Origin of the sequence: Providencia sp. JUb39, from assembly GCF_012272845.1 — a bacterium.
GTDB classification, from domain to species: domain Bacteria; phylum Pseudomonadota; class Gammaproteobacteria; order Enterobacterales; family Enterobacteriaceae; genus Providencia; species Providencia lanzhouensis.
The window spans coordinates 3,858,878-3,916,548 of record NZ_JAAWXD020000001.1; the positions used below are offsets into that span (position 1 = coordinate 3,858,878).

Consider the following 57,671-nt stretch of genomic DNA (forward strand, 5'->3'; position numbering starts at 1 on the left):
CTTCGATTAACTATAAACTTTCTTTATTTTCTTAATCGTTTCAATATCCATTTTTAATATTCAAATATAATAGTTAATAAATTATATCGATATTGATAGTTTCTTTTGTATATCCGCTAGTTATATCAGTAACTTTGTATTAACTATTTTATATCTATGGATTTATGGTGCTGACTAATAAATTCATTCTTTTCAAATAATTCAATACATTATTAAGAAATATAAATCTTCGCGATAAACAGAATAAATATAAGAAAATATAAAAAATAGAGAGCTAACTAAAATGAGTTAGTTTTATTTTCAAAGTGTTAGCTAAATTCACAATAATCATCTGAATCTTTCCGTTATTTTCATAAAAACAACGATAGTTTCATAAAAATGAACTTTCAGAAAAAATCAGAAATTATTATTGGGAAATTCTGTTATTTTATTTCCAATAACAGAACGATTGCACTGAATGTATCACAATACTCTGTTAGATGTACCACTAACTCTACATGATTCTGAGTGAAAAAAGGATTAAAAAATGATGTTACGGAAATCAAACTGGCACCCAGCAGATATCATTGCAGCTTTACGCAAACGTGGAACAACCCTAGCGGCGATTTCTCGTGAAGCAGGGCTTAGCTCGTCAACGCTCGCGAATGCGCTATCGAGACCTTGGCCAAAAGGAGAATGGATCATCGCAAACTTTTTAGGTATTCATCCATCAGAAATCTGGCCTAGTCGCTATTACGATCCAATGACGGGTGATTTATTAGAAAGAAAAGTTCGAGAAAAGCCAAAGAAAATCGAGGAAACAAGCGAATTAGAAAACAGGGAGCCAGAAAAAGAACATATCTAATATCAGTCGCTATTTTTGATCAGAACTGAAAGATAAAGCCCATTATTATTTTCTTTAAAAACAGCAAGATTAATTCATTGTACCTTCAAGGGGTTTCCCCTTATTTTGATAAGTGAAAATTTATCGAGTATAAAAATAAAGGGCGGAATCGCATGAAAGCAACTCCGCCCTTATTTAAGCGCGAATTCTTAATTGGTATTAGCCATTAATGAATTTTTCACCTAATTCAATATCTGCTTTCAGTACGCTTAACATATCTTTCAGTGCTTTCTCTTCAAATGCACTTAATTTACCAATTGGTAAATGTTTTTCGATACCGTTTTTACCTAATACAACAGGTTGAGCGAAGAAGCGAGCGTGTTCGCCTTCACCTTCAGTGTATACACACTCAACCACATTGCTTTCACCTTGTAGACCACGGATCAAAGATAAGCCCAGGCGTGCTGCCGCTTGGCCCATAGACAGTGTTGCAGATCCGCCACCCGCTTTAGCTTCAACCACTTCAGTACCTGCGTTTTGAATACGCTTAGTCAGTGCTGAGATCTCTTCATCAGTGAAGCTAACACCAGGAATTTGAGACAGTAATGGCAGGATTGTCACGCCTGAGTGACCACCGATAACTGGCACTTCAACTTCGTGAGTTTTCTTACCTTTTAATTCAGCAACGAAAGTATTTGAACGGATGATATCCAGTGTCGTTACACCGAACAGACGGTTTTTATCATACACGCCAGCTTTCTTCAGAACTTCAGCTGCGATAGCAACGGTTGTATTCACTGGGTTAGTAATAATACCAATCAGTGCTTTCGGGCAGGTGACCGCGATTTGTTGAACAAGGTTACGTACAATACCTGCGTTCACATTGAACAGGTCAGAGCGATCCATACCTGGCTTACGTGCAACACCCGCAGAAATTAATACTACGTCCGCACCTTTCAGCGCTGGGGTTGCATCTTCACCCGCAAAACCAACCACTTTAACGTCGGTAGGGATGTGGCTTAAGTCAGCGGCAACACCTGGTGTTACTGGCGCGATGTCGTAGAGGGAGAGTTCTGAACCTGCTGGGAGCTGGTTTTTGAGAAGAAGGGCGAGAGCCTGACCGATACCACCTGCTGCACCTAGGACTGCAACTTTCATTCTAAAACTCCTTAATTGTACTTTAAAATATATGAATTCATCTGACTACGCACTAAACACATTACTTATAAAAAACAATTCTTTAACAGTTAGAGAGAAGTGTTAACGCGAGATAAATCACCAACACAATAGTCCTATTCTAAACAAATTCCTTATCTGTTAATGAGATAACGGACACTTTTTTAACAAATAGTTTTTATTGCTATTGCATTTAACATTAAACCCAATTTTATTTGACGATTTATTCAGCACCGATTAATTATTTAACAATTTTTTCACAGTAACTTATTGTTAAATCAATTTATTTTTAAGTTAAATTTCGAACCAACAATTTAAGATAAACCCCTTCTTATTACCAGAAAAGACTTCTCTAAAATTGCTCATTAAACACTCAAAAAATCAATTTTCTTGCATAAAAATGCACTTTTCAACATAATACAACTCAGTTTAATACCAAAAGATGGGTTAATTATGCGCACTATGTCGAAACAAGAAGACTTGGTAAAAGCCTTTAAGGCACTCCTTAAAGAAGAAAAATTCAGTTCACAAGCCGAAATTGTGATCGCTCTTCAAGAACAAGGCTTCGAAAACATTAATCAATCTAAAATTTCCAGAATGTTGACAAAGTTTGGTGCAGTACGTACCCGCAACGCAAAAATGGAAATGGTGTATTGCTTACCAACCGAGCCTGGTGTCCCCACTGCCACCAGCCCGCTGAAGAATTTAGTTCTGGATGTTGATTACAACCATTCTGTTGTTGTGATCCGTACCAGCCCAGGAGCAGCACAGTTAATTGCCCGCCTGTTAGACTCTTTAGGCAAAGCTGAAGGCATCTTAGGCAGCATCGCTGGCGATGATACAATTTTCTCAACGCCAACCAACGATTTCACAACGCGTGAACTGTACGAAGCCATTTTGGTGCTTTTCGAACAAGAACTTTAGTCCTTTCGAAAAATTTTAGATATCGAAAAAGAGGGAACCCAGTTCCCTCTTTTTATTTTTAATTCTATAGTGACGCGTCTTCCACTGATTCATATCGAGATAAGCCCGTGTTATTTGAGATTTTACGGAATATCGTTCACTACGGTTTCCATTTTTTAGTGCCCTTTTTATTTGGCTATTTATTTTGGCGAAAAAACTGGAAGCTTGCTGGGCTCTTAATGGTTTCCACCATGGCTATCGACCTTGATCACCTTCTCGCCGATCCTATTTTCGATCCTGATCGTTGTGGCGTAGGCTTCCACCCTATGCACACTATTTGGGCTGCTATTGCTTATGTCGTCTTATTCTTCTTTCCTTCATGGAAACTCAAAGCTATCGCCGTCGGCTGCCTGTTTCACTTATTTACAGACTCGGTGGATTGTTATCTTGGAAGTGTTAAAAAAGAGATGCAAGGCACTGTATTAAGCTGCTCCGGGCAACCAGAACGCGTAAGCGTCGAGCTACCTCAGCAGCTATAATGAAAAAAGCCCTAACTGAAGTTAGGGCTTTAATTCACGATATCGCTTATAGACTACTCGTCAGATTTGGCTTCGGCTTTATGTTTTAGCCCTGCCAGCAGTTTTTCATGAATACCACCAAAACCGCCATTACTCATCACCAAAATATGGTCACCGGGCTGAGCCGTCTCCACCACCATATTAGCGAGAGTATCAATATCTGCGTGCCAACGCGCAGGCTGCACACAATGCTCTGCAATTTCTGTGACCATCCACGGAATATTGCTAGGTTGGAATAAGAAGACTTCATCTGCACGCCCTAAAGCGGGTGCGATATCATTCTTACTGATCCCCATTTTCATGGTATTTGAACGAGGTTCCAGCACAGCAATAATACGAGAAGTACCGCCTACTTTACTACGTAATGCTTCTAACGTCGCTAAAATTGCCGTTGGATGATGCGCGAAGTCATCATAAACACTGACATTATTTTCAACACCACGTAACTCAAGACGGCGGCGGGCGTTAATAAATTTATCTAACGCTAAGCAAGCTTCTTTCGCCGGTACGCCAACATGGTGCGCAGCGGCAATCGCCATCAAGCCATTTTGGATATTATGATTACCTACTTGCGACCAGTTTACTTCACCCACTTTTTGCTGCTGGTAATATACTTCGAACTGGCTGCCATCATGATTGAGTTTCACGGCATGCCACTCACCGTTTTCTCCCACCAATTCTTGTTCACTCCAACACCCCATGTTCATCACTTGCTTGAGATTATTGTCGTTACTTGGCATAAAGATTTTGCCGCTACTTGGCACAATGCGAACCAGGTGATGAAATTGTTTTTGAATCGCTTCGAGATTTTCAAAAATATCCGCGTGATCGAATTCGAGGTTATTCAAAATCAGCGTTTTCGGGCTGTAATGCACGAATTTAGATCGCTTATCAAAGAATGCGCAATCATACTCATCCGCTTCAATAACAAAGAAAGGGCTTTTACCAATCTGGGACGAAACATCAAAGTTCCCCGGAACACCGCCAATCAGAAAGCCAGGTTCATAACCACAGTCTTGCAGGATCCACGCCAGCATCCCCGCGGTTGTTGTTTTACCGTGAGTCCCTGCAACGGCTAATACCCAGCGCTCAGGAAGGACATGGTCATGGAGCCATTGTGGTCCAGAAGTATAAGATAAACCACGTTCTAATACGGCTTCAACACAGGGATTTCCACGGGTCATCGCATTCCCAATCACCACCATATCAGGGGCTGGCTCTAACTGCGCAGGGTCGAATCCTTGAATTAGTTCAATGCCTTGTTTTTCAAGCAATGTACTCATCGGTGGGTAGACGTTTGCGTCAGACCCAGTCACTTTGTGCCCTAACGAACGAGCCAAAATGGCTAAGCTGCCCATAAAGGTTCCGCATATGCCTAAAATATGTATGTGCATTCTTTTCCATCCAATAGCATGAGGTTTGTCACTATTCTACTCATCAATCACAGGTTTATAAATGTATTAGCCTATTAATCTTTTCTTTATTTAGATAAACTCTCCGCCCGAGGGTACAATAAAGACCCGCAAATTTCTGTCAATTTTATTCAGGACCTTCGTCATGAAAACATTAGGCGAATTCATCGTCGAAAAGCAACAAGATTTTCCTCATGCAACAGGTGAGCTGACTGCATTACTGTCAGCAATCAAACTGGGCGCTAAAATTATCCATCGTGATATTAACAAAGCTGGACTCGTTGACATTCTCGGCACAAGCGGTGTTTCGAATGTTCAAGGTGAAGTTCAGATGAAGCTTGACCTGTATGCAAACGAAAAACTGAAAGCGGCTTTGAAAGCGCGCGGAGAAGTCGCCGGTATCGCCTCAGAAGAAGAAGATGAAATCGTCATTTTCGAAGGTGATCGTGCAGAAAACGCGAAATATGTCGTTTTAATGGACCCTCTGGATGGTTCTTCGAATATCGATGTAAACGTTTCCGTTGGAACAATCTTCTCTATCTATCACCGTATTACCCCAATTGGTCAACCAGTTACAGAAGCTGACTTCTTACAACCAGGTAACCGCCAAGTTGCTGCTGGCTATGTGGTTTACGGTTCATCAACTATGCTGGTATACACCACCGGTTTCGGCGTTCATGCCTTCACCTACGACCCATCATTAGGTGTATTCTGTCTGTCTCATGAAAAAGTCATGTTCCCAGCAGAAGGTAAAATGTATTCCATTAACGAAGGTAACTACATCAAGTTCCCTATGGGCGTTAAGAAATACATCAAATATTGCCAAGAGCAGGATGAAGCAACCCACCGCCCATATACCACGCGTTATATCGGCTCTTTAGTGGCGGACTTCCATCGTAACTTACTCAAAGGCGGTATTTATATTTACCCAAGCACCGCTAGCCACCCTACCGGTAAACTGCGCCTTCTGTACGAATGCAACCCAATTTCATTCTTAGCAGAACAAGCGGGCGGTAAAGCAAGTGATGGTACTAACCGTGTGTTAGACATCATCCCAACTAAGCTGCATCAACGTGTGCCGTTCTTTGTGGGAACGAAAGCCATGGTTGAGAAAGCGGAATCCTTCATGCGTGAGTACCCTGACGCAGAATAATCAAACATTCCGTTTGACCTGAAGGCGAGGCTCTCTCGCCTTTTTTGATTGAATTTCTCTCCAACTAGTGAGTTTTACCTCTCTTTGCGGCTATAATGTCCCCCACGTTATTTTAAGCACTCATAAGGATACATTTTAATGGGCCTGAACAATGTACCGGCAGGTAAAGAACTGCCTGAAGATATCTACGTAATCATCGAAATCCCAGCTAACGCTGATCCAATCAAATATGAAGTTGATAAAGAATCTGGCGCACTGTTTGTAGACCGTTTCATGTCTACTGCAATGTTCTATCCGTGCAACTACGGTTACATCAACAACACCCTATCTTTAGATGGCGACCCAGTTGACGTTTTAGTACCAACTCCATACCCATTACAACCAGGTTCAGTTATCCGTTGCCGTCCAGTTGGCGTACTGAAAATGACTGACGAATCTGGTGAAGATGCGAAATTAGTTGCTGTACCGCACACTAAACTGAGCAAAGAATACGATCACATCAAAGATGTGAACGACATTCCTGAACTGCTGCGTGCGCAAATCACTCACTTCTTTGAGCATTACAAAGATTTAGAAAAAGGTAAGTGGGTTAAAGTTGACGGTTGGGAGAATGCAGATGCAGCTAAAGCTGAAATCATCGCTTCTTTCGAACGCGCTGCAAAGAAATAATTAATCCCTTCTGTGGATAGAAAAGCACTGGTTTTGACCAGTGCTTTTTTTTACCTATACCGTCCCTTCACAATATTAATATTTTTTCACAATTTTATAATATTCAGAGATATATATCGGCAGTTATATAACCCAAAATAAAAACCAGAATTAAATTCCTGAATATTTAACAAAAATTGAATCAATCAACCACATTTATCATAAAATTCGAAATAATATTAATTAAAAACAAATATTATTCAGATTATAAATCTGTGATTAACTTATCAATATAGGAATATATTTTCTTAGTAAAAAATAACTAGAATGACTTTTAACTTATTTATTATCATAACGTTATGATAATAAACCAGATGAATTAGTCAATTTGATATTATTTAAATCAATATAGATTCAGGTGTAGAGTATTTACATAAATCATTAATTGTATAAATGTAAATGGGAGTCTAGCGTGAATCAATCAGAGCTTCTTGCTCGCCAAAGTGCGAACCTACTCACACCCGAATTCGAACAGCAGTACCACAATATTGTGGCGAACTTTTTTAGCCGCGATCCGAATAAATGGCCTATTTTTAATGACCCAAAAATCCAAGCTATCACCCAATTTCGCAAAACCACACTCGCAGACAATCAGTTAATCAATCAATATGCAAATGGCGCTCAGTGGTTCAATCAACTGGCTCTGCAGTCCCATGTCCAGCAGCAGATTAATTTACCGGGAGATCAACAAGATACCCTGCTAGCTTTTGCTTCCGCATTATGTAAAAACTGGGAAAACCCGTTGTCCGTCGAAAACGTGATTGCGATGCCTTCAGACCCTGCATTATATGGCTCTATGCTTGGTCTTTTAGGCAATCCCAACATGGTTTATTGCGAATATTCCGGCGTCGCCGATTCCATGGAAAAAACAGTGATTAAACAAGTCGCTAACTTAATTGGTTATGATGAAAATAAAGCGTCTGGATTGTTCACTCAAGGCGGAACCATGTGTAATTTATATGGTTACCTATTTGGCATTCGCAAAACATTAAAAGATTCTCGCCAACTGGGTATGTCTGTGGATCAAGACTACCGGATTATCAACTCCCAAGGCGGCCACTACTCAAATATGACTAACCTTTCATTACTGGGTGTGGATATTCAAAACAAAACCATTCGTATTAAAGTCGCCTCGGACAACACCATCGACTTGCATGACTTAGAGCAACAGATCCGCGCCTGTTATACCGTTCACTGCAAGATCCCTGTGATCTTATTAACCGCAGGTACCACTGATACCTTTGGTGTCGATGAAATAAAACAGGTTTACGAGCTGCGAAACCGCCTGTGTGAAGAGTTTGAAGTAACAGAAAAACCGCATATTCACGTGGATGCGGCGGTCGGCTGGCCAATTATTTTCTTTATTAATTATGATTTTAATACTAACCCGCTTGCGATCAATGAAGCCACACTGTTTGGATTACGCCACACTGTAGAAAAATTCAAACAGCTTAAATATGCCGATTCCATCACTATCGACTTCCACAAATGGGGCTATGTTCCTTACACCTCGAGCTTAGTGATGGTACGTGATAGCAATGATTTCAAAGCCCTTGAAAACTCACCGGAAAACTTCACGTACTTTGAGCATGATTTAGAAGGGCAAACTCACTTGCAATCCACCATTGAGTGTAGCCGCAGTGGAGTTGGGATCTTTGGCGCCTATGCAGGGCTGCATTATCTTGGCATTGAAGGGTACCAAACCATTATTGCTCACTGCCTACAAAATGCTAACTACATGCGCAACCAGTTAATTGAAATGGAAAATGCCGCAGTCATGGTGCCTCAAAACCAGGGGCCTAGTGTTGGCTTTCGCCTTTATTCCCCTAAATTGAATGCGGATCCACAGGATATTTTTAACTATGAATTAAGTTGTGCTAGCGATAAAGCTGCTTATGAAACCATGATTAGAAATAGCAAATGGCACCGCAATCTGTTCTTAACACGCGGTAAAGCGGGGCTATTCACCAATTGGGTGGATTCCATCGCCTGCTCAACTTATGCGGAACATAACCGCTTTGTTTATATACCGGGTGAAAAAGCGGTCTTTATGAACCCAACGACAGAACGCCATCATATTGATGAGTTTGTTAAAATGCTCAAAGCCATGAGCCACGCTTAACATCGATAAAAAACGCCGACCACTGAACTTTCAGTACTCGGCGTTTTTCGTGATGACTCATTACAGATAAACTACTGATTACTCTTCTTCATGGCGCTTTAGCCAATCACCACTTTTGATTTTAGGCAGGCCTTCAACTGAGTGTTTATAGAGATAAATCCACGCATTACCGTAAGGTGTTGGAATTAACTCACGCTCATAATCTTGTGAATTTTTCTTCAGTTCGTCTAACTCTGTCAGAATAGACGGATTGATACGATAAACCTCGCATTCAATCGTCCCATTCCCTCTGATAACCGCTGGATAATATCCAAGGTCATACAGTTCATAGCCTTCTAGCTTATGCTCACCTAGCAGCTGAGCATAAGTCATCCAGTGATGATTCCCTTGCTTGCGCCTTAAACTGCCATAAACAATGATACGCATATATTAAAACTCGAATTGATAAAGCAGGTCCAAAGCCTGATTAACGCCAGAAACAGCTTCTAAAAACAGTTTCGGCATGACCCTATAGCGTAAAGTGAGCGTCGCTAAAGAATCAAATATGCCAACTCCATACTTAACTTGCAAGTCGTTCGTAATTTTCCCACTCACAACCACTTTCGAACTGTCACCCACACCTTGGGTATCGACGGCTAAATCTGATACACCAAATGTCTCACCAATTTTACCCACCAACTGACCGCTTTGTGCAACGCCCAATCCAATCAGCATTGAGGTCATTTGTGATCCATTCGCATCCCCGCTATCGAGCCCTTCCCCTCTTAACAGATAGGAAAGCGCCTCTTGCTGGGTTTTTGCGGGCTCAGAGAATATCTCAACTTTTGGTTTATCGGCAAGTCCTGTGACCTTCACACCGGCAATCACATCATCGGCCGTGTTTTCAGGATTACGAATTGCTTCTAAATTTAAGAACGGTTGATCAGCAGGTCCCGAGAATTGAATCAGCCCTTTACGCACAATCAAGTCTTGTCCATAAGCGCGGAAACGTCCTGATGGAATATCTACCTGGCCATTTAAGCTTAACCCTTGTTTATCCTGAGCAACTTTTAATAACCCAGTTAACCGAGCTTTTAATCCAAATGCATCCAGACGTACATCGTTGCCAATATTAATATTCAAATTGGTTTGGATTGGGATCGATTGCTGTTTCGGATTGATCGGTTTTAGCTGGTCATCCAGCATCACCACATCCGAAGACGCACTCACCGCAGATTCAGGCAATTCTTGCACCGTAATACGCGCCCATGGAATAGTTACGCTACCATTTAAGGTCAACAATTTCGGTGATGCTTCCAGAATCAAATCGGGCTGCACATCAATTTTGATCATTGGCGGCAGAGAAACTCGTAAGTTATTCCCTCTCGCCAGTACTTTAGCTCGCCATGCATCAATGTTGCGCCAATCCGCATCACCATCAATATTTAGGTAACCCTCTGGCGTTTTGATCTGCCCAGTCATGACTGAACTGGTACCATTAAAGTTAATCGCTAATTGGCTATTTTGTATATCAAACGGGATCAACCCAGACTTCACTTCTAATCCAGATAATGTGACATTACCGTTCATTAGCGGGTTATGCGCCGAACCACCGACACGTAGATTTGCATTCAGGTTTCCATTCGCAATATCTTTTTCGCCAAGTAACGGTTTAATTAAACCTAATGTAATGGCGTTAATTTCAATGTTGCCGGAGAGTAAGCGCTTTCTTTCGAGGTCAGAAATTTGCACATTACCTTTAAATTGGCCGTTGTCTGCAATCTTCAACAGCCAATTCAGATCCGCGCGACCATTCTTCATACCCGCATTTAATGTCAGCGTATCAAACGCGATAGGTAAACGAGCACCATCAACAAACTGCACGACTTTGACCCCATCACCGCTCAAATCCACTTTCACTTGCGGCAGGCTACCATCCGCTTTCCAGATGGCATTTGCACGCCCAGTGAATACCCCATTTACGCGAGTATCACTTGGCATAAACGGTTTGATCATCGCAAGGTCAAAACGTTCTAATACAATGTCAGCGCTACCACTTTTACCTGCTTTAACAGGCTTCGGCACACACACGCGAGCATTCGGGTTGACCCAGCAATGGCTACCAATGACCACTTCTTGAGTTGTGTTATTGTAGTTCAAGGACATGGCTTGATTCAGACGCCATTCCCCAACCTCAGTATCAAATAAGGTATTGCTTAAGTTACCTTTCCATACTTCCGTTTGGCGATCAAAGCCCCCTGCCAGTGCGAGCTGTCCAGAAACGGGTTTCCCTGTCACATTCAGTTTTAACGTATGCTGTTTTTCAGTACCTTTAGCATCTAGCGTTAGGTTACTAATGGCTAAATCCGCTTGGCGCAATCCACGCACCACCACAGATAAATCACCTTTGATTTGGTCACCCGTTGCTACGTTACCTTTAATGGTGGTGGTCTCAACAGTTAAATCTTGCCATCTCACGCCACGCGCCGTTAAATCCGCCAGCGCTTGTGGGGCCTGTAAATCACCACGAAGTTTTAAATCCCCGATGATCACACCACCTAGTCCAGGCACTAATCCATTCAACGCTGGAGCATTAATTTTGGCATCAAGATTCCATTTATCCGCTAAAGAGCCCTTCACATTCACACTGTTTTTGCCCAGCAAGAGATTAAAATCTGGGATATTCCATTGCCCTGCGGCATTTCCTTTAGCTTGCCCACGCGCCTTTAAGATGTGCTGTTTAACATTACCATCTAAGGTGATTTCAGGGATCTCTAACTGCCAGCTTCCACCATATAGGCTGCCTCGCGTGGCAATTTTCCCTTCAACTTTCGCTGGCCATTCTGGATATTGCTTCGCCGTATTAATACCTGATAACGTCAGCACCATATTCCAGCTAATAGCTTTACTCCAATCTGCCACCCCTGATAGGTCTGCATTACCTTGCAGCGCAGATAAGCGTAAACGGGTTAAATCAATTTTTTCCTCGTTCCCTTTCGCATCTAATAATAACTTAGATGGCGGTAGGTCTTGTCCCGTGATGGCTGAACGTAATGAAAGGTCATAGCTAGAAGGGCGACCATTTAATCGTAAGCGAGTGTCATCAAACTTATATTGGCTTTCTCCCACCAGCGGCCAAGTTAATTTTTTGCTTTCTAAAGTCAACTCAATCGGAAAATCTGCCTGCGCTAAATCGGTCTGAGCTTCTAGTGTCGCCGTAATTGGACCATTCAGATTCAATGCCAGCATCAGCTCATCCATCAGCCCACCTTTAAGCGTTAAATCGACTTTCTGTCCATTTAAATCTTCAAGGCGGCTTTCACCAATAACGGATAGCGCGACTGGCCATTTTTCTTGCAAAGAAATCGATCCAGAAACCGCAACATTACCTTGCGGTGCATCGACTTTTAGCTGCTTTAATAAAACATTCTGCCCTTCATTTTCTAACTTCAAATTCAGGCTATTAATCGTAATGTCTGTGTCGCCTTTTAATTGGAAATTAGAGGCATTGATCCCTTCAACATTCAAGTCAACCGGTAGGATAATTTCAGGTAGCTCCGCTAATAGCGGCTTAGAAAATAACGTTTTAAGCTGATCACCAAGGGACGGCTGCTCACCTTCAGGCACGACGGGTTCAACTGGTTTTGTCGTCTCAGCCGGCTCACTAGGCGGTAAGCTTATAGCAAGGTTAATAATATCGGTTGGCGTGATTTCGATAGCTCTTTTTTGCCATGTGATCCCTGTGGCGAATTTGTCGAGATCAATCACAGTACCATCGACATTAACATGAGTATCAACCAACGCTAATTGAGCCAAACGAATGGTTAGCGGGGCATTAAGTTCTGTTAGCGGCTCAGAAGGCGGAGTTTCTTCAGACGGCGGGAATTGGCTAGTATCCACATTCACCATCACGCTTTCTGTGGATAAATCATCAATGCAGACTTCACGGCTGGTCAGGCACTTTAAACGTAATGCAAGGTGGATTTTCTTCGCATCCACATCCACACCTGGCATTTGGTACTTCACGCCAGAGAGCGTTAAATCGTTAATATCACCATCAATGGAGCCAATAGTCAGTTCAGGTACAAAACGTGTGGCGGAGTTCAACGCAAAATGCAGACCCGATTTGGTACCCAAAACCCAATACAGTGCACCAACGACCAGAACTAACAATAATAAAATGGTGATTGCAATCCACTTTAGCCATTTCATCCATTTCATAGTTCTGTCCCCAATCCGATGTAAAACTGAATTTTGTTATTATCTGGGTCACCAATAGGCTTGGCTAAATCAAATTTAATCGGTCCAACTGGAGAAACCCAACGGATCCCCACACCGGCGCCAGTTTTAAAATCACTATTTTTGAAATCGTCTACCGCTTCACCACTATCAATAAAGGTAGCCCCCCACCAGTTACCCGTGAAATTATATTGATATTCGACGGATCCAACTGCCAGCTTAGATGCCCCGGTGAGCTTGCCGCTACTATCTTCTGGGGAGATTTTTTGATAACCATAACCACGGACACTACCGTCCCCCCCTGCGAAGAAACGTAAGTCTGGCGGGACTTTGTCAAAGTTATTGGTTTCAATCCAACCAAGGTTTCCACGTACGACAAATCGATGTCCTTCCCATGGAGTACGGATCCACACATTCTTGGCTTGTAATACCAGGAAGTCGATATCCGAACCCCATATTTTATTGGAGTAATCGATAGAATAGCGCTGGCTATCACCCCAGGTTGGCATCACGCCACCTTTTTGACGAATTCGGCTGACGTTTGCCCCCGGATACAGCAACATCGTGGTGTTGGTCACATCCGCTTGGGTAAAGTTACTCAACATCCAGCGCATATTCACGCCATACTGCCAACCACTTGAATAATCCCAATTACGAGACACGTTCAGTGTGGTGGTATTCGATTGAGTATCGTTCAAATCCGTGCGTTTGAACCCACCTTGAATCGCATAATATTGCTCTAGAGGATTCGCTTTGAGTGGAATTTTGTAGCTGGCATCAATCAGCTGTTCCGGCTGAGAGAGACTAATGCTGGAGGTTAAACTTTGTCCCCGTGAGTTTATCCACGGCTTGTTCCATATCGCTTTTACGCGAGGCCCCACATCGGTCGCGTAACCACCACCCAACTCAAGGAAGTTTTGCGCTCTTGGGATCATGACCCCTTCCATGGGTAATAGATCCGTATGCTCCTCACGAGCTTTTTGAATATTCGGCGTGACTAGCGCAGAGTTAAACCACCCTGTCGATGCCAAACGTTGGTTATATTCGGCGAGCTGTTCTGACGTGTAATACTCCCCTTCTTTAAAAGGAGAAAGGTTTTCGAGGTAATCCTTGCGAATTTGTGAGCCTTCAAAGGTTAATTTACCAAAACGGTAACGCTCACCACTGTTAAAATCAAAATCCCAATAAGCAGCATGATGATCAACAGAAATGCCTAGCTGGCTTTTTTCCATCATGGCATCGAAATACCCTTTACGGATAGCTAGGCTGCTAAATTTACCTTTGAAGTCTTCATAGTCACCATCATTTTGGATGATGCCATATTTCGGCGTGCTTTTTTTCAGCATCTTGGCGTAATCAGGGTCTGTTTTCGCTCCCCCTTCTAACACCACATTGACACCTTGTAGAAGAATAGGCTCCCCCGGAGAAACCTTGGCCGTCAAAATTGAACGTGCTGGCGGGGTTTTCTCTTCATAGCTAAATTCTACTGTAGGTTCATAATATCCCAGTGGTTTTAACCCTTCACGAATCGCTTTTTCTACTCGAGCACGAAAACGTCCATTTGCAACGACTTCATCTTGTGAAATATTAGAAAGCTGAATACGGACATTCTGGTTGAGTTGCCCTTCAAGCCCTTCAATATTAAGGCGTAGATTCGCAGCAAATACCGCTGGTACCGCCGTTGTTAGGCATACTACACAAAGGGTAAGATATTTCGACACGCCTGCTCCTAGGGTGATAGACAATTTGGCTTATTATTCAACAACGACTTATTTTGAGTAAAATAGACCACTGACACAAGTTTTTATCCCAATTTTTACTTTATTTCTATACAGATTGTATTTAGGAATCGTTATGACTTTTAATCAATTTCAGTCCGATAATGAATTTCAAGCACTTCCGGGGCGTCACTCGTCAATGGCGTTGTCACCTTACCATGCAGTGACCCATCATTCGATTGAGATTATTCCTAAGAATATGGAAATTGCTTATTTTGCAATGGGTTGCTTCTGGGGTGTGGAACGATTATTTTGGCAACAAACGGGAATTTATACGACATCTACAGGTTACAGCGGTGGTCTCACACCGAATCCAACCTATGAAGAAGTGTGTACCGGATTAACCGGACATACTGAAGTCGTTCGCGTGGTGTTTGATCCAGAAATCATTTCATTTGCTCAGCTGCTAACGCTATTTTGGGAAAACCACGACCCAGCCCAAGGCATGCGCCAAGGTAATGATATTGGTACCCAATATCGCTCTGCTATTTATACAGCATCAGATGAACAGTACCAACTGGCGATACAAACCCGCGAAGCTTACCAACAGGCGATGGCTGAAAAGCAGGATAACCGCCCGATTACCACCGAGATTCGACCACTCGAAACCTTCTATTTTGCTGAGGATTATCACCAGCAATATCTGTATAAAAATCCCAACGGCTATTGTGGGCTTGGTGGCATTGGGGTCTGTCTTCCATCTTGAATGACATTATAATGACGAATATATAGCCAGATAAAATAGGCTAGTGCTATACTTAGCGCGATACCCACCGCGCTAAGGCGCTAATTAATATTGAAATGGAATACCCTTACATTGCCTTTAGGATTTCAATAAGTGACAATTCACTACCTAGAGGGTTGGATAATTTATGCTAAACAGTTTACTTATCGTTCTTTTATTATGTGCAATCAGCGCATTTTTTTCGCTGTCCGAAATTTCATTGGCAGCTTCTCGCCGTATTAAATTGAAGTTAATGGCCGACGAAGGCAACATTAACGCCGCTCGCGTTCTCAAACTACAAGAAATGCCAGGCATGTTTTTCACCGTCGTACAAATTGGCTTAAACGCCGTCGCGATTTTGGCTGGTATTGTGGGTGAATCTGCATTCGCTCCTGCATTGCAAGAGCTATTCATTAAATTCTTATCCCCGGCATGGGCACAGCAAACCGCTTCTATCCTGTCATTTACCATCGTAACCAGCTTATTTATTCTGGTGGCTGACTTAACACCAAAACGTATTGGAATGGTAAAACCTGAAGCTATCGCTATACGCATTGTTAACCCAATGCGTTTCTGCTTAGTGGTGTTAAGCCCGCTCGTATGGTTCTTTAACGGCTTAGCGAACTTATTTTTCAAACTGTTCAAATTACCCACTGCACGTAATGAAGACATTACTTCTGATGATATCTTTGCTGTTGTTGAAGCGGGCGCTGTCGCTGGGGTGTTGCGTAAACAAGAGCACGAACTTATTGAAAATGTGTTTGAACTTGAGTCCCGTACCGTTCCATCTGCGATGACACCACGAGAAAACATCATTTTCTTTGATAAAGACGAATCTGAAGAGAGCATCAAACACAAAATCTCTACTCAGCCACATTCGAAGTTTTTAGTTTGTGCAGGGGATATCGACCATGTGATTGGTTATGTAGATTCCAAAGAGCTCCTCAACCGCGTATTAAATGGTCAAAGCCTGAGCTTACGTGACGGTGTACATATCCAGAACACATTAATGCTTCCGGATACCTTATCCCTGTCTGATACCTTAGAAGCCTTTAAAAATAGTGGCGTCGATTTTGCCGTTATCCTGAACGAATATGCCTTAGTGATGGGAGTTATTACCATCAATGACGTGATGATCACTTTAATGGGTGACTTGATTGGTCCGGGGCAAGAAGAGCAAATTATTACCCGTGATGAAAATTCATGGTTGGTTGATGGGGGAACGCCAATTGAGGATGTTCAACGTATCCTTGATATCGACGAATTCCCAGATTTCAGCAACTACGAAACCATCGCAGGCTTTATGATGTATCGCTTGAGAAAGATGCCGAAACGCACTGATTATGTGAAATATGCGGGCTACAAATTTGAAGTGGTCGATATTGATAACTACAAGATTGATCAACTGCTGGTCACGCGTATCACGAATACTCCGTCCGCGGTTGTGGTTCAGCCAGGTACTGCAGGTAGTGAAGATACGTCACATACTCAAAATAACCACTGATAGCCAATATGAACACGCCACTGTCAGTGGCGTTGTTATTAAGGCGCTTGAAGGTTGTTAGCCTAACACTTAGCTGGCTAATAGCTTGTTTAGCCCAACTCAGCTCGCAGTAATACCACTTGTTTGTTCACTTCATTCATTACATTGTAATGCGTTTTATCAGTCACTTTTGGCGGTAAAATCTTCCCATTATTGAATTCGAAAGCCCCAAAATCCTTAATGTAGAGCCTACCTCTGAATAGTGTTTTCACGTATAGAGCAATTTTCGATGGGTTATAATGCTTAAAAATTTTCATTAGAACTGATCTCCATGTTGTTCTGACGATACCTCACTGCATATCGTTCAATAATCATAGACTAGAAAATTTTGTTTTGGTTCGAAAATTGCAATTTTATTCAAAATGCTGACACAACATGACATTGTCAATATACTGTTAAATCATACTTAAACCTCATTTTTATGCTGAATTTTACGATTTTGTTAATTTTCATCTTGCCACTCATCCGATGAGCTATGCTATAACTAGCAGCACCAGAAATCCTCACCCTATACACAACAACGACAATGATTTCTAAAGGTACCTTTATGATAAAAAAACTGCTTTTATTAACCTGCTTGTTAGGTTTATCTTCGACGGGATTCGCGATTAATCTTCAATTAAATCAACCTGTCCCCGCCGTTACCGTCACAGATAAAGGCGAATTACAGTTAGATAATGCGGGAAAATTCAATTACCAACCGTGGAAGAGCCAGCAACTTGCCGGTAAAGTTCGCACCATTCAACACATTGCTGGACGCTCTTCAGCCAAAGAGCTTAATGCTCCGCTTATCGAAGCGATTAAACAAGCCAAATTCCCTCACGATAAATACCAAACCACCAGCATTATCAATACGGATGATTCAATTTTTGGTACCGGTGTATTTGTAAAAAACAGCGTGGAAGACAGCAAGAAAGAGTTTCCTTACTCCCAATTTATTGTTGATAGTGATGGTGTTGTGAAGAATGCATGGAGCCTTGCGCCAGAGAGTTCCGCCATTATCATTCTCAACAAGCAAGGTAATGTCTTATTTTATAAAGATGGCGCACTAACACCTCAAGAGATCAATAAAGCCATTAGCGTGATTGTCACCGAATTAGAAAAGCCATAATTAATAAAACCAACATTCAACAGATAAGAAAAGAGCCACTCCGGCTCTCGTTATCATAAACATAATGTTTTCCTGAGCGTCGACTGATATTGACGCTCAGGAATTTGTTTTACTATCATGAGTTCCTGCTGAACATAACCGTAAAAGCACATCACAATAAGATTAAAATTCAGCGGATTATTCTAAAACAACCTCATTCAATATTGTGCATAAAATAGACTAAATTATGCATTCCAACGAACAGTGACACAAAAGCCTCCTTCCGTGACATTATTAAACGTCACATGGAGATGGTGTAACTGAGCCACGCGTTTAACAATTGATAACCCTAAGCCACTGCCTGTTTTTTCTTGTCCCGGTGGTCGATAGAAACGCTCCCCTAAGCGCGCTAATACCTCAGAAGAAACGCCAGCACCATCATCTTTCACTTCCAGATAATGACGATACAAATTCACTTCAACCTTGCCTTTGGCCTTACCATAGCGGATAGCATTGTGAAGAAGATTTCTTAAGAGTACGGACAATAAAAGTTTCTGCCCTTTAAAAGGCGGCGGCGTTTCAACAATCGATATTTTCAACGCTACCTGATTTTGCCGGGCTTCCAGCTCGCTCTCTTTAACGGCTTGCTCAATTAATTCCTGCCAACTCACTTCACTCACATCATCTAATTGATTAGAAGACTCTAAGCGGGATAAGGTTAATAGCTGATCCACTAGCCGAGTGGCTCGGTCAATCCCTTCTGAAAGATTAGCCACTGCATGTTGGCGAATCGCCTCGTCATTTCCAGCAATTTGTACCACTTCGGTTTGGACTTTCAGTGCAGCAAGAGGGCTACGCAGTTCATGGGCAGCATCAGAGGTAAATTGCCGTTCACGAACAAACATGTGATTTATTTTGTCGAATAATCCGTTCAGAGAATCTAGGATTGGCTTTGCTTCACTAGGAATTGTCGGCACCATCACTGGGCTCAGCTCATCCGGCTTTCTCTGCCGTAGCTGTTTAGCCACATCCCGCAGGGGTTTTAATGCTCGAGTGAGCAACCATAAAAATACGATTAACATTATCGGCAGTGCCACCAGCCACGGTATGAGCTGGGAAAACATAATGCTATTAGCCATACTTTGGCGGTATTCCCATTCTTGCCCTACTGCAATAATATATTGATTATCAATAGATTTAAGCCAAACAAAGCGCCACTCATCATCACTACCTTTGAGTGTTCCCTCGCTGAATCCTTCACGCGTAAATTGAAACTCGATTTTACGTCCATTATCCCCATCATTGAGCACCATTTCGCCACTCGGAGTAAAAATCGCAAACGCCAATGCGTCATCGTCTTGGCTTCCCCGATTTTTCCGCAATAACTTTTTGGTTTTACTCAATGATGCTTGAGGCAAGTCGATATCCGTCGGTAACACGGATAAGCGCTTTGCAAATACCATTTGTTGAGTATCAAACAATTCATTAATGGTTTTATAGGTTTGATACCACGCCAATGAGCTAGCAATTCCCCACGTCATTACCGCGAGGAGCAATAACATCAAAGTCAATTTGAGCCTTAAGCTGAATGTTTTCATGCTTCATCACCCAGCCGATAACCAACACCATGAACAGTTTGAATAAACTTACTGCCTAATTTACGACGTAAGTGGTGAATATGAACTTCAACCGAGTTACTAGAGACTTCTTCATCCCAGTTATACAACTTTTCTTCTATCGCACTACGGGACAGCACTTTTTTCGGGTTGTGCAAAAATAATGATAATAGCGCCAGCTCCTTACCCTTCAACTGCACAGGATTTCCTTGATAAGTGACCGTCATCGCTAAAGGATCCATCTCCACGTCACCATGTACCAAAGTGGGTGATAGCTGCCCACTGCGCCGACGGATCAGCGCTTGCAAACGTGCCGCAACCTCCGCTAGCGCAAACGGCTTACACAAATAATCATCAGCCCCTTGCTGTAATCCATTCACCCGTTGCTCAAGGGCATCCCGCGCAGTCAGAATCAAAACAGGCTCATCACGCCCTTGCTTGCGCCAGAACTTCAAAATATCCATACCATCAATATGCGGAAGTGATAAATCCAGCACGACAGCATCATAAGGGGCATCAAACAAAGCTTGTTGACCTTGTTTACCATCCATAAACCAATCAAGGGTAAACCCCAATTGTGTTAACCCTACTTTTAGACCATCGCCAATTAATCGATCATCTTCTATTAATAAAATACGCATACTCAACCTCCGCATCGAATATTGTTATATTTATCTTATTAAATTCATGATGACCAGTGGTGATTGTCCAAATTAAAAATATATTTAATTAATTTGAGTTCTTAAGATCCTGTTAAGATTTACTTGGTTAAATACAGCCCATAGACCAAATTTCTGGTTACTTGTGGAGAAACAAAAATGAAAAAATTACCTTTAATCACCTTAATCGCTGCCCTTGCTACCGCTCCTGTTTTTGCTGCTACTGGTGGTTTTTCAGGTCCTGGTGAAGTCGCCAACACCACTAACACTGAAACCATGAGAACCCAAGAAGGCGGTTTTAACGGACCGAATGCAAGTGAAACAACGGTTGCAAAAGCCCTTGAATTATCTGACAACAGCTGGGTTGTTTTACGCGGTAATCTCGTTAAACAACTGGACAAAAAACATTACGAATTCACCGATGGCACAGGCACAATCACCGTTGAAATTAGCCAAAAACGCTTCAATGGAGTGAACGTCACGCCAAAAGATAAAATCGAAATTCGCGGTGAAGTTGATAAAGACTGGAATTCTAAAGAGATCGACGTTAAACAACTGCAAATCATCAAATAATCCACCTCGATAAAAAGCCAGTAATACAGCCTTACTGGCTTTTTATTATTTACTGTCTATTTTCCCTTTCTATTTATAGTGCTAGATTAAATTTATCTTATCTCTGCGCGACTTATTTATGAAACAACTTCAAGTTAGGAATATCAGCGAAAAATTACTGTCAGATAATTGGTACATTCTCAAAAAATATACCTATGAATTACAGCGACACGACGGTTCTTGGCAAAAACAAGAGCGTGAAGTGTATGACCGTGGCGATGGCGCTGTCATTTTGCTGTATAACACATCCAAAAATAGCATTATCTTGATCCGTCAATTCCGTATGCCAATGTACGTTTCTGGATATAAACAGTTGCTGATTGAAGCCGCTGCCGGACTACTTGAAGGCTCTTCCCCTGAAGCAAGGATTATTGCTGAAGCCGAAGAAGAGACTGGCTATAAAATTGATAATATCGAAAAGGTGTTTGAAGCCTTTATGAGCCCAGGCTCCGTCACGGAAAAGCTGCATTTTTACATTGCCCAATACAGTGATAAAGACCGCCAAAGTGATGGTGGCGGACTCGCTGATGAAGGTGAAGATATTGAGGTTATGGAATGGTCATTCCCTAATGCGCTTGCCGCTATCAAAAATGGTGAAATCATGGATGGCAAAACCATTATGCTTATTCAACATCTCGCCTTAAGCGGAATTCTAAATCCAAAAAATAGTTAATTTTTAAAGGGTGAAAATAGCATTTTTGCCCTTCTACTCTTAAACCATTTTATATAGTCATCATTAAACGATTTCTTTGCTATTTATTTTTCTATTCTCTTTCTTATTTTCATACTTTATTCTCTTATTTTTTATAAATTACAATTTATTACACTTTCCATTACCGAGCATCTAAACTTGATAATAAAAAGAATAAAATAGAGTTTATTCCATCAAAAAAGAATTATCTTTTATCGCTTTGATTTAAATTAAAAAAACATCAAATAAACCCATCCAAAAACAATCATCGATAAAATTAAAAAGTCTATTTTTTCAATAAAATACTTTCACTTAAAAATATTAACTTTGACCTTGCCATTAAAAAACTTTAGATTTAAAGACATCCTATTTTCTGAACTTCACTATTTTTCGTTAAGGTAAAAATCGAAACACTGAATATTATCTTAGTTATTAAGCAATATTATTCTTAAGTTAAGGAGCTAAATAAGATGATCCGTTGTATTCGTATGTGGACAGGTGAAGACGGTAACTCTCTGTTTGAAGAAGGCACCATTGAACTGAATGGTGTTGCTCGTGGAGATGACCAAAGCCCTGTCATTGCCGTCAGTGAGCTCACCTTCCGCGAAACCGTTTCAGGTGGCTCGTGGGATTGGCATAAAGACCCCGTTCCTCGCTATGTAATCACCCTCACTGGTACCTTAGAGTTCGAAACCAAAGATGGCTCCACATTTATTATCAAACCAGGTGACATTCTGCTTGCTCAAGACAACACCGGAACAGGACACAAATGGCGTCTGATTGGTGATGAGCCTTGGAGACGCGCTTATGTGGTGTATCAAGACGGTACAGACTTGTGTTTCACTCCGAATAAAAAATAGGGATTTCCATGACTAAACCCATTGCAGAAAATGTTGATATCGCGCTAATCGGTGCGGGGATCATGAGCGCCACGCTCGGCACTTTTCTTAAAGAGCTGGAGCCAAATCTCACTATCGCGATATTCGAAAGATTAAATGATTGTGCCCAAGAGAGTTCCCATCCATGGAATAACGCGGGAACAGGTCACGCAGCAAACTGTGAAATGAACTACACCCCGCCAAACCCTGATGGCACGGTAGATATCAGCAAAGCCCTTGAAGTAAACACTGAATTTGACCTGTCTCGTCAGCTATGGTCTTACTTAGTCACCAAAGGCAAAATCAAAAATCCACGGGACTTTATCCACCCTTGTCCGCACATGAGCTTTGTGTCTGGTGCAGACAACATCAAGTTTTTACAACAACGTTTCCGTCAAATGTCTGCCCATCACTGTTACCACAATATGGAATACAGCGATGACCTAAAACAGATTGATGAGTGGGCGCCATTAGTGGTTGAAGGCCGAGATCCTAATGAAAAAATTGCGGTTACCCGTGTCGTTACTGGGGCTGACGTAGATTACGGTGCCTTAACCCACTTATTGATGGCGCAACTGAGCGAACAGAACGGGTTTTCTCTTCACTATAAACATGAAGTGATTGATGTGACACAGACGCCTGATGGGCGCTGGAATGTGGAAGTGAAGAACCTTCTGACCCACGAAAAAACCATCACGTCCGCAAAATTTGTGTTTGTGGGAGCCGGTGGTCGCGCCATTGAATTACTGCAAAAATCCGGTATTCCGGAAGGTAAAGGCTATGGCGGATTCCCTGTGAGTGGAATTTGGTTGCGCTGTGACGATGAAAAAGTGGCGGCTCGCCACCACGCCAAAGTTTACGGAAAAGCCGATAAGGGCTCACCACCTATGTCTGTACCGCATTTAGATACCCGTATCATCGGCGGAAAACGCTCTTTACTGTTTGGTCCGTATGCGGGTTTCTCGAGTAAGTTCCTAAAACATGGATCTTATTTGGATCTGTTTGATTCCATCAGACTGAACAATATTGAACCGATGCTTGCCATCGCGAAAGATGATTGGTCGTTGGCTGAATATCTTGTGGGACAAGTGCTGCAAACGTCTGCCCATCAATTCTCTATGCTGCAAAAATTCTATCCTGATGCGCAGCGTGAAGATTGGAAAGAAGTGGTCGCGGGTCAACGCGTTCAGATCATTAAACCAGATCCAGTGAAAAAAGGCGTATTGGAGTTCGGTACTGAGCTGATTACGAGTGCAGATAAATCGTTCACCGTATTAATGGGCGCATCACCGGGTGCATCGACTGCTGCGTTTATCGCGCTCAACGTACTGAAAACCTGCTTTGCAGATCAACTCTCTGCGGATGGTTGGGAAGCACGCCTGAAGACTATCATTCCAACTTATGGAATTGATTTAAAACAGGATGCAAAAGCATGTTTAGATATTCGTACTGCAACGGCTAAAGTGCTGCAATTAGATAACTAAACATTAAATCATGTTGTTCAAGTCGGGGAAGTTAATCATTAGCTGCCCGACTTTTTATTATCTTGCTATTTACACTATCTTAGCGACATTCAAAACCGGGGTTCAAAAAAGACTCTCTCGGGGAATAATCCAGTGTATTTCCCTGCCAATCCACCACGCTAGCGCCTGCACCTAATGCCACTGCATGCCCTGCGGCCGTATCCCAGATATTAGTCGGTCCAAAACGAGGATATAACTGCGCGCTGCCTTCCGCCACTAAACAGAATTTTAGCGATGAACCTATCTCAGCTGTGCGATGTTCCGGAAGCTTCTCGAGATACGCCATCAATTGGGGGTCTTGATGAGAACGGCTGATCACCACCACGGGAGGCGTCGCAGCTTTGACGTGAATACGCTGAACTTGCCCATGCTCTTCTTTCCACGCTTGAGAGCCTTCGGCGTAATACATCAACCCTTTTGCGGGTGCGAAAACCACGCCCATGACTGGAATGCCATTTTCAATTAATGCGATATTTACGGTGAAGTCACCATTGCGATTAATGAATTCTTTAGTTCCATCCAATGGGTCAATAAGCCAGTAACGTTGCCAATCACGACGTACAGACCATTCTGGTGGATCTTCTTCTGAAAGTTGAGGGATATCAGGTGATAAACGTGAAAGCCCCTTCTTGATGATTTGATGGGCAGCAATATCCGCAGCCGTGACAGGGGAATCATCTTGTTTATGTTCAACCTGCAATGGCGCATGCCCATTGTAGATTTTCATGATGGCATCACCCGCCTCTCGGGCAAGCGTACAAAGTTGTTGGTGCATTTTATTTCCCCTAATGACACTAAGCCTTTAAGAGTAACAAGAGCAGAATATTTACGCTAATAAAAAAGCCTCATTAGCTATATCGAAATGGCAAATGACCAAAATGACAAGCTAATAAGGCTATTATTTTTTTCTGTAAGTCAGTCAGAAAATTATAAAATTTCCAGTAACTCAACTTCGAAAACGAGGGTGCTGAATGGAGGAATGGATGCGCCAGCACCACGCTCACCGTAAGCTAATTCATGAGGAATGTATAATTCCCATTTTGAACCCACTGGCATTAATGTCAGCGCTTCAATCCAACCTGGGATCACGCCGCTTACTGGGAATTCTGCTGGTTGACCGCGCTGTACGGAGCTGTCGAACACAGTACCGTCAATTAAACGACCAGTGTAATGAACGCGAACACGGTCAGAGCGCGCTGGGATTGCGCCTTCACCTTGGTTGATCACAGAGAATTGCAAACCAGACTCAGTAGTCGATACGCCGTCTTTCTTCTGGTTTTCATCTAAGAATTTTTGACCTTCTGCAGCCAGTTCTTTTTGACGCTCTTGGCGAACTGCATCTGCACGCTCGTGCATTTCACGCAGTGCTTTATGCAGAGCTTCAACTGGAACTGATGGCATGTTGCCTTCTAAAGAATCAGTCAGACCCGCTAAAATTGCGTCTGGAACTAAACCTTCTAGTCCTGATTCTAATAATTGCTGTCCAATTTGTAGACCAATGCCATAGCTCGCTTGAGCTTCTACTGAATCAAAGTTTTGGTTTGCCATGAAAATACCCATTTAATTTTTGAGAAAAACCAAGGATAGCAGCCCCTTTCCTATGGGTAAACCTAAACCCGATAACGGAAGAATAAAACTGTCTAAATTATTCAGTGTTCTCCTAAATTAGTCTTCAACTTGTTAATTTACGCGTAAATAGTGCTAGTATGCGTTAAAACGTCTGTGATTAATTATTCCTCAAATATAGGAGGGGTCATGTTGAGACTATCCACTTTTCATCGCTATGGAATTGCTATTCTAGCGCTGATCGTTATTGCTGCCTTATTTTGGCCATCCAGCGATAAGCCGAATACCGCGCAGAATAATACGGGCAATATACCAAACCAACCTATCGTGATCCCACCGACTTCGCAGCCTAATCCAATCCCGGATACGGTGTTATCGCAACCAGAGCAACCGACAACCAACATCCCAGATACATCACCGACATTGCCAAGTGAGCCTGAAGTTATTCAAGAGCCGCAAACGTCTCAACCGACACAGCAGCCAAGTACCAGCGAACCATCACAACCATCCACGCCACCAACTACTCGCCCGTCAGCTAATGAATGGCAGAATTATCGCGTCCAGAAAGGAAAAACATTGGCGCAGCTATTTCGTGATAATAACTTGCAGGCAAATGATGCCTTTATCATGGCAAAAGCTGAAGGCTCAGAAAAACCCCTTAGCAACTTGCAGCAAGGGCAGAAAATCCGATTGAAAGCCAATGGGAAAGGTGAAGTTCAACAGCTGGAAATTACAGCAACCAACGGTCAAACCTATAGCTTTACACGCTTAAGCGATGGTAGCTACTACCGAACACCTTAATTTATCTTTTAACGTCGGGGATTTCATACAATACCCCGACCTTTCTTTTATTTTCAGAATAAAAATTCAATTGAGACGTTATTTGATGACGTTTCTCACCATAAACTACGTATAATCACTGTTCTTTATTACACTTAATAGTTAAACAGGGAAAAGAACAGGACAATCTATGCAGAAAAACAACAATACCTGCAAAAAGAAGCTCATTAAAATTATCGCCGCCGTAGTTTTACTCTTACTGCTCAGTGTTATTGGCTATATTTCATGGATTAAATACCATGCAGATGGGCTGTGGAATATCATTAGCCAGCAGTGCATTGCTATCAATGATCCTGACCAGCGTAATTCATCTTGCTTGAAAGTGGATTTAGACAATCGCTATGTACTCTTCAAAGACAAAAAAGGTCCGGTTCATAATTTGGTACTGCCAACCGATAAAGTCAGTGGTATCGAATCCCCTTTATTACTCGAAGATAATAGTCCGGATTACTTTACGCTTGCCTGGAATGAACGTGAGAGTGTTAGCCCCGCGGGTCAACCCGTTATTAGCGATGATAAACTCGCCTTAGCGATTAATTCACAATATGGGCGTTCCCAAGATCAACTTCATATCCATATTGCTTGCCTAAAACCGCAGGTTATTGAGCTAGTTAACCAACATGCAGATGCGATTAAATCTGAGTGGCATGTTTTTCCAGTGCAATTGGAAGGGCATGAGTATTGGGCGAAAAAGTTAGATAGCCAACAAAGCCCTTTCAAGCAGCTAAATGAATATGTTCAAGCACATAATGACAGCATGGGGAACTATGGACTGGCGGTGACGGAGCTGAAAGATGGTTCGATGGTATTATTAGCGAATCGGATGGATGTTTGGCAGTTTAATTTAGGTAGTGCAGGAGAATTGCTGGATTACCAATGTTCAGTCAATCAGTAAGTTTTACATATGCTAGAAATAAAAAAACACCGGATTCCCGGTGTTTTTTTATTGTGCCACCGCGTTAACAGTGGCAACTATCATCATTATTGATTACTCAGCAACGATGATAACGTTCAGCTCTGCGAAAACATCGCTGTGTAACTGGAAGTGAACTTCGTGGTCACCAGTAGTACGCAGAACGCCGTTTGGCAGGCGAACTTCGCTTTTCGCAACTTTAACGCCAGCCGCAGTGATTGCGTCAGCGATGTCACGAGTACCGATTGAACCGAACAGTTTACCTTCGTCACCAGCTTTAGAAGCCAGAGTAACAGAACCCAGCGCAGTAACAGCTGCTGCACGAGCCTGTGCTGCTGCCAGAACGTCAGCTAATTTAGCTTCCAGTTCAGCGCGGCGAGCTTCGAAGAATTCAACGTTTTTCTTAGTTGCAGGAACAGCTTTGCCCTGTGGTACTAAGAAGTTACGAGCGTAGCCCGATTTAACGTTAACTTGGTCACCCAGGCTACCTAGGTTAGCTACTTTATCAAGCAGAATAACTTGCATTACCTTATCCTCTATTAGTCGTTAATGGACTGTACCAATTACTGATGACGATCAGTGTATGGTAACAGAGACAGGTAGCGAGCGCGCTTGATAGCACGAGCGAGCTGGCGTTGATATTTTGCACGAGTACCGGTGATACGGCTTGGTACAATTTTACCACTTTCAGTGATATAGTTTTTCAGCGTTGCGATATCTTTATAGTCGATCTCTTGAACGCCTTCCGCTGTGAAACGGCAGAACTTGCGACGACGGAAATAACGTGCCATATGGCTAGTCTCCAGAATCTATCAAATCAATCTGCTCGGCATGTAAGACTAATTTACTGATTCCATTACGTCCCTGATGGGTGCTAATGAAACCTGTAACAGTAATCAGACTGCCGACCGTTATACTGTGAGTATGGGTTTGTAAGGCTTGTCCGCTGGCAATGACGGGCATTCTGCACCATGCTTGCCGTGACATTCCAGCTTCCTGTTGTCCAGAACGATGTTCTAAAACAAACTGGCAATGTGGAATGCCGGACGGACTCACTTTTCGAATCAATGCTTTACAGACTGTGCCTGTCAGCACCAGACGATTAGTGATCACCTGAGCAATTACTCTTCAGAATCCCCAGTTTCTTCTGCTTCTTCGTCTTGATAATCATCAGACATGTCACGGCCGCGACGTTCGTCTTTGGCTTTGACCATTGGAGAAGCTTCTGTTACTGCGTGTTTTAAGCGCATAACCATGCTGCGGATAACGGCATCGTTGAAGCGGAAGTTAGTTTCCAGCTCATCAATCGCTTCCTGTGGAGCTTCTACGTTCAGCAGAACATAGTGAGCTTTGTGCAGTTTGTTGATTGGGTAAGCCAGTTGACGACGGCCCCAGTCTTCCAGACGGTGAATCTGACCTTGTGCGTTAGTGATAACAGCACTGTAACGCTCGATCATGCCCGGAACCTGTTCGCTTTGGTCAGGATGGACCATAAAAACGATTTCGTAATGACGCATTAGTAGTTGCTCCTTACGGATTATTAGCCTCCTGTCTGGGTTAACCGCGGCCCGCGGAGGCAAGGAACTTGTTGAGTGCGGCTAAAAAATTGACGCGTAACTATACCCATCCCAGATAAAAAACTCAAGAGATGGGGACAAATTAAGCACAAATTATTTTATGATTTATTTGGCAATACGTTGACGTACTGCTTCAAATAGGCACACGCCCGTTGCCACAGAGACGTTCAGCGATGAAACTGAGCCTGCCATTGGGATGCTAATCAGCTCGTCGCAATGTTCGCGAGTCAAACGACGCATACCTTCACCTTCCGCGCCCATCACTAATGCGATAGCGCCAGTCAGTTTACTTTGATACAAGTTATGGTCAGCTTCGCCGGCAGTGCCGACAATCCACACATTGTACTCTTGCAGTAAACGTAAGGTTCTTGCCAAGTTAGTCACTCGGATCAGAGGAACGTTTTCTGCCGCGCCACACGCCACTTTCTTCGCGGTTGCGTTCAATTGTGCGGATTTGTCTTTAGGAACAATCACTGCATGAACACCGGCTGCGTCTGCACTACGTAAACACGCACCTAAGTTATGTGGGTCCGTCACGCCGTCGAGGATCAGTAAAAATGGCGATTCGGTGCTTTCCAGTAAATCTGGAAGATCCCCTTCTTGATACTGTTTGCCCGCTAACACATTGGCAATAATCCCTTGGTGTACCGCACCTTCAGTTTGTGCGTCCATCCATTGGCGATTTGCCACTTGCACCACAATCCCCAACGCTTCGATTTCATGAACGATAGGCATCAGGCGGCGGTCTTCACGACCTTTTAAAATATAGACTTCTTTAATACGTTGCGGAGAACGCTCAAGCAGGGCTTTCACTGCGTGAATGCCATAAATAATTTCGCTCATAAATATCTTTTAGGTTGAGAACATTAAATAGGTGGAAAATCAAAAGGTGGCGATTGCCCGCCACCTTGTATCATGAAACGCGCTTATCCCTCTTGTTTTTGGGATTTTTTCGCCACGCGTTTTGCTTTTAACTTGGCACTGATTTTTTTGGTTTTATCGGACGGCTTTTTGCTTTTCGCTTTACCGTTTCCTTTACCTTCAGGTTTCGCGTCTTTGCTGTCTTTCTTGCCTTTTTTCTCTGAACGACGAAATGCAGAATCAGGTTCAAAGTTTTTTTCTTTGCTCACATCGCCTTTTCGACGGGCTGAACGTGTCGCATTTTTAACTTCTTTCTTCATCTTATCCCGCGTGGTTTTACCCGGGTTTTTCGCTTTTCGTGTCGTTGAAATTAAAGCAAAATCAATGGTGCGCTCATCCATGTGTACCGCTTCAACACGAATTTCTACTTCATCGCCAAGGCGATAAGTTGTGCCGGAAGATTCACCGATTAAGCGCTGTCCAACCGCATCATAACGATAATAGTCGTTATCAAGAGTCGAGATATGCACTAAGCCATCAATAAATAGGTCATTTAAGCGAACAAAGAAACCAAAACCTGTCACGCTAGTGATAAGTCCAGTAAACACTTGACCCACTTGGTCTTGCATGAAGTCACATTTTAACCAATCTGCGACGTCACGGGTAGCTTCATCTGCACGGCGCTCGGTCAGTGAGCAGTGCTCGCCCAATTGCAGCATGCTGTCCATATCGGAGTGCCATCCACCCGTTTCCGTCCAGCGCTTATCCCCATGACCATGCTCTTTTGCCAGTAAGTATTTAATACCACGGTGCAAGCTTAAGTCAGGATAACGACGAATTGGCGAGGTAAAGTGCGCATACGATTTCAGAGCTAAACCAAAGTGACCGCGGTTTTCTGGATCATAAATCGCTTGCTTCATTGAACGCAAAATCATGGTCTGTAACAGCTCATGGTCTGGGCGTTCAGCGACTTCGTTCATTACTTGGGCGTAATCTCTTGGCTCTGGCTTCATGCCACCCGGCAGTGTTAAACCTAACTCGCTGAATACTGAGCGTAAGTTCATAACGCTCTCTTCTTTCGGACGGTCATGCACACGGTATAGTGCAGGCTCTTCGTTTTTCTCAACAAATCGCGCCGCCGCAATATTAGCTAAAATCATGCACTCTTCAATTAATTTGTGTGCATCATTACGCTCTACAGGTTCAATACGCTCAATGCGACGTTCCGCATTGAAGATAAATTTGGCTTCTTCAGACTCAAACGAAATAGCGCCACGCTCAATACGTGCTGCATCTAACGCTTTGTATAATTGATGCAAGTGCTCGATATGAGGCACTAACGCTTTGTAGTGCTCGCGCAGCTCTTCATCCCCTTGCAGCATTTTCCAAACTTTGGTGTAAGTTAAACGCGCGTGAGAGCTCATCACCGCTTCATAGAATTTATATGAAGAAAGTTTTCCGGATGCCGAAACCGTCATTTCACATACCATACACAGACGATCTACGCCTGGATTTAGTGAACATAATCCGTTAGACAGCACTTCCGGTAGCATTGGCACAACTTGGGATGGGAAATAGACCGAGTTACCACGGCTATGGGCTTCCGTATCCAGTGCCGTTTGTGGGCGGACATAATAGCTCACATCCGCAATCGCCACCCATAAACGCCAGCCGCCACCTTTTTTCGGTGCGCAGTAAACGGCGTCATCGAAGTCACGAGCGTCTTCGCCATCGATGGTGACGAGTGGAAGATCGCGCAGATCCACACGCCCTTTCTTCGCAGCTTCAGGGACTGTTTCACTGTAATCAGCCACTTGTTTTGTCACTTGTGGCGGCCAAGAGTGCGGAATTTCATGAGTACGTAATGCGATTTCTACCGCCATACCCGTACCCATAGTCTCACCGAGTACTTCAATAATATTCCCAACAGCTTGAGAGCGGCGTTGTGGGCGAGTTTCTAATTCTACCACTACCACGTTACCCATACGGGCGCCACACTGTTTGTCTTTCGGAATTAAAATATCGAAACTTAAACGGCTATCATCAGGAACAACAAACCCCATTCCCGCTTCAATAAAATAGCGTCCAACAATTTGATTATTGCGCGGCTCTAATACACGTACAACACGCACTTCAGTACGCCCTTTACGGTCTTGACCGTATGGTTGAGCCAAAATCACATCACCATGTAAAGCGCGCTTCATCTCATCTTGAGATAAGTAGTAATCTTCTTTTTTACCTTCGACACGCAAGAAACCATAACCATCACGGTGACCAATAACTTTACCTTTTAATAGGTCAATACGTTCTGGTAATGCATAACATTTGCGGCGAGTGAAAACTAACTGTCCATCACGCTCCATCGCACGTAAGCGACGACGCAATGCTTCCAATTCATCTTCCGTAGAGAGGTTGAGTAGCTGTGCAATTTCTTCACGGTTTGCAGGTGCTGTGCGCTTAGATAAGAGATCTAAAATAAACTCTCTACTCGGAATTGGGGATTCGTATTTTTCTGCTTCTCTTTCCTGAAAAGGATCGTTTGACATTGTTACCTCCATTGTCATCAGAGTGATAAATTACTGAGACATTAATCGAGCAGTAATTGATACAGCGGACTATTATCTTTGACCATGTCCGCTAGCGTATATTGGTCTAGTTCTTGTAAAAATTGTTGTATCGCCTTTTGCAATACACCTTTTAGGCGGCAAGCGGGCGTAATATGGCAAAATTCGCCACTACAATTGACTAGAGTGAGTGGTTCTAATGCGCGGACAACATCACCGATCCGAATTGATTCCGCCGGTTGACCCAGTGCGATCCCGCCATTTTTACCACGGGTGGCTTTTACATAGCCAAGGTGGCTTAGCTGATTAATAATTTTAACCATGTGATTACGAGAAACACCATACACTTCAGTAACTTGTGTAATACTCGTCATTTGCCCTTTTTCTAGGGCGGCTAAATAAATTAGGGCGCGTAACCCATAGTCAGTAAAACTTGTCAGCTGCACAATCACCTCAAAAATTTTTGGTACTACAGTATGTAGTGAAATACTTATTTGCCATTTTCGTTATATTTGTTTTTTTGGCTACCATCTAACGGTCATTTTGAACGATTTTCTACAGTATATCGCCTTAGTTTTAGTCTAGCCCATCCTTGCCCGTAAAGATGCTTGCAATGGCACATAATGTTCAACTTGATGGATATTATCTGAAAATTTTAGCGTTTTATCAAAAAGGAAATCATCGGAAGGAAAATCGGAAAGATAAAAAAACAGCGCTCAATGAGCGCTGTTCTGTCTATTACTCAACGTCAAACGGATCGCGCAGGATCATCGTTTCTGAACGGTCTGGACCAGTTGAAATAATATCAACAGGAATGCCCGTCAGGTCTTCAATACGTTTGATATAATCTAAAGCAGCTGTTGGTAATAGCCCTCTTTCTTTAACGCCGAAAGTCGTTTCGCTCCAACCAGGCATTTCTTCATACACTGGTTCTAAGCCTTCCCACTCATCAGCAGCTAAAGGTGTTGTTTCTAACACTTTGCCATCTGGACGGCGGTAGCCAACACAGATTTTCACTTTTTCTAAACCATCTAAAACGTCCAGTTTAGTTAAGCAAAAACCTGACAGAGAGTTAATTTGCACAGCACGGTTGATAGCCACGATGTCTAGCCAACCGGTACGACGTTTACGGCCAGTAGTTGCACCAAATTCTTGACCTTTCTCACGCAGGAATTCACCCGTTTCATCGAACAGCTCAGTTGGGAATGGACCCGCACCAACACGTGTTGAATAAGCCTTGATGATCCCAAGCACGTAGTTCACATAACGTGGGCCTAAGCCAGAACCTGTTGCAACACCACCTGCTGTTGTGTTTGAAGAAGTTACATACGGATAAGTACCGTGGTCGATATCCAGCAGTGTGCCTTGTGCACCTTCAAACATCACTAATTCATTCTTCTGATGCGCTTTGTAGAGCAAATCAGAAACATCAATTACCATGCTAGTCAGAAGGTCTGCAACTGACATGACGTAATCTAACGTTTTTTGGTAATCAACCGCTGGCTCTTTGTAGTAGTGAACCAGTTGGAAGTTATGGTATTCGATGATTTCTTTTAATTTTTCAGCGAAAGTTGCTTTATCGAATAAGTCACCAACACGCAGACCGCGACGTGCAACTTTATCTTCGTATGCAGGACCGATGCCACGACCAGTTGTACCGATAGCTTTTGCTCCACGCGCTTTTTCACGCGCATTGTCTAATGCGATGTGGTAAGGCAGGATCAGTGGGCATGCTTCAGAGATACGTAAACGCTCACGAACAGGAACACCGCGATCTTCCAGTTCTTTCATCTCTTTCATTAAAGCATCAGGCGCAAGAACAACACCATTAGCAATGATGCTGATGACATTTTCACGAAGAATACCGGATGGAATTAAGTGGAGAACGGTTTTTTCACCGTTTACAACAAGAGTATGGCCAGCATTATGGCCGCCCTGATAGCGAACTACATATTTAGCTCGTTCTGTCAGCAAGTCAACGATCTTGCCCTTCCCTTCGTCACCCCATTGGGTGCCCAGTACGACAACGTTCTTACCCATTTCGAAATACACTCGGTTGCTTAAAAATGAATTCTACCATCAAAAATGAACTGTTCCAGTGATATTTTGGCATTACAAAAATTTTTTTCTAGAAAGCAAGCAAAATGGTAGTTTTATTTCTGTCGTAGACTCAAAGTGAATTTTCCCAACCTGAGCAGCTCAAATTTTCCCTGAAAAATCCATCACTTAAAACGACAGGCGAAAAAAAGCCCACCGAAGCGGGCTTTTCTTTATTAGATTAACAGTAATTTAAGCTCGTTGCACGTAACTTAAGCTGTTTATCATTTAATCCGTTGAACGCAGCTTAGTTGGCGCCTTCATAAAGCGGAAGAAATCAGTGTCTGGGCTAAGCACCATCACATCATCACCGCTCTTGAAGCTCTGCTCATAAGCACGCAGGCTACGAATAAAGGCATAAAACTCTGGGTCTTGGTTGAATGCATCAGCAAACAGTTTCGTTGCCATTGCATCACCTTCACCTCGCAGGGTCAGCGCTGTACGCTCTGATTCTGCCAGTGTTTCTGTTACTGTCTTATCCGCTACCGCACGAATTTTAGTTGCTTCTTCTTGACCTTGTGAACGGTGCTGACGCGCTACTGCTTCACGCTCTGCACGCATACGTGCATAGATGGCTTCAGAAACTTCATTTGGTAATTCAATACGTTTGATACGCACGTCAACCACTTCGATACCTAACGCCGCCATACTGTTTGCATTCACAACCAGTGGCTTCAGGTTAGTTTCTTTTTCAACGCGAGCCGCCGCATCTGCAATTGCAGCATCAGCGTCTTTGGTTGCTTCGTCGGTTGCTGTACCTTTGTTCAGTGCATCACGAACATCAACGGTTAAACGACCACGAGAATCAGTGATGATGTCTTTAACACTTAAACGACCAAACTCAGAACGTAAACGGTCACTGAACTTACGTTTTAACAGGGTTTCTGCTTGGAATGGGTTACCGCCGCCAGTCGCTACATAGTAACGGCTGAAATCAGTGACACGCCATTTCAGGTATGAATCCACCATTAAGTCTTTGTTTTCGCTAGTCAGGTAACGGTCAGCTTGAATTTCTAACGTTTGAATACGTGCATCTAGCATTTTCACTGTTTCAATAAATGGAACTTTGAAATGCAGACCTGGTTCATAAACGATTGGTTTATTCTCAGAATCACGTAAAACCTTACCAAAGCGTAATACAATACCGCGCTCAGTTTGAGGGACAATAAAGATTGATGCGTAGGCAACGGCTAAAACAGCAATCACTACAAAAATAAATGACTTACGCATGATTATTGTCTCCCTACTCTAACTGCATCACCACGCACAGGATTGTTTGGCTGCGCAGGTGCTGAACTCGTAGAAGATGAATTGTTCGTTGAGTTCGTCATTCTTGCTGACTGATTCACTTTTGGCGCCGCAGTCGTATTGCCCGTCGCACCACGCATGATTTGATCCAACGGCAGGACTAACATACTGTTGCTCTTATCATTAGCAATTACTTTACGTGTATTTGCTAATACGCGTTCCATCGTTTCGATGTATAAACGTTCGCGGGTAATTTCTGGTGCAGCACGATATTCAGGTAGCATTTTCGCAAAGCTTGCGACCTCACCCTCTGCTTTGAAGACGACGCTCGCCTTGTAAGCTTCAGCTTCTTCGATCATACGTTGCGCGTTACCTTTCGCAAGAGGCAGAACTTCATTTCGGTAAGCGTGCGCTTCACGAATTGTTTTTTGTTCTTCTTCCCTTGCGGAGATTACATCATCAAATGCCGCTTTAACATCTTCTGGCGGACGAGCCGCTTGGAAGTTGACGTCCAGCAGGGTAATACCCATTTTGTATGGTGCAATCGTAGCTTCTAGCTCTTTCTGTGTAACATCACGGATAAAGGCTCGATTCGTAGTCAATACTTGCTCCATGGCAGATTGACCAATAACACCGCGTACCGCACTATCCAGCGCTTGACGCAGGCTATTATCAGGATTAGTCACGCTGAACAGGTATTGAGCTGGGTCAGTAACACGATACTGGACGTTCATTTCAACGCGGATAACGTTTTCATCTGATGTCAGCATCATACCGTTAGTCGCTTGCTCGCGAACAGTTTCAACGTTCACAGGAATGACTTGATCGATAAACGTTGGTTTCCAGTTCAGACCAGGTCCGACAACACCACTATATTCACCAAAACGTAATACTACGCCACGGTCACTTTCTTTAATGGTATAGAAGCCTGAGCCAGCCCAAACTACGACAACCGCAGCAAGTGCTAACATACCTAAACGGCCGCTCAGCTGTGATGGCTGTTTGTTGTTGCCTTCACCGCCGCCGCCTTTATTACCGCCGCCGCCAAGCTTGCTGCCTATTTTACGAAAGAGATCGTCGAGATCATAAGCCCCAGGTTTCCGACCACCTTTGTTCCCGCCAGAGTTGCTGCCTTTATTGCCGCTTCCCCACGGATCGCGGTCTTGTCCGTCATTACCGGGCTGATTCCACGCCATGTTTTAGCTCCATTCTTTATGATTGATTTTTAGGGCTAAGAGCGATATTTCTCATCATTCATTTCACCCATGGGCGTCTTGAATCAAGTCGAGGATATTGGGCTCTTAATATCAATTCCATTGCCTAACTGTGTTGCGGTTAATTCAGTCAACTAACTGTTTTAACATCATTTTTAAACAACATAGTTAGGTAATTGTTGCTCCTGCTTACATAAACGTCGCCAATCCACCATTGGCATACGCACCTCAAGTCCAATAGTGCCGTCTTCTTCTTGCCATTCACGTTCGATGGATTGAAGTTGATAAAAACGACTCCGTAAGCGACCTTCATTCGGCGGTAAACGCAATTCAAAATGTGCGATCTCACCTGAAAGGCATTCCGTTAATGCTTGAAGCAACAAAGGGATACCTTCGCCTGTTTGCGCTGAAACCCAGACACGAACCGGCTTGTTATCCTCATCTCTGTCAATACGCGGGACAAAATCGTCGAGCATATCAACTTTGTTCATCACTAAAAGTGTTGGGATTTCATTTGCTTCGATTTCTTCCAGCACACTGTCAACCGCTTGGATATTTTCATCCAGTCGGACATCAACTGCATCAATCACATGGAGCAGTAAAGTGGCTTCACGTGTTTCTTGCAGAGTTGCTTTAAATGCAGCAACCAGATCATGTGGAAGGTGGCGAATAAAACCCACGGTGTCCGCTAAAACGACAGTTCCTACATCATCAACATCGATACGACGTAAAGTAGGATCTAACGTAGCAAACAGTTGGTCTGCTGCGTAAACATCAGCCGACGTCATCCGATTAAATAAACTGGATTTTCCGGCGTTGGTATAGCCCACCAAGGAAACAGTTGGAATATCTGCTTTGCTTCTTGATTGGCGACCTTGCTCACGCTGTTTTTCGACTCGTCCGAGACGAGATAAAATCTGTTTGATTTTATCTCTGAGTAATCGGCGGTCAGTTTCAAGCTGCGTTTCGCCGGGACCACGTAAACCAATCCCGCCTTTTTGTCGCTCAAGGTGCGTCCATCCTCTCACTAAGCGAGTGGATAAATGCCGTAATTGAGCTAATTCAACTTGAAGTTTACCTTCATGCGTACGCGCACGTTGTGCAAATATATCTAAAATTACCCCTGTACGATCAACGACCTTACATTGGCAAACCCGTTCGAGATTACGTTCTTGAGCAGGGCTAAGTGTGTGGTTAAATAACACCACATCCGCACCACTAGCTTCGACGGCTTCAGCGATTTCTTCAGCTTTCCCTTCCCCAACGAAAAATTTTGGGTGGGGAGCCTTACGGCTGCCAGTTACTATTTGTACAGGTTTAACGCCAGCAGACGTCACTAAGGACTCAAATTCTGCTAAATTATCAATGTCTTTTTCTTGATCAAAAAAGACATGAACCAGTACAGCTAGTTCACCGCCTTCATACCTATCAAACAAGGTGTAACCTCTTAGGCTAAACAATAATTGCAAAGGAAAGACACAGGTATAGTCTCCCTACCCATGCTTTCCTTGTTTTTAGCGTACAGTCTTACTCAGCTGATTCGCCATCTTGCCCAGCAGAAGCACCACCGTGGTAGTTGCCATTGCCAGCGCCAGCAGTACCTGTACCGCTATGATGAGAAACAGGGCGTGCTGGAACCACAGTAGAGATAGCGTGTTTATAAACCATCTGGCTAACTGTGTTTTTCAGCAAAATAACAAATTGGTCAAAAGATTCGATTTGACCCTGCAATTTAATACCATTAACTAAATAAATAGAGACCGGAACCCTTTCACGACGTAATGCGTTCAGGAACGGATCTTGCAAAGATTGCCCCTTAGCCATTCTATGTTTTCCTTATTTTGTTGTTTTTTAAATGAGAATCTTACGATTCCTAAAAATTACTACTCAAAAATTACGCTTAACGCTTTAATTGTACACAAAGAATAGCCCTATGCACTAATAACCTGTATAACGGTGTCAAGCGCTTGCTGAGGTTGTTCACTATCTAACCGATGAACATTGTCCCAGCTTCTCAACCAAGTGATCTGCCGTTTAGCCAATTGGCGCGTCGCGCAAATCCCTCGATAAACCATTTCATCATAATCTATTTCACCATCGAGATAAGACCACATTTGCCTATAACCTACACAACGAATGGAAGGTAAATCAACATGAAGATCACCTCGTTGGTATAGCGCTTTAACTTCGTCTTCAAACCCTGCTTCTAGCATTAAACGAAAACGACGTTCGATACGCTCATGTAAAATTTTACGATCTTGTGGCTCAATAGCAAACTGAAACACATTATAAGGCAATTCTGTGCCTGCTGTTTGAGTCATTTCAGTCAAAGTTTGTCCCGAAATGAGATATACCTCTAAAGCTCGGGATAATCTTTGTGGATCATTAGGATGAATACGAGCCGCAGAGACGGGATCGACCTCAGCCAAGCGGCGGTGTACTTCAGCCCAACCTTGTTCTTTTGCTATGTTCTCAATTGCCTCACGCACTTCAGGAGAGGCCGATGGCAGCGGTGATAAGCCTTCTAATAAGGCTTTAAAATAGAGCATGGTGCCACCAACCAGTAATGGAATCTTACCTTGAGACGAAATTTCATCCATTACATTTAATGCGTCACGACGAAAATCGGCCGCAGAATAAGGCTGAGATGGATCGAGGATATCTATCAAACGATGCGGGGCTTGGCTAAGCTCTTCTTGATTAGGCTTCGCGGTACCAATATCCATTCCTCGATAAATCAATGCCGAATCGACACTAATAATCTCCACAGGCAAATGCTTGCGTAATTCGATGGCCAATGCCGTTTTGCCCGAAGCCGTTGGCCCCATTAAGAAGATGGCATTAGGTTTTTGCTGAGTTACTAAATCACTCATTTGTTAGTGTAGCTACCACGGGTTGTAAATTAATTAATTGTAATAATGTTGGCGGTGGATTTGTAACCCACTGCGGACAGATCCGCTCAACATCAGCCAGTAATTGAACTGCCTGCGCCAAACTCCAACTTTCTTCGTTTTTTGCCTGAGAAATCGCATTTGCTAGCCATTGCGCGATATTTTCATTCGAGACACTCTCTTTTGCTGACAAAAACACGATTAAATCAGAAAAAAGCTGCGATAAATTTTGCGTTCTTAACGGTAACGATACCGTATGAATTGTTACTTTTCCATGAAATATCGAGGCATCGATACCAAATAGTGTCAATTGTTCCTTATAACGTTGTAAAACCTCTATTTCGTCACTTTTTAGTGACAATTTTAAGGGAATTAGCAACGGTTGAGGTTTTAATCCACCATTTTCTGGCGTTAATTGAGCCAGCTTGAGTAAGTAATTTGCTTCATTCAAGGATAACAGGATTATCCCTAATGAAGACTCAATTAATGCAAAGTTTTTTGCGTAAATTGTCAATACTTTACCGAATTGGTAGTTATCCGCACTTTTCGCTACAGATTGGCTGCCTACAGGATTGACATTCAACGGCTTTCTTTCTGGGAATAACGGTTTTTTATCTTCAGGCGCAACGGGAATCGACATCAAACGTTGATACAGTTCTCCCGCTTTACGTTCATAGCTTGGCTCTGAGCGTTGATAGCTTGGTGTTGGACTGGATTTACCTGCATTGTCTGAAGCAAAAGAGCGACTTTTGCCCGTTGCTGATTCATTTCGTGGTTCACCATAAGAAAGAGAAGGCTCTTGACCATGACTTCGTTGAGATCCTTGCGGTTTCTCTATTTCTGGTGAAGCCGGAGATGCAAAGTAGTTATCCCCCGCAGATGCCCGGTTTTCAACTTCGTTGGATACTGGCTCTATTCCCGGAAGTTCATTTTCCGTCAGCGCATTAAGCAATACAGTACGTACCGCTTGATAAATGAAATCATGCACTAATCTGGCTTGATGAAAACGCACTTCATGTTTAGCCGGATGGACGTTCACATCCACTTGCTTTGGATCGATGGTCAAATACAGCACATAAGCAGGTTGTTGATTCTCATCCAAATGACCTTCATAAGCTTGGCGGATCGCATGGTTGATCAGCTTATCGCGCATCATACGACCATTCACATAGCAATACTGAATATCACTGACTCCGCTAGACGTCGTTGACGGTGTAACCACCCAGCCTTTGATTCCTAAATCACTGTGCTCCCATGAAAGCGCTAACGCGCCTTGCATAAAGCCCGTTCCGCAGATTGCACCTAAACGGCGCTCTTGCTGGTTGGCATCTTGCGCTGCACGATACTGCTTAACTAACTTTCCATTGTGCGACAAATTAATCGCCACATCAGGGCGGGAAAGTGCAATTCGACGCACGATTTCATCAATATGTCCAAACTCGGTTTTTTCTGTGCGCATAAATTTGCGACGCGCTGGCGTATTGTAAAAAAGATCCAGCACTTCGACTGTAGTGCCATTTGGATGGGCTGCGGGTTTTACCGTCACCTGCATGTCACGACCTTCTGCATAGGATTGCCATGCCTCAGTTTGCTCAGCAGGTTTGGAGGTTAATGTCAGGCGGGAAACAGAGCTAATACTGGCAAGGGCTTCCCCACGGAACCCCATGCTCATGATAGCTTCAAGGTCATCTAATGTCGCAATTTTACTAGTGGCATGGCGCGCTAAAGCGAGGATCAACTCATCTTTGTTGATCCCACAGCCATTATCCCGAATACGGATCAGCTTTTCCCCTCCTCGCTCAATCTCGATATCGATACGAGTAGCCCCTGAATCAAGGCTATTTTCGACTAACTCTTTAACCACGGAGGCGGGTCTTTCGACCACTTCACCCGCCGCTATTTGGTTCGCTAATTGAGGAGAAAGGATCTGGATTGCCATAACCTAATTCACTTATTTTGGCGCTGCTTGCAGCGGATTCGCTAAAAAGTACTGACGTAACCCTTGGTGAATACCATCAGCCACTTTTTCTTGATAATCATTGGACTTCAATAGCTGCTCTTCGGATGTATTACTGATAAACCCAGTTTCCACTAAAATGGATGGAATATCGGGAGAACGTAGTACGCCAAGGCTCGCATGTTCTGGCGTTTTCTTATGAATATTACCAATTTTTCTGAGCTGCTGAATGACATGAACCGCAACATCGTAACCCACACGTTGTGAGTGCCCAAACTGTAAATCCAATACCGCTTGGCTTAAATACGGATCTGCACCACTGAGTGCGTCCCCCGCCCCACCAAGAAGTTCAGATTGTTTTTCACGTTGCTCCAACCAACTACCTAATTCACTGTTTGCTCGGCGATTAGATAGTACCCAAACGGATGCCCCGCGAGCGCTACTGTTTGGTGCTGAGTCAGCGTGAATAGAAACCAGCATGTTGGCGCCTTTTTTACGCGCAACGTCTGAACGACCACTGACGGAAATAAAATAGTCTCCATCCCTTGTCATTACAGGCTTAAACATCGGATCAGCATCCAATTTTTGATACAGTTTACGCGCCACACTCAGTGTCACGTCTTTTTCTTTATAACCGTTTTTACCAATCGCTCCAGGGTCTTTTCCACCATGACCCGCATCAATCGCAATCACTACCTGCTTAGTACCTTTTGGCAAGGTTTTGGTTGGTGTTGCTGGGGTTGATGGTGTGGTTGACGTGGTCGATGAAGCCGCGGCTGGTGCATTCATTTTTAATGGTTTTTCTTGTACCGGCTGAACGGGCTGCGAATTACGTGTGGATGGCGTTGCAGTCGGCTGGGCTGGCATCACGGTATTATTATATGAATTTGATGTCTGTCCTTTACCTGTTGATACTGTAAAGACAACTTGGTATTGACCAGAAACTTGCTGAACAACCGCTTTAGTCTTTGCAGCTTGAGAAAGCTCAAGGACAATACGTTTGTGTTGGCTATCAGGTGCTTGGCTAGCGCGAACTTGCTTCACTAAGTCCCCTTTCGGTAACTTAAGCGGTAAACCAATAATTTCACCACGTTGCTGAACATCAATCACTAAGCGTTCTGGTGAGTGCAGCGGGAAGTAGGAATAATCAGGCTTTCCATCAACAAATGTTAATGTCACTTGAGCCTGTGAAGGGCTATTACTAACTTGAATATTAGAGAGAGATGCGGCTTTGGCGGTTGATGTCACCAAAGCCAGAGCAAACATCATCAATAATAAGAAAAGAGAAAAAATACCCTTGGTAGTTATTCTGTTCATCGATGCATTCATCATGAGCTATATGTTCCTTAGAATACCGTTAACGCTTCCAATAACGACTCTCCGGTTGTCGAAAAAGCGACAACCCGAGCCTGACGCCCTTCATCTTGATAGGTTAAATGGATCTCCAGATCCGCTTCAGGTAAGAAGCCTTTACCCTGTTGTGGCCATTCCACTAAACAGACTGAGTTGTCTGAAAAATAGTCGCGGATCCCCATAAACTCAAGTTCTTCAGGATCGGCTAATCGATACAGATCAAAGTGAAAAACGTGTCTATCCGCTAATTCATAAGGCTCAACGAGTGTATAGGTTGGGCTTTTTACATGGCCTTGATGGCCCAATGCTTGTAAAAATCCACGACTAAATGTGGTTTTTCCTGCACCTAAATCGCCATACAGGTTAATAACTGCGCCTTGTTTACAGGCCATAGCGATCGTGCGCCCAAGCGCGACTGTTTGCTCTTCATTAGCAAGTTGTACTGTGCGTTCTTTCATAGTTAGCGAAGCCAATTATAATGGTAAAATTCATTCAATATTGATATTAACGCCTATTTTAACTCAAGCAGATCTATTTGTGTTATTTAACATTGTTGGAACATCGAGATCGGACATTTCCGAGCAAGATCGTGCCAACGCGATCCGTAGATTTTGAGAAATCCGATGATCGTGTTAGAGTGCCTGCGAATCCACTTTTACCTAGATATTTCCCATGTCCACACGCCTCGATCTCGACCTTCTTGCCCAAAATATTAAACAATGGGGCATCGATGCTGGCTTTCAACAAGTCGGTATTTGCGATACGGATCTTACCCTTGAAGAACCCAAGCTCCAAGCATGGCTGGATAAACAATATCATGGAGAAATGGAGTGGATGAAGCGCCACGGCATGATGCGGGCGAGACCCCATGAATTACACCCCGGCACACTGCGCGTCATTAGTGTTCGAATGAACTACCTTCCTGCTAAGGCCGCTTTTGCCAGCACCCTAAACAATCCAGAACTAGGCTATGTCAGCCGCTACGCTCTTGGCCGCGATTATCATAAGCTATTAAAAAAACGCTTAAAAGTGCTTAGTGATCGGATCCTCGAGTATTGCAGCCAGTTTGAATGCTCCGATGATTTGAATTTTCGCCCTTTTGTTGACTCTGCACCTATCCTGGAACGCCCGCTTGCTGTCAAAGCGGGTTTAGGCTGGACGGGTAAGCACTCACTGGTGCTCAACCAACATTCAGGCTCATGGTTTTTCCTTGGCGAATTGCTTGTCAATCTTCCTCTACCCGTTGATCAACCCGTTGAAGAGCAGTGCGGGCGCTGCGTTGCCTGTATGACAACTTGCCCAACGGGTGCAATTGTCGAGCCTTATACTGTTGATGCAAGGCGCTGTATTTCCTATCTAACCATTGAACTCGATAGCGCGATCCCCGAAGAGTTTCGCCCTCTAATGGGTAACCGGATTTATGGCTGTGATGACTGCCAACTTATCTGCCCGTGGAATCGCTTTTCTCAGTTGACGGATGAAGAGGATTTTAGCCCTAGAGCCGCATTGCATACGCCGGAGCTATTGGATCTTTTTTCATGGGACGAAGAGAAATTTCTCCGTATTACGGAAGGGTCGGCGATTCGCCGTATCGGCTATATAAAATGGCTACGTAATATCAGCGTTGCTTTGGGTAATGCGCCCTATCAAGATAATATTATTCTCGCATTACAGAGTCGTCTTGGGATCAACCCTATGTTAGACGAGCACTTCCAATGGTCGATTGGACAACAACTCAAGCGTCGAGAAGAAAACCGAGTCACAATTCAAACTTCGCAACAAAAACGTCTTGTTCGGGCAATTACTAAAGGTTTACCTCGAGACGCCTAAAAAAAGTCCAGCCTTATATCCTAATCTATCAATTGTCAAACTGATGTGAATAAAATAAAAAAGTGCTTACCCGACAATAGGTAAAGGATTTGCAAGTTGTGCTAAGCACATTTTGAAGAAATAGTTTTTTACTTTAATTTCAATGAATTAAAAATAAAATTAATAATATTCATTTTGTGATAATCAAAAATTAACCAATAACTAACCTGTGGATAACTCTGTGCAGCAAAGTATTTCTGTCTAGGATAAAATGAACCTAGACCCACTCAGGTTGTGGATAACTTTCTCATGGAGAGAAGTAATAAAAAAACGCTGAATTTTAGTTAACTAACTAAAGTAAAGTTATCAAAAAGTCAGGTTAATAAGAAATTTTAACTGAACCGGTAAAAATAAGATTTTTTACCTTTCGCTCGAACGTTCGCCATTTTAGCTGAAGTTCTTATAGGATGCCCTATTGCTAAGGGGTGGCTATTCTATGGCTCTCCGCCTATGAATGCAAGCAAAAAACTCACTTGGATCCTAAAAAGATCATAAATAATAAAAGGATCGTGGGCAAGGAAGGCAAAAGCTGCTTTTGTGTAAATAATGAACGCTAAAAGGCGAATAAGTATTAACGCGTAAGCACAAAACTAGCGTTTAATAGGATGTTTATTAGGGGGTAATACAGAAAGAAAAACAGTGAAAATTAAGAGGTAAAAATTTGGAGCGGGAAACGAGACTCGAACTCGCGACCCCGACCTTGGCAAGGTCGTGCTCTACCAACTGAGCTATTCCCGCATTTGGTGGGTACTGCTTTTGCTAAAAACTATTATAACTAAAACACTAAGAAAGTTTGGAGCGGGAAACGAGACTCGAACTCGCGACCCCGACCTTGGCAAGGTCGTGCTCTACCAACTGAGCTATTCCCGCATTCCGAAAATAGTGCTCTAGCTAAAACATCAAGAAAATTTGGAGCGGGAAACGAGACTCGAACTCGCGACCCCGACCTTGGCAAGGTCGTGCTCTACCAACTGAGCTATTCCCGCGTAACCAATTCTTGGTGCCTTAATCGTGCCAATAAAATCATAAAAACTTCATCGGTACGGGGAGCGCATTATACGAGAAATTAAGATACTAGCAAGCGTTTGAACTCAAATTTTTTATTTTTTTGTTCGTTTGATGATAAAACAATCATAGTGATGATTTTGTCGTCGCCGTTTGTTAAATAAGCATTTCAAGGTGTTAAGTTTGTTAACCTTAGCGCCTTTTTATGATGGAGTGACCCAATCCTCTAATCTTAAACCATCAACCCTTTCAAACTCGCGAGTATTATTTGTAACGACGATAAGCCCTTTGCTTCTAGCGTGAGCCGCTATGTGTAGATCATTCTCCCCGATTTTTTTACCTTGTTTTTCGAGATTTGCTCGAATATCACCGTAATGACAAGCGGCCGCTTCATCATAAGGCAACACGCAAAGCCGAGAAACGAAATCATTAACAACGGCTAAATTTCGTTCTGGATTCATGCTTTTTTCTGCACCAAAGACCAGCTCTGCTAACGTAATTGTTGAAATTGCCAATTGGTCAGCATGCTGGTTAAACTTTGGTAATAATGCTGCAGGTCGTCGTTTGATGGTGAAAATAACAATATTAGTATCAAGCAAGTATTTAATCATCGAAAGATTCTCTTGGGGTAGGAACTTGCTCTGCTCTCGAAACTAAAAAATCATCCGTGGCCGAAGTTTCCGTTAAAAAGAAGCTATCCCACGTATTTTGCAGTGGTGTAATAATACGCTCTTTACCTTTCATTCTAACGGTGACTTCTTTCACATCATCAGGAAACCGTAACTCTGCGGGTAAACGAACATTTTGAGTCCGATTACTCATAAAAACCTTACTGTGTAGGATCATGATGATTCCTCCTAAATAGTGCCATATAGCTTGAGTATATAGCACCATTAGAGTTGCTGCAATATTGAGCACTTTAGAGCAAGTTATTTAATAAACGTTTCTCGGTAATATACCAGCTCAGCAATTGACTCGCGGATATCATCCAGCGCTTGGTGGGTGTTTTTCTTTGAAAATCCGGCGAGGATCTCAGGCTTCCAGCGGCGGGCTAACTCTTTTAATGTACTCACATCAAGATAGCGGTAGTGAAAATAGCTTTCTAACTCTGGCATATAATTAAATAAGAAGCGGCGGTCTTGCCCTACGCTATTCCCACAGATAGGCGATGCGCCTTTTGGTACCCATTTTTCTAAAAATTCAATGGTCGCCAGCTCTGCTTCACGCTCACCAATGGAACTTTTACGAATACGCTCGACTAAGCCGCTATTAGTATGGGTGTTTACATTCCACTCATCCATCAATGCCAGCTGCTCTTCTGTTTGATGTACCGCGATAACAGGGCCTTCGGCTAAGATATTCAGGTTACTGTCAGTCACAATAGTAGCTATTTCAATAATACGATCACGAATAGGATCGAGTCCGGTCATTTCTAAATCGATCCAAATTAAATTATTCTCATTCTTTTGCATGATATGCCCTAACTGAATACGGTGGAGTTAAGGTATGATAACACCCTTCGTTCTATCCGTTATAGGTATGTTGTTTTTCATTAATATCCCTATCGGTTATAATATAGACGCCAAATTATTTAAGTGAGAGAGGTCAGGTGGCTAAGCAGAAACTTTCGAAAGGCCAACAGCGCCGCGTGCAAGAAAATCATCAAAAAAGACTCAAAAAGCAGAAAACTATTGAGATTGATGATAGCCAATTAGGTGAGGCTCAAGAGGGCTTAGTGATTAGCCGCTTTGGTCAGCATGCGGATATTGAAGCCTCAGACGGCACTATACAGCGTTGTAACCTGCGTCGAACCATCTCATCTTTAGTGACCGGGGACAAAGTTGTCTGGCGTCCTGCGCTAAACACACAGAGTGATATCAAAGTGAACGGCATTGTCGAAGCCGTTCATGAGCGCCACTCCGTCTTAACTCGTCCTGATTATTATGATGGGTTAAAACCTATCGCCGCAAATATCGACCAAATTGTCGTGGTTTCTGCGATTTTACCTGAATTATCGCTCAATATTATCGACCGCTACTTAGTCGCCTGCGAAACCACTGGGATCCAGCCGATTATTGTCTTAAACAAAGTTGACTTGCTAGATGAAGAAAATCGCGAGTGGGTCAGTGATTTAATGACAATTTATAGCGACATTGGCTACCAAGTGCTCGAAGTTTCCAGCCATACCGGTGAAGGAATGGAAGCACTCACTAACACCCTATCCGGTAACGTGTCAGTCTTTGTTGGTCAATCTGGTGTCGGTAAATCCAGTTTGTTGAATACGCTGTTGCCTCAAAATGAAGCCGCAATCTTAGTCAATGATGTCTCTGATACCTCGGGCTTAGGACAACACACCACGACTGCATCCAGGTTGTACCACTTTCCACAGGGTGGTGATGTCATCGATTCACCGGGCGTGCGTGAATTTGGTCTCTGGCATCTGACAAAGGAACAAGTGACCAAAGGATTTGTCGAATTTAAAGATTACCTTGGTGGCTGTAAATTCCGCGATTGTAAACACTTAGATGACCCCGGCTGTTTACTGCGAGACGCAATGGAAGACGGCAAAATTGCCGAATCACGCTTTGAAAACTATCACCGTATTTTAGAAAGTATGGAACAAGTTAAACTGCGTGGTAACTTTACTGCCAAAGAGAAATAACCCCCAAAATCAGTCTAAAATAAGTTAGTGGGCGCTCACATTTCATCCGTTTTCTGAAATAATTCGAAAGCGGATTAGTTTCAGTTACAATAGCGCCCTTTCACTAACTTACCTTTAAAATTCAGAGGTTAACGTGCTAGATAAAATCAAAATCCGCCTGCAATTTATGCTTCCTAAACAAGGGCTTACTCAACTTGCAGGATGGTTTGCTAGTCGAAACGTCGGGTTTGTAACCCAATGGGCAATAAAGCTGTTCGCTAAAGCCTATAAAGTGAATATGAATGAAGCTCAAAAAAGTGAATTGACTGCATATTCAACCTTTAACGACTTCTTCATCCGTACGCTGAAAGATGGCGCGCGCCCAATTGTTGAAGCTGAACATCAACTTGCACAACCTGCGGACGGTGCCGTTAGCCAATTAGGACCTATTGATAATGACCTAATCTTTCAGGCAAAAGGTCATAACTATACGGTTGAAGCCCTGCTTGCTGGTCAATATCAGTTAGCGGATAAATTCCGTGGTGGTGATTTTATCACAACCTATTTATCCCCAAGCGACTACCACCGCGTGCATATGCCATGTGATGGCTTATTAACAGAGATGATTTACGTCCCTGGCGATCTGTTCTCCGTTAACCCATTAACCGCAGCAAATGTGCCGAACCTATTCGCGCGTAATGAACGTTTGATCTGCGTGTTTGATACCCCATTTGGCACAATGGTACAGATTTTAGTTGGTGCAACCATTGTAGGCAGCATTGATACGGTTTGGAGCGGTTGTGTTAACCCACAACGTGAAGGCGTGATTAAACGTTGGACGTATCCTGCACAAGGTGAAGAAGGCGCTATTTTCCTACAAAAAGGGGAAGAAATGGGTCTATTTAAACTGGGTTCTACTGTTATTAACCTGTTTGAGCCTAACAAAATTCGCTTTAATGCCTCATTGATTCCTGGCTATGCAACCCGCATGGGTGAGCTGTTAGCTGAATCAACGGATGAACAGCAACGCACTGAAACTGTTAGCTAATCATTTAAACTATAATTAAGTTATTCTATCGCTGAAGGAGCTCCTCACTGTGCGTTTGATTATCAGTTTTTTACTTAGCCTGTTAATCGTTTTTTCATCCCAAGCGGCGCCAGCCTCCGCGCAAGATGAAGCACAGATTACACAGGAGCTCAAACAGCTTGATCCAAGCAAAAACCCCAAGGATGCTGAGATTGCTCAAGCGTTGCAAGGGGCATTAAGCTGGATAAATGAAGCTCGAGATGCGGACAATAAGGCAAAGTCTTACCAAGATGCTATTGATAATTTTCCTAGAATTATCAAAACAATCCGTCAAAACTTGCTCAATGAAACCGATACGCCGCCCGCTATCCCCACGAGCATTAGCTTAAGTGAACTCGAGCAGCGTATTACCCAACTCAGCAGCCAGCTACTTGATCAAGGGCGCTTGATGCAGCAAGAGCAAGACAAAGGACGCGAAATCAGCGAATCCCTGAATCTCTTGCCACAGCAGTTATCTGAAGCACGACGCCAGTTAACGGATGCCTCAACGCGATTCCAATCGCTCAATACGCCAACAACACCGTTAGCTGAAGCCCAATATACCTTAGCTCAAGCCGAAGTAAGCGCTCGCAAATCGATTGTGAACGAGCTAGAAATGGCGCAGTTATCAGCCAATAACCGCCAAGAAATTTCTCGAATGGCGCTAGAGCTTGAGAAAAAGCGTTATCAGCGCCTAGAGCTTGAACTTCAGCAACTCCGTGATTTTCAAAATACCCAACGCCAACAAAAAGCAATATTGGCGTTAGAGCATACCGAAATGTTGGCAGAACAGGGTGAATTGACCCCGTTCTTAAAAGAGCAGCTCGATATCAACCGCAAAATGTCCCAAGAGTTGACCGAGCAAGCTCAGCGCATGAGTGCAATCACCACCAACCAAGCCGAAATCTCCACCAGCATTCGAAATGCTCGACAAGCACTGTCCACTATCCGTGAACAAGCCCAGTGGATCAGCAGCTCAAGTTCCTTAGGGGAAGCGCTTCGAACACAGCTTTCTCGCCTTCCAGATATCCCTAAAAGTCAGCAGCTTGACCGTGAAATGGCGGATTTACGTGTTCAGCGGTTAAATTATGAAGATATGCTTGAACGCTTATCCAAGCTCGATGTGTCGGTGCAAGAAAGTGCTAATGACTTAAGTCCTGCCCAGTCGCAGGTTTATCAATCACTGATGAAGACCCGCAAAGAGCTATTAACCTCTCTCATTTCGGGCTTTGATGGCGAAATGTTAGAGCTGACCAAGCTCAATGTTGCAACGGGACAATTAACTGATGCGCTAAAAGAGGTGAAAGACGCCTCAAACCGTTATCTATTCTGGGTTGCTGATGTCCCACCGATTAGCATTAATTATCCGGTACTTGTGGTTACTGACATGACCCAGCTACTTTCACTGGATACTCTCTCCCAGCTAACGGGCGCACTACAAGTGATGGTCACTAGCCAAGACTCGTTCTTATACCTGCTAGGTTCCATTATCTTAGTGATTTTCAGTGTCAGCACGCGCCGCCATTATCAAGCGTTCTTAGACCGCTCGAGTCTACGCATTGGTAAAGTCACACAAGACCGTTTCTATTTAACCGTTCGTACTATTTTCTGGTCGATTATTGTCGCACTCCCCCTTCCAATGATGTGGTCTGCCATTGGTTATGGCTTACAAAGTGCATGGCAATATCCGATGGCAGCGGCCATTGGCTACGGCGTTAGCGCAACGACCCCGCTGCTCTGGCTGTTTATGATCAGTGAAACATTCTCACGCCCAACCGGGCTGTTCATTTCCCACTTTGGTTGGGATAAAGACGCGGTTAAGCGCGCAATGCGCCATTATCGATTAGCCATTTTTGTGATTGTGCCGTTAGTGATGGCAATCATCACCTTTGAACATTACAGCGAAAGAGAGTTCTCCGCGACCTTAGGCCGCCTCTGCTTCTTAGTGCTGTGCGTCGCATTAAGCCTAATTACCAACAACTTACGCCGTTCTAAAATTCCATTGTATTTGGACAGGCACGGCTCCGGTGAAAACTTAGTTAATACCGCATTATGGTGGCTCATTTTCATTGCGCCGGTGATTGCTGCATTTTTCTCCGTATTAGGTTATTTCTCAACGTCTCAAGCACTACTAGCGCGGCTCGAAACCTCTGTTGCGATTTGGTTTGTGATTCTAATTGTTTATCACACAATCCAGCGCTGGATGTCGATGCAGCGCCGCAAACTCGCCTTCGAGCGAGCAAAACAGCGCCGTGCGGAGATCTTAGCCCAGCGAGCTAAAGGGGAAGAAGACTCTCAATTACCCAATGCTAGCGGTGAAGGGAATATTGATATCGAAGAGCAGGTTCTTGACCTTGATACTATCAGTTCCCAATCAGTTGGATTGGTACGCTCCATTCTGACTATGATAGCGCTGGTCTCGTTAATCTGGCTGTGGTCCGAATTACATACCGCATTTTCATTCCTTGAAAATATTCGCCTGTGGGATGTGACCTCATCCATCAATGGAGTCGAAACCGTTCAAGCCATCACAATGGGGTCGATTTTCATCGCTATTTTGGTGATTATCGTTACTGCACAGCTCGTCAGAAACTTGCCTGCACTATTAGAACTGGCGGTTCTTCAGCATCTCGATTTAACACCGGGTACCGGTTATGCCATCAGTACCTTGACCAAGTACAGCATCACCATCATCGGAACCATTGTCGGTTTCTCAATGCTGGGGATCGACTGGTCAAAACTGCAGTGGCTTATTGCTGCAATGGGGGTCGGGCTCGGGTTTGGTTTACAAGAAATTTTCGCCAATATTATCTCTGGTTTGATGATCTTGTTTGAAAAACCGATCCGTATCGGCGATACGGTCACTATCCGTAACTTAACCGGTAGTATCACTAAGATTAATACCCGCGCCACTACCTTAACGGACTGGGATCGAAAAGAGATTATTGTGCCGAACAAGGCATTTATTACTGAACAGTTTATTAACTGGTCTCTGACCGACACCATTACCCGTATCGTGATGACCATCCCTGCTCCTGCGGATGCCGATAGCGAAAAAGTGACAGAGATTATCCTGCGCGCCGCAAAACGCTCGTCCATGATCTTGGATAACCCGAATCCTGAAGTTTATCTCGTGGACCTACAGCAAGGGATTCAAATTTTCGAGCTGCGGGTGTATGCAGGTGAAATGGGGCACCGTTTACCGGCTCGCCACGAAATCCATCAGCATATTTTAGAAGCCTTTGCAGAACAAGGAATTACATTGCCATTCCCACCGTTCCAAGCCCGTGTGGATGTGCGCAGTAATTCGATTCAAAGCGCCACAAATAACCTTTCTGGTCGAAACCCACCTCGTGGTACTGGTGAGCTATAAGTTTATTGAGGGAGCACTTGCTCCCTTATTTTCTATGGTAAAAAAGGCAGAGTAATGATCCAAGCGGTAGAAATCCAAGACGAATCCATCAAATTAAAAATTGCACAGTATGAGCGTGTAGGCTCCATTCTGTTTTTTCTGATCCCGTTGGTGATTTTGCTGATTGTCGGAAAGGGTTTTGCCTTTAATACGCTCTATCTGTGGCAAGGATTCAGCCTGCTGTATTTAGTGATTTATCGTTTGAAAGTACATCAATTATCGACAAAAGCGCTGCAACTTAGTGTACGCCGAGGATGGGGATATAATCGATTTTACCGCTTTTGCTGGGGATATTTGATTCTGTCTGTGATCGGATTAACGGGATACCTGCTGATATCCCGTTAAATTAATATTGGGCGAATTAGCTTTCTTCGCTATTTCCGTAGGTTTTAATGTAGTTGTCAGCCAGTTTTTGCGCTTGTTTCAGCTCTTCTGCGTTCAACTGCTCTGCGATTTTTTTCTGTAAACGTTGGCTCTCTTTATTGCCACTATAAACCGCGGTAGACAGCCATGCATACGCTTGCTGTAAGTTCTTTTTCACCCCTTTCCCTTCAGAGTACATCACTCCTAAACGGTCTTGGGAATTTGCATCACGCTGCTTTGCGGCTTTTCTGAACCAAAACACGGCTTTTTCATTATCTAATGCGACGCCACTGCCAATCGAGTACATTTGCCCGATTTTGAATTGTGCAATCACATTACCGCCTTGCGCTGCCTTTCTAAACCAGTATGCCGCTTTTTCCAGATCCTGTTTAACCCCTAAACCTTGTGCATACATGGTGGCCATGTTGGTTTCTGCGCGAGTATCACCATTTTTAGCGGCTTCTTCGTACCACAACATCGCTTTATCATAATCTCGGCGAACACCAAAACCATTTACATACATAGTACCAAGGCGGAATTGGGCATCTGAATTACCTTGATCCCCGGCTTTGATAAACCATTCTGCTGCCACTTTGGAGTCTTGAGAAACGCCCTGACCTTTAAAATAACGCTCACCTAACAGGAATTGAGACGCGGGATCACCTTTTTCAGCTAACTGCGTAATTTGCTCTATTGTCGTCTGTTCACTGGCGGTCGTTGGTTTCGCCGGTGTAGCCAGTAATAATGAACTATAACAAACAGATCCTAACAACAGTGCTAACGCAATTCTTTTCATCCTAAGTAACCCTCAACAGTGCAGTATGGCAACTGGCGACACAGTAATACCCGTTATTATCGGCTGATCTGGCAGATTATACAGCCTAAACTCGCTTTTCATTTGAAGTAGTTTAAATTTACTCGTCAGAAGACAAAATAGGATAAACGCCTTAATTTAGACAAATAGCACTTTTCGTTATCATTCATGACAAAAGGCAAATAAAAAGCCAGATAGTTTTTTATTCTATCTGGCTTTCTTCTAATACACATAGCAAAAGTGATTATTTGTTGTCTAAATATTTACTTCGCAAATAACGAGCAACCGCATCATCTTGGTTAGAACCAATCACTTCCATCTGAGGTAAAGCATCTTTCAGCAGCTGATGAGCATTCTGCATAATGCAGCCCTTGCCCGCTAACTTCAGCATCTCTTTATCATTCATGCCATCACCAAACGCGATGCAATCATGGGTTCCATAACCATGCAATGCCGTGACTTGTTTCAATGCTTCCCCTTTAGAAACGGAGCCTGCCATCACCTCAAGACAGCTGTGTAAGGAGAAAGTGACATGCACTTTATCTTGCCAACGACGTTGAATACGCTGTTGCAGATCGACCAGTAAATTATGGTCTTCACTGGTGTAATACACTTTACAGACTTCCGTGGTTGGGAAATCACGAGGGTCAAACAGTTGGTAATTAAACACGGACTCTTTGAAAAACTCTTTCTGCTCAGGGCTTTCACGGTTAATAAACCAATCATCACCATGGTAGTAATTGGTGAGAATTTCAGGGTGATCAAACTCCATTAAGCACAGTTCTTTCGCTATCTGCGAGTCAACGTTGTTCGCAAAAATAAGGTCGCCATTGGTATTATGAATACGCGCCCCATTCGAGGTGATCATATAAGCATCAATACCCAGACCATCACGGATCTGTGCGACATCAATATGATGGCGTCCCGTCGCGAACACAAACCGGACTTCTTCGGTCGCCACAAGCTGCTTAAGTGTGTCTTTGGTATACAGGGTTAAATCATGATTGGGAGATAAAAGTGTTCCGTCCAAATCGGAAGCAACAACCGGATATTTCATACAAGATCCCTAATTATGGCTAATTCTGCTCAAAAAAATCACAAATTGCATTGAGGGCCATGGCTCTCAATGCATCTATTTCAAACAGGATTTCGTGGTGAGCCCCTTCGATAATGAGGGGTAATTTTTCTTCTCGTCCTGTTTGCGCTTTTTGCCGACTTTGACAAAAAGCTTGTAGCTCTCGATTACTGACTACCTTCTCTTCGCTCGCTTCAAGTAGCATCAGAGGGGTTTCAATCTCTCCCGCTTTCGCAACCAGCTCTTTGCCAATCGCAAAACTTTCTCGTAACCAGTGGTAAGTTGGACCACCGAGACGTAATTCAGGATAATCCGCATAGTAGCGTAAATAACGTCTATAACGCTCTTGGCTATGGGTTAACACATTGATTAAATAAGGTAATGGCTGCCATTTTCCCGTTGAAACAGCATAATCATTTCGCACACTGCGGCGCGGTTCTGCTCGCTCAACAATAAAGCTCGCGAGCCAGTGAGGCATAGGTAAATTCACGCCAATCATGGGAGCGCACAATGCAGCAGCATCAAATGTCACGCTATCTCGGAGCAAATACCCAGCGAGGATCGCGCCCCCCATCGAATGAGCCAGCGCATAGCATTTAGGATAGTGACGATCCCTTACTTCTAAATCAATAAATTTTTCAAAATCGTCAATATAATCTGTGAATTTTTCAACGTGCCCCTTTTGAGGATCCGCCAGCATACGACCAGATCGCCCTTGCCCACGATGATCAATAATAAAAACATCGAACCCTAGATGATAAAAATCGTAGGCAACTTCAGGGTACTTAACGTAACTCTCACTGCGCCCCGGTGAGATAACCACAGCTTTATGGTGCTTTGCATGAATAAAACGCACATAGCGAATAGGAACGTCATCAACACCTAAAAACTCAGCTTCTTCACGTAGTTGCCAAAAATCTAAAAGCGGACCGTTGGTAAAGGCCGAAAACTCAGTTTCTCGATTTAACCAACTGGCTTTTAGACTATCTGGCGTCATGGGGTTTCCTCATTCATAACCTTCTAGATGGTCTTGGATGAGTGTCATAAACGCCTCACCAAAACGCTCTAATTTTTTCTCGCCAACCCCATTAATCAGTAATAATTCAACGGGTTTGGTCGGGCAATGCTCTGCCATTTCAATCAACGTTGCATCATTGAAAACCACAAAAGGCGGAATGTTTTCTTCATCCGCAATGGATTTACGTAATTTACGCAATTTGGCAAACAGCTTCTTATCATAATTGCCATGGTAAATTTTGTTTTGTTGATTCCGGCTTTTGGTGACTAAAACGCGTGGAACGGCTAACTGTAATGGCATTTCACCACGCAGTATGGGTCTGGCCGCTTCCGTCAATTGTAATGCGGAAAAATGCGCGATATTTTGCGTGATCATGCCTAAATGAATTAATTGACGTAAGACGCTCACCCAATGTTCATTCGTTTGCTCTTTACCAATCCCATAAACTGGCAGTTTATCGTGCCCTAAATCGCGGATCCGTTGATTGTTAGCGCCTCGTAACACCTCAACAATATAGCCAATACCAAACCGCTGCCCAACGCGATAAATACAGGAGAGTGCTTTTTGCGCATCCATCAGCCCATCATAACGCTTTGGCGGATCAAGGCAGATATCACAGTTACCGCAAGGTTTTTGGCGGTTTTCACCAAAATAGTTTAGTAAAACTAGGCGACGACAAGTTTGCGCTTCCGCAAAGGCAGCAATCGCATTCAGTTTATGACGTTCAATATCCTGCTGCATTCCCGCTGGCTTTTCTTCTAAGCATCGACGGAGCCACGCCATATCAGCAGGATCATAGAAGAGAATGGCTTCGGCTTCGACGCCATCACGCCCTGCTCGCCCGGTTTCTTGATAATACGCTTCAATGTTGCGAGGAATATCAAAGTGCGCCACAAAGCGGACATTGGACTTGTTAATCCCCATTCCAAATGCCACAGTCGCAACCACAATTTGCAGATTATCTTTCTGAAAAGCATCTTGTACCCAGTCACGTTGGGCGCTCTCCAAACCTGCGTGGTAAGCAGCCACACTCAAGCCACGTTTCTGCAATCTTTCCGCGGTTTCTTCAACTTTACTACGGCTATTACAGTAAACAATTCCCGATTTACCTTTCTGAGCC

At 43.4% G+C, this 57,671-nt stretch carries 53 protein-coding genes and 3 tRNA genes (1 of these 56 cut by a window edge); 20 read left to right on the forward strand and 36 right to left on the reverse strand.

All coding sequences use genetic code 11. The features are described from left to right. The first annotated feature begins 526 nt into the window (after nt 1–526). Nucleotides 527–844 (forward strand): helix-turn-helix domain-containing protein, encoded by a 318-nt coding sequence (locus HFU86_RS17895; protein WP_187129774.1) that lies wholly within the window; start codon nt 527–529, stop codon nt 842–844. A gap of 198 nt (nt 845–1,042) precedes the next feature. Here the strand turns inward: HFU86_RS17895 and mdh are convergent, their stop codons facing one another. Further along, nucleotides 1,043–1,981, reverse strand: a complete 939-nt coding sequence (mdh, locus tag HFU86_RS17900) for a malate dehydrogenase (RefSeq protein ID WP_036949016.1) — start codon at nt 1,979–1,981, stop codon at nt 1,043–1,045. Nucleotides 1,982–2,452: 471 nt separating this feature from the next. Between mdh and argR the strand changes: the two genes are divergently transcribed. Together argR and HFU86_RS17910 are read left to right on the forward strand one after the other, a co-directional pair. Next, the gene (argR, locus tag HFU86_RS17905; protein ID WP_036949013.1) at nt 2,453–2,923 is read left to right on the forward strand and encodes a transcriptional regulator ArgR; all 471 of its coding nucleotides are present in this window, start codon (nt 2,453–2,455) and stop codon (nt 2,921–2,923) included. A 107-nt stretch (nt 2,924–3,030) separates the two neighbouring features. Further along, nucleotides 3,031–3,441, forward strand: a complete 411-nt coding sequence (locus HFU86_RS17910; protein WP_132496357.1) for a DUF6122 family protein — start codon at nt 3,031–3,033, stop codon at nt 3,439–3,441. A 53-nt stretch (nt 3,442–3,494) separates the two neighbouring features. Here HFU86_RS17910 and mpl read toward each other — a convergent pair whose 3' ends face one another. Then, a complete protein-coding gene (gene mpl, locus HFU86_RS17915) occupies nt 3,495–4,874 on the reverse strand; it encodes a UDP-N-acetylmuramate:L-alanyl-gamma-D-glutamyl-meso-diaminopimelate ligase (RefSeq protein WP_132496356.1) in 1,380 nt (459 codons plus the stop codon). 163 nt (nt 4,875–5,037) lie between these two features. Between mpl and fbp the strand changes: the two genes are divergently transcribed. The 3 genes from fbp to HFU86_RS17930 all read left to right on the forward strand — a co-directional run bounded on the left by fbp (nt 5,038) and on the right by HFU86_RS17930 (nt 8,875). Beyond that, nucleotides 5,038–6,045: a class 1 fructose-bisphosphatase gene (gene fbp, locus HFU86_RS17920; protein WP_132496355.1), complete on the forward strand. Its 1,008-nt coding sequence runs from the start codon at nt 5,038–5,040 to the stop codon at nt 6,043–6,045. 138 nt (nt 6,046–6,183) lie between these two features. Further along, nucleotides 6,184–6,714 carry an inorganic diphosphatase gene (ppa, locus tag HFU86_RS17925; protein WP_132496354.1) on the forward strand — a complete coding sequence of 177 codons (531 nt, stop codon included), beginning with the start codon at nt 6,184–6,186 and terminating at the stop codon, nt 6,712–6,714. Nucleotides 6,715–7,165: 451 nt separating this feature from the next. Next, the gene (locus HFU86_RS17930) at nt 7,166–8,875 is read left to right on the forward strand and encodes a pyridoxal-dependent decarboxylase (RefSeq protein WP_187129775.1); all 1,710 of its coding nucleotides are present in this window, start codon (nt 7,166–7,168) and stop codon (nt 8,873–8,875) included. A gap of 78 nt (nt 8,876–8,953) precedes the next feature. Here the strand turns inward: HFU86_RS17930 and HFU86_RS17935 are convergent, their stop codons facing one another. The 3 genes from HFU86_RS17935 to tamA are packed head-to-tail and all read right to left on the reverse strand — an operon-like array spanning nt 8,954 to nt 14,814. Next, nucleotides 8,954–9,301, reverse strand: coding sequence for a gamma-glutamylcyclotransferase family protein (locus HFU86_RS17935; RefSeq protein WP_132496352.1), 348 nt, complete (start codon nt 9,299–9,301; stop codon nt 8,954–8,956). Nucleotides 9,302–9,304: 3 nt separating this feature from the next. Beyond that, nucleotides 9,305–13,075: an autotransporter assembly complex protein TamB gene (tamB, locus tag HFU86_RS17940; protein ID WP_282551775.1), complete on the reverse strand. Its 3,771-nt coding sequence runs from the start codon at nt 13,073–13,075 to the stop codon at nt 9,305–9,307. Beyond that, nucleotides 13,072–14,814, reverse strand: coding sequence for an autotransporter assembly complex protein TamA (gene tamA / locus HFU86_RS17945; protein WP_036948997.1), 1,743 nt, complete (start codon nt 14,812–14,814; stop codon nt 13,072–13,074). The genes tamB and tamA overlap by 4 nt, the downstream gene beginning before the upstream one ends. A 133-nt stretch (nt 14,815–14,947) precedes the next feature. Here tamA and msrA point away from each other — a divergent pair, with 133 nt between their 5' ends. Together msrA and HFU86_RS17955 are read left to right on the forward strand one after the other, a co-directional pair. Next, nucleotides 14,948–15,577 (forward strand): peptide-methionine (S)-S-oxide reductase MsrA, encoded by a 630-nt coding sequence (gene msrA / locus HFU86_RS17950; protein ID WP_132496350.1) that lies wholly within the window; start codon nt 14,948–14,950, stop codon nt 15,575–15,577. A gap of 166 nt (nt 15,578–15,743) precedes the next feature. Next, the gene (locus tag HFU86_RS17955; RefSeq protein ID WP_132496349.1) at nt 15,744–17,099 is read left to right on the forward strand and encodes a hemolysin family protein; all 1,356 of its coding nucleotides are present in this window, start codon (nt 15,744–15,746) and stop codon (nt 17,097–17,099) included. Nucleotides 17,100–17,188: 89 nt separating this feature from the next. Here HFU86_RS17955 and HFU86_RS17960 read toward each other — a convergent pair whose 3' ends face one another. Further along, nucleotides 17,189–17,395, reverse strand: coding sequence for a DUF1107 domain-containing protein (locus tag HFU86_RS17960; protein ID WP_036948988.1), 207 nt, complete (start codon nt 17,393–17,395; stop codon nt 17,189–17,191). A gap of 290 nt (nt 17,396–17,685) precedes the next feature. Between HFU86_RS17960 and HFU86_RS17965 the strand changes: the two genes are divergently transcribed. Further along, a complete protein-coding gene (locus tag HFU86_RS17965) occupies nt 17,686–18,249 on the forward strand; it encodes a YtfJ family protein (RefSeq protein WP_132496348.1) in 564 nt (187 codons plus the stop codon). Nucleotides 18,250–18,473: 224 nt separating this feature from the next. Here HFU86_RS17965 and qseC read toward each other — a convergent pair whose 3' ends face one another. Both qseC and qseB read right to left on the reverse strand, forming a co-directional pair. Then, on the reverse strand, nt 18,474–19,826 hold the full coding sequence (gene qseC / locus HFU86_RS17970) for a quorum sensing histidine kinase QseC (protein ID WP_132496347.1): 1,353 nt from the start codon (nt 19,824–19,826) through the stop codon (nt 18,474–18,476). Beyond that, nucleotides 19,823–20,485, reverse strand: coding sequence for a quorum sensing response regulator transcription factor QseB (qseB, locus tag HFU86_RS17975; RefSeq protein WP_036948983.1), 663 nt, complete (start codon nt 20,483–20,485; stop codon nt 19,823–19,825). Before qseB ends, qseC begins: the two co-directional genes overlap by 4 nt. Before the next feature lie 177 nt (nt 20,486–20,662). On the opposite strand from qseB, the gene HFU86_RS17980 reads away from it, so the two are divergent. The 4 genes from HFU86_RS17980 (at nt 20,663) to mqo (ending at nt 24,168) form a co-directional block, all read left to right on the forward strand. Then, nucleotides 20,663–21,076 (forward strand): YgiW/YdeI family stress tolerance OB fold protein, encoded by a 414-nt coding sequence (locus tag HFU86_RS17980; protein ID WP_132496346.1) that lies wholly within the window; start codon nt 20,663–20,665, stop codon nt 21,074–21,076. A gap of 118 nt (nt 21,077–21,194) precedes the next feature. Continuing rightward, the gene (locus tag HFU86_RS17985) at nt 21,195–21,788 is read left to right on the forward strand and encodes an NUDIX domain-containing protein (protein WP_187129776.1); all 594 of its coding nucleotides are present in this window, start codon (nt 21,195–21,197) and stop codon (nt 21,786–21,788) included. A 488-nt stretch (nt 21,789–22,276) separates the two neighbouring features. Continuing rightward, nucleotides 22,277–22,666, forward strand: a complete 390-nt coding sequence (locus HFU86_RS17990) for a cupin domain-containing protein (protein ID WP_036948974.1) — start codon at nt 22,277–22,279, stop codon at nt 22,664–22,666. 8 nt (nt 22,667–22,674) lie between these two features. Then, nucleotides 22,675–24,168, forward strand: a complete 1,494-nt coding sequence (gene mqo / locus HFU86_RS17995) for a malate dehydrogenase (quinone) (RefSeq protein ID WP_132496344.1) — start codon at nt 22,675–22,677, stop codon at nt 24,166–24,168. A gap of 79 nt (nt 24,169–24,247) precedes the next feature. On the opposite strand, the gene cysQ is transcribed toward mqo, so the two are convergent. Continuing rightward, nucleotides 24,248–24,982: a 3'(2'),5'-bisphosphate nucleotidase CysQ gene (gene cysQ, locus HFU86_RS18000; protein WP_187129777.1), complete on the reverse strand. Its 735-nt coding sequence runs from the start codon at nt 24,980–24,982 to the stop codon at nt 24,248–24,250. Nucleotides 24,983–25,134: 152 nt separating this feature from the next. Next, a complete protein-coding gene (locus tag HFU86_RS18005; protein WP_036949262.1) occupies nt 25,135–25,755 on the reverse strand; it encodes a peptidylprolyl isomerase in 621 nt (206 codons plus the stop codon). A gap of 207 nt (nt 25,756–25,962) precedes the next feature. Between HFU86_RS18005 and HFU86_RS18010 the strand changes: the two genes are divergently transcribed. After that, complete coding sequence (locus tag HFU86_RS18010) at nt 25,963–26,574, forward strand: LysM-like peptidoglycan-binding domain-containing protein (RefSeq protein WP_132496341.1); 612 nt, start codon at nt 25,963–25,965, stop codon at nt 26,572–26,574. A 169-nt stretch (nt 26,575–26,743) separates the two neighbouring features. Beyond that, on the forward strand, nt 26,744–27,508 hold the full coding sequence (locus tag HFU86_RS18015; protein ID WP_187129778.1) for a CDP-diacylglycerol diphosphatase: 765 nt from the start codon (nt 26,744–26,746) through the stop codon (nt 27,506–27,508). Between the two features lie 93 nt (nt 27,509–27,601). On the opposite strand, the gene rplI is transcribed toward HFU86_RS18015, so the two are convergent. The 16 genes from rplI to tsaE all read right to left on the reverse strand — a co-directional run bounded on the left by rplI (nt 27,602) and on the right by tsaE (nt 43,746). Continuing rightward, a complete protein-coding gene (rplI, locus tag HFU86_RS18020; RefSeq protein WP_036948960.1) occupies nt 27,602–28,051 on the reverse strand; it encodes a 50S ribosomal protein L9 in 450 nt (149 codons plus the stop codon). Nucleotides 28,052–28,089: 38 nt separating this feature from the next. Continuing rightward, nucleotides 28,090–28,317 (reverse strand): 30S ribosomal protein S18, encoded by a 228-nt coding sequence (gene rpsR, locus HFU86_RS18025; RefSeq protein ID WP_000135199.1) that lies wholly within the window; start codon nt 28,315–28,317, stop codon nt 28,090–28,092. Between the two features lie 4 nt (nt 28,318–28,321). Then, entirely contained in the window at nt 28,322–28,639 is a 318-nt protein-coding gene (priB, locus tag HFU86_RS18030; protein WP_036948958.1) for a primosomal replication protein N, read from the reverse strand. A gap of 8 nt (nt 28,640–28,647) precedes the next feature. Further along, nucleotides 28,648–29,043 (reverse strand): 30S ribosomal protein S6, encoded by a 396-nt coding sequence (gene rpsF / locus HFU86_RS18035; RefSeq protein WP_006657979.1) that lies wholly within the window; start codon nt 29,041–29,043, stop codon nt 28,648–28,650. Nucleotides 29,044–29,208: 165 nt separating this feature from the next. Continuing rightward, the gene (gene rlmB, locus HFU86_RS18040) at nt 29,209–29,946 is read right to left on the reverse strand and encodes a 23S rRNA (guanosine(2251)-2'-O)-methyltransferase RlmB (RefSeq protein ID WP_036948954.1); all 738 of its coding nucleotides are present in this window, start codon (nt 29,944–29,946) and stop codon (nt 29,209–29,211) included. Between the two features lie 83 nt (nt 29,947–30,029). After that, on the reverse strand, nt 30,030–32,510 hold the full coding sequence (gene rnr, locus HFU86_RS18045; protein WP_132496339.1) for a ribonuclease R: 2,481 nt from the start codon (nt 32,508–32,510) through the stop codon (nt 30,030–30,032). Nucleotides 32,511–32,551: 41 nt separating this feature from the next. Next, on the reverse strand, nt 32,552–32,974 hold the full coding sequence (nsrR, locus tag HFU86_RS18050) for a nitric oxide-sensing transcriptional repressor NsrR (protein ID WP_036948950.1): 423 nt from the start codon (nt 32,972–32,974) through the stop codon (nt 32,552–32,554). Between the two features lie 292 nt (nt 32,975–33,266). Next, on the reverse strand, nt 33,267–34,568 hold the full coding sequence (locus tag HFU86_RS18055) for an adenylosuccinate synthase (protein WP_132496338.1): 1,302 nt from the start codon (nt 34,566–34,568) through the stop codon (nt 33,267–33,269). A gap of 285 nt (nt 34,569–34,853) precedes the next feature. Further along, on the reverse strand, nt 34,854–35,855 hold the full coding sequence (gene hflC, locus HFU86_RS18060; RefSeq protein WP_132496337.1) for a protease modulator HflC: 1,002 nt from the start codon (nt 35,853–35,855) through the stop codon (nt 34,854–34,856). 2 nt (nt 35,856–35,857) lie between these two features. Continuing rightward, nucleotides 35,858–37,069: an FtsH protease activity modulator HflK gene (hflK, locus tag HFU86_RS18065; RefSeq protein WP_132496336.1), complete on the reverse strand. Its 1,212-nt coding sequence runs from the start codon at nt 37,067–37,069 to the stop codon at nt 35,858–35,860. Between the two features lie 173 nt (nt 37,070–37,242). After that, a complete protein-coding gene (gene hflX / locus HFU86_RS18070) occupies nt 37,243–38,523 on the reverse strand; it encodes a ribosome rescue GTPase HflX (protein WP_132496335.1) in 1,281 nt (426 codons plus the stop codon). 91 nt (nt 38,524–38,614) lie between these two features. Further along, nucleotides 38,615–38,911: an RNA chaperone Hfq gene (gene hfq / locus HFU86_RS18075; protein WP_006662385.1), complete on the reverse strand. Its 297-nt coding sequence runs from the start codon at nt 38,909–38,911 to the stop codon at nt 38,615–38,617. A 107-nt stretch (nt 38,912–39,018) separates the two neighbouring features. Next, nucleotides 39,019–39,960 carry a tRNA (adenosine(37)-N6)-dimethylallyltransferase MiaA gene (gene miaA, locus HFU86_RS18080; RefSeq protein WP_154628849.1) on the reverse strand — a complete coding sequence of 314 codons (942 nt, stop codon included), beginning with the start codon at nt 39,958–39,960 and terminating at the stop codon, nt 39,019–39,021. Then, the gene (mutL, locus tag HFU86_RS18085; protein ID WP_187129779.1) at nt 39,953–41,917 is read right to left on the reverse strand and encodes a DNA mismatch repair endonuclease MutL; all 1,965 of its coding nucleotides are present in this window, start codon (nt 41,915–41,917) and stop codon (nt 39,953–39,955) included. The genes miaA and mutL overlap by 8 nt, the downstream gene beginning before the upstream one ends. Nucleotides 41,918–41,929: 12 nt before the next feature. After that, complete coding sequence (gene amiB / locus HFU86_RS18090) at nt 41,930–43,267, reverse strand: N-acetylmuramoyl-L-alanine amidase AmiB (RefSeq protein WP_132496332.1); 1,338 nt, start codon at nt 43,265–43,267, stop codon at nt 41,930–41,932. Between the two features lie 14 nt (nt 43,268–43,281). Further along, the gene (gene tsaE, locus HFU86_RS18095) at nt 43,282–43,746 is read right to left on the reverse strand and encodes a tRNA (adenosine(37)-N6)-threonylcarbamoyltransferase complex ATPase subunit type 1 TsaE (RefSeq protein ID WP_036948926.1); all 465 of its coding nucleotides are present in this window, start codon (nt 43,744–43,746) and stop codon (nt 43,282–43,284) included. Nucleotides 43,747–43,960: 214 nt separating this feature from the next. On the opposite strand from tsaE, the gene queG reads away from it, so the two are divergent. Beyond that, the gene (queG, locus tag HFU86_RS18100) at nt 43,961–45,118 is read left to right on the forward strand and encodes a tRNA epoxyqueuosine(34) reductase QueG (RefSeq protein ID WP_132496331.1); all 1,158 of its coding nucleotides are present in this window, start codon (nt 43,961–43,963) and stop codon (nt 45,116–45,118) included. A 701-nt stretch (nt 45,119–45,819) separates the two neighbouring features. Here the strand turns inward: queG and HFU86_RS18105 are convergent. The 6 genes from HFU86_RS18105 to orn form a co-directional block, all read right to left on the reverse strand. Next, nucleotides 45,820–45,895 (reverse strand) — tRNA-Gly (locus HFU86_RS18105). A 56-nt stretch (nt 45,896–45,951) separates the two neighbouring features. Further along, nucleotides 45,952–46,027 (reverse strand) — tRNA-Gly (locus tag HFU86_RS18110). A 40-nt stretch (nt 46,028–46,067) separates the two neighbouring features. Beyond that, nucleotides 46,068–46,143: transfer RNA gene (locus tag HFU86_RS18115), tRNA-Gly, on the reverse strand. Nucleotides 46,144–46,365: 222 nt separating this feature from the next. Beyond that, complete coding sequence (gene vapC, locus HFU86_RS18120; protein WP_132496330.1) at nt 46,366–46,773, reverse strand: type II toxin-antitoxin system tRNA(fMet)-specific endonuclease VapC; 408 nt, start codon at nt 46,771–46,773, stop codon at nt 46,366–46,368. Beyond that, nucleotides 46,766–47,008 carry a type II toxin-antitoxin system VapB family antitoxin gene (gene vapB, locus HFU86_RS18125; RefSeq protein WP_036948919.1) on the reverse strand — a complete coding sequence of 81 codons (243 nt, stop codon included), beginning with the start codon at nt 47,006–47,008 and terminating at the stop codon, nt 46,766–46,768. Before vapB ends, vapC begins: the two co-directional genes overlap by 8 nt. 83 nt (nt 47,009–47,091) lie before the next feature. Further along, entirely contained in the window at nt 47,092–47,634 is a 543-nt protein-coding gene (orn, locus tag HFU86_RS18130; RefSeq protein WP_036948917.1) for an oligoribonuclease, read from the reverse strand. A 137-nt stretch (nt 47,635–47,771) separates the two neighbouring features. Between orn and rsgA the strand changes: the two genes are divergently transcribed. The 4 genes from rsgA (at nt 47,772) to HFU86_RS18150 (ending at nt 53,626) form a co-directional block, all read left to right on the forward strand. Continuing rightward, complete coding sequence (gene rsgA, locus HFU86_RS18135) at nt 47,772–48,824, forward strand: small ribosomal subunit biogenesis GTPase RsgA (RefSeq protein WP_187129780.1); 1,053 nt, start codon at nt 47,772–47,774, stop codon at nt 48,822–48,824. Between the two features lie 133 nt (nt 48,825–48,957). Next, nucleotides 48,958–49,851 carry an archaetidylserine decarboxylase gene (gene asd / locus HFU86_RS18140; RefSeq protein ID WP_036948913.1) on the forward strand — a complete coding sequence of 298 codons (894 nt, stop codon included), beginning with the start codon at nt 48,958–48,960 and terminating at the stop codon, nt 49,849–49,851. A 49-nt stretch (nt 49,852–49,900) separates the two neighbouring features. Continuing rightward, nucleotides 49,901–53,242: a miniconductance mechanosensitive channel MscM gene (gene mscM / locus HFU86_RS18145; protein WP_108478803.1), complete on the forward strand. Its 3,342-nt coding sequence runs from the start codon at nt 49,901–49,903 to the stop codon at nt 53,240–53,242. A gap of 54 nt (nt 53,243–53,296) precedes the next feature. Further along, a complete protein-coding gene (locus HFU86_RS18150; protein ID WP_132496328.1) occupies nt 53,297–53,626 on the forward strand; it encodes a hypothetical protein in 330 nt (109 codons plus the stop codon). A gap of 16 nt (nt 53,627–53,642) precedes the next feature. On the opposite strand, the gene HFU86_RS18155 is transcribed toward HFU86_RS18150, so the two are convergent. The 4 genes from HFU86_RS18155 to recQ form a co-directional block, all read right to left on the reverse strand. Continuing rightward, nucleotides 53,643–54,440 carry a tetratricopeptide repeat protein gene (locus tag HFU86_RS18155; RefSeq protein WP_036948904.1) on the reverse strand — a complete coding sequence of 266 codons (798 nt, stop codon included), beginning with the start codon at nt 54,438–54,440 and terminating at the stop codon, nt 53,643–53,645. 262 nt (nt 54,441–54,702) lie between these two features. After that, on the reverse strand, nt 54,703–55,515 hold the full coding sequence (gene yigL / locus HFU86_RS18160) for a sugar/pyridoxal phosphate phosphatase YigL (protein WP_187129781.1): 813 nt from the start codon (nt 55,513–55,515) through the stop codon (nt 54,703–54,705). Nucleotides 55,516–55,534: 19 nt separating this feature from the next. After that, on the reverse strand, nt 55,535–56,530 hold the full coding sequence (gene pldB, locus HFU86_RS18165) for a lysophospholipase L2 (protein WP_132496326.1): 996 nt from the start codon (nt 56,528–56,530) through the stop codon (nt 55,535–55,537). Nucleotides 56,531–56,539: 9 nt separating this feature from the next. Continuing rightward, on the reverse strand, nt 56,540–57,671 hold the 3' portion of the coding sequence (gene recQ, locus HFU86_RS18170; protein ID WP_132496325.1) for an ATP-dependent DNA helicase RecQ. Its footprint extends 695 nt past the window's final position; only the last 1,132 of its 1,827 coding nucleotides appear in the window; the start codon falls outside the window, past its right edge; it ends in the stop codon at nt 56,540–56,542.

Coding starts and splice junctions, on each gene's coding strand:
- HFU86_RS17895 (WP_187129774.1), top strand. CDS start 527: ATGATGTTACGGAAATCAAACTGGCACCCAGCAGATATCATTGCAGCT.
- mdh (WP_036949016.1), bottom strand. CDS start 1,981: ATGAAAGTTGCAGTCCTAGGTGCAGCAGGTGGTATCGGTCAGGCTCTC.
- argR (WP_036949013.1), top strand. CDS start 2,453: ATGCGCACTATGTCGAAACAAGAAGACTTGGTAAAAGCCTTTAAGGCA.
- mpl (WP_132496356.1), bottom strand. CDS start 4,874: ATGCACATACATATTTTAGGCATATGCGGAACCTTTATGGGCAGCTTA.
- fbp (WP_132496355.1), top strand. CDS start 5,038: ATGAAAACATTAGGCGAATTCATCGTCGAAAAGCAACAAGATTTTCCT.
- ppa (WP_132496354.1), top strand. CDS start 6,184: ATGGGCCTGAACAATGTACCGGCAGGTAAAGAACTGCCTGAAGATATC.
- HFU86_RS17935 (WP_132496352.1), bottom strand. CDS start 9,301: ATGCGTATCATTGTTTATGGCAGTTTAAGGCGCAAGCAAGGGAATCAT.
- tamB (WP_282551775.1), bottom strand. CDS start 13,075: ATGAAATGGATGAAATGGCTAAAGTGGATTGCAATCACCATTTTATTA.
- msrA (WP_132496350.1), top strand. CDS start 14,948: ATGACTTTTAATCAATTTCAGTCCGATAATGAATTTCAAGCACTTCCG.
- HFU86_RS17955 (WP_132496349.1), top strand. CDS start 15,744: ATGCTAAACAGTTTACTTATCGTTCTTTTATTATGTGCAATCAGCGCA.
- HFU86_RS17960 (WP_036948988.1), bottom strand. CDS start 17,395: ATGAAAATTTTTAAGCATTATAACCCATCGAAAATTGCTCTATACGTG.
- HFU86_RS17965 (WP_132496348.1), top strand. CDS start 17,686: ATGATAAAAAAACTGCTTTTATTAACCTGCTTGTTAGGTTTATCTTCG.
- qseC (WP_132496347.1), bottom strand. CDS start 19,826: ATGAAAACATTCAGCTTAAGGCTCAAATTGACTTTGATGTTATTGCTC.
- qseB (WP_036948983.1), bottom strand. CDS start 20,485: ATGCGTATTTTATTAATAGAAGATGATCGATTAATTGGCGATGGTCTA.
- HFU86_RS17980 (WP_132496346.1), top strand. CDS start 20,663: ATGAAAAAATTACCTTTAATCACCTTAATCGCTGCCCTTGCTACCGCT.
- HFU86_RS17985 (WP_187129776.1), top strand. CDS start 21,195: ATGAAACAACTTCAAGTTAGGAATATCAGCGAAAAATTACTGTCAGAT.
- HFU86_RS17990 (WP_036948974.1), top strand. CDS start 22,277: ATGATCCGTTGTATTCGTATGTGGACAGGTGAAGACGGTAACTCTCTG.
- mqo (WP_132496344.1), top strand. CDS start 22,675: ATGACTAAACCCATTGCAGAAAATGTTGATATCGCGCTAATCGGTGCG.
- cysQ (WP_187129777.1), bottom strand. CDS start 24,982: ATGCACCAACAACTTTGTACGCTTGCCCGAGAGGCGGGTGATGCCATC.
- HFU86_RS18005 (WP_036949262.1), bottom strand. CDS start 25,755: ATGGCAAACCAAAACTTTGATTCAGTAGAAGCTCAAGCGAGCTATGGC.
- HFU86_RS18010 (WP_132496341.1), top strand. CDS start 25,963: ATGTTGAGACTATCCACTTTTCATCGCTATGGAATTGCTATTCTAGCG.
- HFU86_RS18015 (WP_187129778.1), top strand. CDS start 26,744: ATGCAGAAAAACAACAATACCTGCAAAAAGAAGCTCATTAAAATTATC.
- rplI (WP_036948960.1), bottom strand. CDS start 28,051: ATGCAAGTTATTCTGCTTGATAAAGTAGCTAACCTAGGTAGCCTGGGT.
- rpsR (WP_000135199.1), bottom strand. CDS start 28,317: ATGGCACGTTATTTCCGTCGTCGCAAGTTCTGCCGTTTCACAGCGGAA.
- rpsF (WP_006657979.1), bottom strand. CDS start 29,043: ATGCGTCATTACGAAATCGTTTTTATGGTCCATCCTGACCAAAGCGAA.
- rlmB (WP_036948954.1), bottom strand. CDS start 29,946: ATGAGCGAAATTATTTATGGCATTCACGCAGTGAAAGCCCTGCTTGAG.
- rnr (WP_132496339.1), bottom strand. CDS start 32,510: ATGTCAAACGATCCTTTTCAGGAAAGAGAAGCAGAAAAATACGAATCC.
- HFU86_RS18055 (WP_132496338.1), bottom strand. CDS start 34,568: ATGGGTAAGAACGTTGTCGTACTGGGCACCCAATGGGGTGACGAAGGG.
- hflC (WP_132496337.1), bottom strand. CDS start 35,855: ATGCGTAAGTCATTTATTTTTGTAGTGATTGCTGTTTTAGCCGTTGCC.
- hflK (WP_132496336.1), bottom strand. CDS start 37,069: ATGGCGTGGAATCAGCCCGGTAATGACGGACAAGACCGCGATCCGTGG.
- hfq (WP_006662385.1), bottom strand. CDS start 38,911: ATGGCTAAGGGGCAATCTTTGCAAGATCCGTTCCTGAACGCATTACGT.
- miaA (WP_154628849.1), bottom strand. CDS start 39,960: ATGAGTGATTTAGTAACTCAGCAAAAACCTAATGCCATCTTCTTAATG.
- mutL (WP_187129779.1), bottom strand. CDS start 41,917: ATGGCAATCCAGATCCTTTCTCCTCAATTAGCGAACCAAATAGCGGCG.
- amiB (WP_132496332.1), bottom strand. CDS start 43,267: ATGATGAATGCATCGATGAACAGAATAACTACCAAGGGTATTTTTTCT.
- tsaE (WP_036948926.1), bottom strand. CDS start 43,746: ATGAAAGAACGCACAGTACAACTTGCTAATGAAGAGCAAACAGTCGCG.
- queG (WP_132496331.1), top strand. CDS start 43,961: ATGTCCACACGCCTCGATCTCGACCTTCTTGCCCAAAATATTAAACAA.
- vapC (WP_132496330.1), bottom strand. CDS start 46,773: ATGATTAAATACTTGCTTGATACTAATATTGTTATTTTCACCATCAAA.
- vapB (WP_036948919.1), bottom strand. CDS start 47,008: ATGATCCTACACAGTAAGGTTTTTATGAGTAATCGGACTCAAAATGTT.
- orn (WP_036948917.1), bottom strand. CDS start 47,634: ATGCAAAAGAATGAGAATAATTTAATTTGGATCGATTTAGAAATGACC.
- HFU86_RS18150 (WP_132496328.1), top strand. CDS start 53,297: ATGATCCAAGCGGTAGAAATCCAAGACGAATCCATCAAATTAAAAATT.
- HFU86_RS18155 (WP_036948904.1), bottom strand. CDS start 54,440: ATGAAAAGAATTGCGTTAGCACTGTTGTTAGGATCTGTTTGTTATAGT.
- yigL (WP_187129781.1), bottom strand. CDS start 55,515: ATGAAATATCCGGTTGTTGCTTCCGATTTGGACGGAACACTTTTATCT.
- pldB (WP_132496326.1), bottom strand. CDS start 56,530: ATGACGCCAGATAGTCTAAAAGCCAGTTGGTTAAATCGAGAAACTGAG.